Origin of the sequence: Chitinophaga sp. HK235, from assembly GCF_018255755.1 — a bacterium.
In the GTDB taxonomy this organism is placed as follows: domain Bacteria; phylum Bacteroidota; class Bacteroidia; order Chitinophagales; family Chitinophagaceae; genus Chitinophaga.
On sequence record NZ_CP073766.1, the window covers coordinates 6,192,645 to 6,250,315 of the forward strand.

52 protein-coding genes (1 of these 52 only partly in view) are annotated in these 57,671 nt (G+C 46.9%); 34 read left to right on the forward strand and 18 right to left on the reverse strand.

Annotated elements, in window-relative coordinates; all coding sequences use genetic code 11:
* From KD145_RS23505 to KD145_RS23530, 6 genes are all read left to right on the forward strand, one after another.
* On the forward strand, positions 1 to 871 hold the 3' portion of the coding sequence (locus KD145_RS23505) for an alpha-L-fucosidase (protein WP_212002171.1). The gene continues 566 nt to the left of window position 1, outside the view; the window shows 871 of its 1,437 coding nt (coding positions 567–1,437); the start codon falls outside the window, past its left edge; its stop codon occupies positions 869 to 871.
* Between the two features lie 109 nt (positions 872 to 980).
* Positions 981 to 1,757, forward strand: coding sequence for a response regulator transcription factor (locus KD145_RS23510; RefSeq protein ID WP_212002176.1), 777 nt, complete (start codon positions 981 to 983; stop codon positions 1,755 to 1,757).
* Between the two features lie 264 nt (positions 1,758 to 2,021).
* On the forward strand, positions 2,022 to 4,271 hold the full coding sequence (locus KD145_RS23515; protein ID WP_212002180.1) for a bifunctional (p)ppGpp synthetase/guanosine-3',5'-bis(diphosphate) 3'-pyrophosphohydrolase: 2,250 nt from the start codon (positions 2,022 to 2,024) through the stop codon (positions 4,269 to 4,271).
* Positions 4,272 to 4,508: 237 nt separating this feature from the next.
* Positions 4,509 to 5,780, forward strand: a complete 1,272-nt coding sequence (locus KD145_RS23520) for an adenylosuccinate synthase (RefSeq protein WP_212002185.1) — start codon at positions 4,509 to 4,511, stop codon at positions 5,778 to 5,780.
* 94 nt (positions 5,781 to 5,874) lie between these two features.
* The gene (locus KD145_RS23525; protein ID WP_212002190.1) at positions 5,875 to 6,330 is read left to right on the forward strand and encodes a hypothetical protein; all 456 of its coding nucleotides are present in this window, start codon (positions 5,875 to 5,877) and stop codon (positions 6,328 to 6,330) included.
* A 72-nt stretch (positions 6,331 to 6,402) separates the two neighbouring features.
* Positions 6,403 to 7,644: an anthranilate synthase component I family protein gene (locus KD145_RS23530; protein WP_212002193.1), complete on the forward strand. Its 1,242-nt coding sequence runs from the start codon at positions 6,403 to 6,405 to the stop codon at positions 7,642 to 7,644.
* Here the strand turns inward: KD145_RS23530 and KD145_RS23535 are convergent.
* On the reverse strand, positions 7,633 to 8,544 hold the full coding sequence (locus KD145_RS23535; protein WP_212002198.1) for a TIGR01777 family oxidoreductase: 912 nt from the start codon (positions 8,542 to 8,544) through the stop codon (positions 7,633 to 7,635). The two genes, KD145_RS23530 and KD145_RS23535, sit on opposite strands and share 12 nt — an antisense overlap.
* Positions 8,545 to 8,741: 197 nt before the next feature.
* On the opposite strand from KD145_RS23535, the gene KD145_RS23540 reads away from it, so the two are divergent.
* The 5 genes from KD145_RS23540 to KD145_RS23560 all read left to right on the forward strand — a co-directional run bounded on the left by KD145_RS23540 (position 8,742) and on the right by KD145_RS23560 (position 14,773).
* Positions 8,742 to 10,268: a hypothetical protein gene (locus KD145_RS23540; protein ID WP_212002202.1), complete on the forward strand. Its 1,527-nt coding sequence runs from the start codon at positions 8,742 to 8,744 to the stop codon at positions 10,266 to 10,268.
* 15 nt (positions 10,269 to 10,283) lie between these two features.
* Complete coding sequence (locus tag KD145_RS23545) at positions 10,284 to 11,261, forward strand: hypothetical protein (protein ID WP_212002207.1); 978 nt, start codon at positions 10,284 to 10,286, stop codon at positions 11,259 to 11,261.
* 190 nt (positions 11,262 to 11,451) lie between these two features.
* On the forward strand, positions 11,452 to 12,144 hold the full coding sequence (gene purQ / locus KD145_RS23550) for a phosphoribosylformylglycinamidine synthase subunit PurQ (protein ID WP_212002213.1): 693 nt from the start codon (positions 11,452 to 11,454) through the stop codon (positions 12,142 to 12,144).
* A 32-nt stretch (positions 12,145 to 12,176) separates the two neighbouring features.
* Positions 12,177 to 12,632 (forward strand): protein-disulfide reductase DsbD domain-containing protein, encoded by a 456-nt coding sequence (locus tag KD145_RS23555; protein WP_212002218.1) that lies wholly within the window; start codon positions 12,177 to 12,179, stop codon positions 12,630 to 12,632.
* A gap of 107 nt (positions 12,633 to 12,739) precedes the next feature.
* Positions 12,740 to 14,773, forward strand: a complete 2,034-nt coding sequence (locus KD145_RS23560; RefSeq protein ID WP_212002221.1) for a protein-disulfide reductase DsbD — start codon at positions 12,740 to 12,742, stop codon at positions 14,771 to 14,773.
* Between the two features lie 95 nt (positions 14,774 to 14,868).
* On the opposite strand, the gene hisS is transcribed toward KD145_RS23560, so the two are convergent.
* Together hisS and KD145_RS23570 are read right to left on the reverse strand one after the other, a co-directional pair.
* Complete coding sequence (gene hisS, locus KD145_RS23565) at positions 14,869 to 16,218, reverse strand: histidine--tRNA ligase (RefSeq protein ID WP_212002225.1); 1,350 nt, start codon at positions 16,216 to 16,218, stop codon at positions 14,869 to 14,871.
* 25 nt (positions 16,219 to 16,243) lie between these two features.
* On the reverse strand, positions 16,244 to 16,681 hold the full coding sequence (locus tag KD145_RS23570) for a low molecular weight protein-tyrosine-phosphatase (protein WP_308219032.1): 438 nt from the start codon (positions 16,679 to 16,681) through the stop codon (positions 16,244 to 16,246).
* Between the two features lie 313 nt (positions 16,682 to 16,994).
* Here KD145_RS23570 and KD145_RS23575 point away from each other — a divergent pair, with 313 nt between their 5' ends.
* The 21 genes from KD145_RS23575 (at position 16,995) to KD145_RS23675 (ending at position 37,803) form a co-directional block, all read left to right on the forward strand.
* Positions 16,995 to 17,231 (forward strand): hypothetical protein, encoded by a 237-nt coding sequence (locus KD145_RS23575; protein ID WP_212002230.1) that lies wholly within the window; start codon positions 16,995 to 16,997, stop codon positions 17,229 to 17,231.
* A 63-nt stretch (positions 17,232 to 17,294) separates the two neighbouring features.
* On the forward strand, positions 17,295 to 18,152 hold the full coding sequence (locus KD145_RS23580; RefSeq protein WP_212002234.1) for a substrate-binding domain-containing protein: 858 nt from the start codon (positions 17,295 to 17,297) through the stop codon (positions 18,150 to 18,152).
* A gap of 36 nt (positions 18,153 to 18,188) precedes the next feature.
* Positions 18,189 to 19,928, forward strand: a complete 1,740-nt coding sequence (locus KD145_RS23585; protein WP_212002238.1) for a lipopolysaccharide assembly protein LapB — start codon at positions 18,189 to 18,191, stop codon at positions 19,926 to 19,928.
* A 320-nt stretch (positions 19,929 to 20,248) separates the two neighbouring features.
* Positions 20,249 to 20,644: an NADH-quinone oxidoreductase subunit A gene (locus KD145_RS23590; RefSeq protein WP_113615295.1), complete on the forward strand. Its 396-nt coding sequence runs from the start codon at positions 20,249 to 20,251 to the stop codon at positions 20,642 to 20,644.
* Between the two features lie 24 nt (positions 20,645 to 20,668).
* Positions 20,669 to 21,232 (forward strand): NADH-quinone oxidoreductase subunit B, encoded by a 564-nt coding sequence (locus KD145_RS23595; RefSeq protein WP_078668889.1) that lies wholly within the window; start codon positions 20,669 to 20,671, stop codon positions 21,230 to 21,232.
* 47 nt (positions 21,233 to 21,279) lie between these two features.
* Positions 21,280 to 21,795, forward strand: coding sequence for an NADH-quinone oxidoreductase subunit C (locus KD145_RS23600; RefSeq protein WP_212002239.1), 516 nt, complete (start codon positions 21,280 to 21,282; stop codon positions 21,793 to 21,795).
* A 12-nt stretch (positions 21,796 to 21,807) separates the two neighbouring features.
* On the forward strand, positions 21,808 to 23,028 hold the full coding sequence (locus tag KD145_RS23605; protein WP_212002240.1) for an NADH-quinone oxidoreductase subunit D: 1,221 nt from the start codon (positions 21,808 to 21,810) through the stop codon (positions 23,026 to 23,028).
* A 42-nt stretch (positions 23,029 to 23,070) separates the two neighbouring features.
* Complete coding sequence (gene nuoE, locus KD145_RS23610) at positions 23,071 to 23,568, forward strand: NAD(P)H-dependent oxidoreductase subunit E (protein WP_249219535.1); 498 nt, start codon at positions 23,071 to 23,073, stop codon at positions 23,566 to 23,568.
* Between the two features lie 23 nt (positions 23,569 to 23,591).
* Positions 23,592 to 23,780, forward strand: a complete 189-nt coding sequence (locus tag KD145_RS23615; protein ID WP_212002241.1) for a hypothetical protein — start codon at positions 23,592 to 23,594, stop codon at positions 23,778 to 23,780.
* A 67-nt stretch (positions 23,781 to 23,847) separates the two neighbouring features.
* On the forward strand, positions 23,848 to 25,212 hold the full coding sequence (gene nuoF / locus KD145_RS23620) for an NADH-quinone oxidoreductase subunit NuoF (protein WP_113615290.1): 1,365 nt from the start codon (positions 23,848 to 23,850) through the stop codon (positions 25,210 to 25,212).
* Positions 25,213 to 25,317: 105 nt separating this feature from the next.
* On the forward strand, positions 25,318 to 26,406 hold the full coding sequence (locus KD145_RS23625) for a 2Fe-2S iron-sulfur cluster-binding protein (protein ID WP_212002242.1): 1,089 nt from the start codon (positions 25,318 to 25,320) through the stop codon (positions 26,404 to 26,406).
* A 35-nt stretch (positions 26,407 to 26,441) separates the two neighbouring features.
* Complete coding sequence (nuoH, locus tag KD145_RS23630) at positions 26,442 to 27,485, forward strand: NADH-quinone oxidoreductase subunit NuoH (protein WP_212002243.1); 1,044 nt, start codon at positions 26,442 to 26,444, stop codon at positions 27,483 to 27,485.
* A gap of 52 nt (positions 27,486 to 27,537) precedes the next feature.
* A complete protein-coding gene (nuoI, locus tag KD145_RS23635; protein ID WP_113615289.1) occupies positions 27,538 to 28,044 on the forward strand; it encodes an NADH-quinone oxidoreductase subunit NuoI in 507 nt (168 codons plus the stop codon).
* A 58-nt stretch (positions 28,045 to 28,102) separates the two neighbouring features.
* Positions 28,103 to 28,597 (forward strand): NADH-quinone oxidoreductase subunit J, encoded by a 495-nt coding sequence (locus KD145_RS23640; protein ID WP_113615288.1) that lies wholly within the window; start codon positions 28,103 to 28,105, stop codon positions 28,595 to 28,597.
* A 50-nt stretch (positions 28,598 to 28,647) separates the two neighbouring features.
* Positions 28,648 to 28,965 (forward strand): NADH-quinone oxidoreductase subunit NuoK, encoded by a 318-nt coding sequence (gene nuoK, locus KD145_RS23645; RefSeq protein WP_113615287.1) that lies wholly within the window; start codon positions 28,648 to 28,650, stop codon positions 28,963 to 28,965.
* A 53-nt stretch (positions 28,966 to 29,018) separates the two neighbouring features.
* Positions 29,019 to 30,917: an NADH-quinone oxidoreductase subunit L gene (gene nuoL / locus KD145_RS23650; protein WP_212002246.1), complete on the forward strand. Its 1,899-nt coding sequence runs from the start codon at positions 29,019 to 29,021 to the stop codon at positions 30,915 to 30,917.
* 33 nt (positions 30,918 to 30,950) lie between these two features.
* Entirely contained in the window at positions 30,951 to 32,366 is a 1,416-nt protein-coding gene (locus KD145_RS23655; RefSeq protein WP_212002248.1) for a NuoM family protein, read from the forward strand.
* 92 nt (positions 32,367 to 32,458) lie between these two features.
* A complete protein-coding gene (locus tag KD145_RS23660; protein WP_212002251.1) occupies positions 32,459 to 33,832 on the forward strand; it encodes an NADH-quinone oxidoreductase subunit N in 1,374 nt (457 codons plus the stop codon).
* A gap of 173 nt (positions 33,833 to 34,005) precedes the next feature.
* On the forward strand, positions 34,006 to 35,283 hold the full coding sequence (locus KD145_RS23665; protein WP_212002252.1) for an ABC transporter permease: 1,278 nt from the start codon (positions 34,006 to 34,008) through the stop codon (positions 35,281 to 35,283).
* A 51-nt stretch (positions 35,284 to 35,334) separates the two neighbouring features.
* A complete protein-coding gene (locus tag KD145_RS23670; RefSeq protein WP_212002253.1) occupies positions 35,335 to 36,648 on the forward strand; it encodes a gluconate:H+ symporter in 1,314 nt (437 codons plus the stop codon).
* Positions 36,649 to 36,699: 51 nt separating this feature from the next.
* Positions 36,700 to 37,803 carry a D-TA family PLP-dependent enzyme gene (locus KD145_RS23675; RefSeq protein WP_212002254.1) on the forward strand — a complete coding sequence of 368 codons (1,104 nt, stop codon included), beginning with the start codon at positions 36,700 to 36,702 and terminating at the stop codon, positions 37,801 to 37,803.
* A gap of 37 nt (positions 37,804 to 37,840) precedes the next feature.
* Here KD145_RS23675 and KD145_RS23680 read toward each other — a convergent pair whose 3' ends face one another.
* The 13 genes from KD145_RS23680 to KD145_RS23740 form a co-directional block, all read right to left on the reverse strand.
* Positions 37,841 to 38,293, reverse strand: coding sequence for a DUF302 domain-containing protein (locus tag KD145_RS23680; protein ID WP_212002255.1), 453 nt, complete (start codon positions 38,291 to 38,293; stop codon positions 37,841 to 37,843).
* Positions 38,294 to 38,299: 6 nt separating this feature from the next.
* Complete coding sequence (locus tag KD145_RS23685; RefSeq protein WP_212002256.1) at positions 38,300 to 39,634, reverse strand: FAD-dependent oxidoreductase; 1,335 nt, start codon at positions 39,632 to 39,634, stop codon at positions 38,300 to 38,302.
* A 146-nt stretch (positions 39,635 to 39,780) separates the two neighbouring features.
* Positions 39,781 to 42,138 (reverse strand): family 20 glycosylhydrolase, encoded by a 2,358-nt coding sequence (locus KD145_RS23690; RefSeq protein WP_212002257.1) that lies wholly within the window; start codon positions 42,136 to 42,138, stop codon positions 39,781 to 39,783.
* A gap of 183 nt (positions 42,139 to 42,321) precedes the next feature.
* Positions 42,322 to 42,723 (reverse strand): hypothetical protein, encoded by a 402-nt coding sequence (locus KD145_RS23695; RefSeq protein WP_212002258.1) that lies wholly within the window; start codon positions 42,721 to 42,723, stop codon positions 42,322 to 42,324.
* 69 nt (positions 42,724 to 42,792) lie between these two features.
* Positions 42,793 to 43,548 (reverse strand): hypothetical protein, encoded by a 756-nt coding sequence (locus KD145_RS23700; protein ID WP_212002260.1) that lies wholly within the window; start codon positions 43,546 to 43,548, stop codon positions 42,793 to 42,795.
* Between the two features lie 67 nt (positions 43,549 to 43,615).
* Positions 43,616 to 44,374 (reverse strand): hypothetical protein, encoded by a 759-nt coding sequence (locus KD145_RS23705; RefSeq protein ID WP_212002262.1) that lies wholly within the window; start codon positions 44,372 to 44,374, stop codon positions 43,616 to 43,618.
* A gap of 52 nt (positions 44,375 to 44,426) precedes the next feature.
* Positions 44,427 to 45,047, reverse strand: coding sequence for a rhomboid family intramembrane serine protease (locus KD145_RS23710; protein ID WP_212002263.1), 621 nt, complete (start codon positions 45,045 to 45,047; stop codon positions 44,427 to 44,429).
* 35 nt (positions 45,048 to 45,082) lie between these two features.
* Positions 45,083 to 45,955 (reverse strand): hypothetical protein, encoded by an 873-nt coding sequence (locus KD145_RS23715; protein WP_212002265.1) that lies wholly within the window; start codon positions 45,953 to 45,955, stop codon positions 45,083 to 45,085.
* A 74-nt stretch (positions 45,956 to 46,029) separates the two neighbouring features.
* Positions 46,030 to 46,446, reverse strand: a complete 417-nt coding sequence (locus tag KD145_RS23720) for a hypothetical protein (protein ID WP_212002267.1) — start codon at positions 46,444 to 46,446, stop codon at positions 46,030 to 46,032.
* A gap of 476 nt (positions 46,447 to 46,922) precedes the next feature.
* Positions 46,923 to 47,369, reverse strand: a complete 447-nt coding sequence (gene rplI / locus KD145_RS23725) for a 50S ribosomal protein L9 (protein ID WP_116974338.1) — start codon at positions 47,367 to 47,369, stop codon at positions 46,923 to 46,925.
* 6 nt (positions 47,370 to 47,375) lie between these two features.
* Positions 47,376 to 47,651, reverse strand: coding sequence for a 30S ribosomal protein S18 (gene rpsR, locus KD145_RS23730; protein WP_078668863.1), 276 nt, complete (start codon positions 47,649 to 47,651; stop codon positions 47,376 to 47,378).
* Between the two features lie 4 nt (positions 47,652 to 47,655).
* On the reverse strand, positions 47,656 to 48,006 hold the full coding sequence (rpsF, locus tag KD145_RS23735) for a 30S ribosomal protein S6 (protein WP_249219536.1): 351 nt from the start codon (positions 48,004 to 48,006) through the stop codon (positions 47,656 to 47,658).
* Between the two features lie 201 nt (positions 48,007 to 48,207).
* The gene (locus tag KD145_RS23740) at positions 48,208 to 51,495 is read right to left on the reverse strand and encodes a T9SS-dependent choice-of-anchor J family protein (RefSeq protein WP_212002269.1); all 3,288 of its coding nucleotides are present in this window, start codon (positions 51,493 to 51,495) and stop codon (positions 48,208 to 48,210) included.
* 268 nt (positions 51,496 to 51,763) lie between these two features.
* Between KD145_RS23740 and htpG the strand changes: the two genes are divergently transcribed.
* Both htpG and KD145_RS23750 read left to right on the forward strand, forming a co-directional pair.
* Entirely contained in the window at positions 51,764 to 53,596 is a 1,833-nt protein-coding gene (gene htpG, locus KD145_RS23745; RefSeq protein ID WP_212002272.1) for a molecular chaperone HtpG, read from the forward strand.
* 146 nt (positions 53,597 to 53,742) lie between these two features.
* Positions 53,743 to 54,507 (forward strand): prolyl oligopeptidase family serine peptidase, encoded by a 765-nt coding sequence (locus tag KD145_RS23750; RefSeq protein ID WP_212002274.1) that lies wholly within the window; start codon positions 53,743 to 53,745, stop codon positions 54,505 to 54,507.
* Between the two features lie 70 nt (positions 54,508 to 54,577).
* Here the strand turns inward: KD145_RS23750 and recJ are convergent, their stop codons facing one another.
* Entirely contained in the window at positions 54,578 to 56,284 is a 1,707-nt protein-coding gene (recJ, locus tag KD145_RS23755) for a single-stranded-DNA-specific exonuclease RecJ (RefSeq protein ID WP_212002276.1), read from the reverse strand.
* A gap of 138 nt (positions 56,285 to 56,422) precedes the next feature.
* Positions 56,423 to 57,388: a polyprenyl synthetase family protein gene (locus KD145_RS23760; protein WP_212002278.1), complete on the reverse strand. Its 966-nt coding sequence runs from the start codon at positions 57,386 to 57,388 to the stop codon at positions 56,423 to 56,425.
* Positions 57,389 to 57,671: the final 283 nt, after the last annotated feature.

Genomic DNA, 57,671 nt, shown 5'->3' on the forward strand with positions numbered 1-57,671 from the left:
TTTCCCGCCCCGCGACCGTAATGTGAACTATGATGTGAAAAAATATCCTGAAAGATGGAATCAGTTCAAGCAGTATACCTACAATCAGATCGAAGAGCTGATGACCGGTTACGGCAAACTGGAGATCCTCTGGCTGGATGGCGGCTGGGTGAGACCTTTGCGTCAGCAGACCCAAGAATCCCTTTCCTGGAGCAAAACACCCCCACAGGACCAGGATATCGACATGGGCAAAATTGCCAAAATGGCCCGGAGCCATCAGCCAGGCCTGATCGTGGTAGACCGCAGTGTACACGGGCCGTATGAAAACTACCGTACCCCTGAGCAGCAGATCCCTGATAAGCCACTGTCTTATCCCTGGGAGACCTGTATGACGATGGGCGGTTCCTGGTCCTATGTGCCGAATGACAAATACAAGCCGGTAGGCACACTTATCCATAATCTGGTGGATATCGTGGCCAAAGGGGGCAACTACCTGCTGAACGTTGGTCCCGGCCCCGATGGAGAGCTGCATGAAGCGGCCTATACTACTATGAAAGGTATCGGGGAGTGGATAAAAGTGAATGGTGCTGCTATTTACGGTACCCGGGCTGTAGCGCCTTATAAAGACGGAAAAGTATGTTTTACCCGGAAAAAGGATGGCAGCGTATATGCGATCTACCTGCTGGACGACCAGGAAAAGCTGCCGGCCACAATTACATTTAAGGGCCTTAAACCGGCCAGGGGTGCGGCTATGCAGTTGCTGGGCGCTTCCGGTAAGCTGGGGTGGAAAACCGTAGGGGATACTGTAACCGTAAGTATACCTGAAAAGCTGCGTCAGCAGGCCTGGATTTACGCGGTGGCAATCCGTATCGGAGCTGTGGAAAAGATGTGAATATGATGTGAATACAGTATTCGTTCGCGTGAATAAGAAAAACAGGCTGTCTCTAACCCGCGGCAGCCTGTTTTTTGTTTTATAGATAGAATGTCCAAAAAGCTTGACTATGAACATGCAAACCCAAGTGAATAAGAACCCCCGTATTCTGCTTGCGGAAGATGATAAGGCACTCGGCGAAATCGTCAAAAGAAACCTGGAAAGTATTGGTTACCAGGTTGAGCATTGTGTGGACGGTGAAGATGCCTGGGCAGAATTTCAAAAGAAACGCTACGATTTATTGTTACTGGATATCGTGATGCCGAAGAAAAACGGCTTTCAGCTGGCCAAGGAAGTACGCAGCAAAAACACGCTGGTACCCATTTTTTTCCTGTCAGCTGAAAAAACCATGGACGCCGACCGCCTGGACGGCTTCCGACTAGGGGCAGACGGGTATATCGTAAAACCATTCAGCCTGCTGGAGTTGCAAAGAAGGGTCAAGGCATTCCTGAAATGGACCCGCCCCCCCAAATCAGAACTCCTCATCGGGCATGTGGTAGGTGAACATACCTTCAACTACCGCAAAATGAAAGTATATCCCAAAGACAACCAGACTGCATATGTCGCTACTTTCTCCCCCACAGAAGCCAAGCTGCTGCGCTATTTCCTCAACCGCCCCAATATCATCATCAAAAAAGATGAACTGCTGATGAAACTCTGGGGACGCGACGATGTCACCTCCAGCCGCAGCATGGATGTCTTTATCGGCAAAATCCGCAAACAGATAAAGCTGGAACCCAGACTTACCCTGGAAACCATCTTTAACGTAGGCATGCGCCTCAATGTCCCGAAAGATTTCACACTGCAGAAAATTACCATTCCACTGAGCAATACAGCTATCCAATAACCCGGTTACGCAAAAGAACGCAAGGGATTAAACCCCGTAAGCACCAAAGCTGTGAAAGGTTATATTGACTTAATTGCTTATATACTTTTACCTGTAAGTGATAAGTCTTTTCCACTTTTACACCTTTGCGTGCTTATTTTGTTGCTGTGTAAAAATCTTGTGAACTTCTCTGCACTGTACCCGGGAAGCAGTTTTGCCAGCGCCCGCTTTTCCTTCCCGGCCGCTGTTTCTTTCAGATTATATTAAATCGTAACTTTATGCCCAATGGAAACAGCGGCAGTTCAAAAATATAACCTCGACGAAGAGCAGGAAAAAAAAGAAATCGTCCGGCATTACCGCGCTTTATTAAGAGCGCTAAAACCCCGTTTGAAAAAAGGCGACCGGGAGCTGGTACGTACTGCTTTTGAAATGGCAGCGGACGCACATAAGGAAATGCGCCGGAAATCAGGCGAACCTTATATCCTGCATCCGCTGGCAGTAGCACAGATATGTGTGGAAGAAATAGGGCTGGGCGTACGCTCGGCTATATGTGCCTTGTTGCACGATACGGTGGAAGATACAGAAGTGACGCTGGAAGATGTGTCCCGCGAATTTGGTAACGAAATAGCCCATATCGTGGACGGCCTTACCAAAATATCCACCGTCATCGACTCTAATACCAGCACAGCACAGGCTGAAAACTTCAAGAAAATACTGCTCACCCTGGCAGATGATCCCCGGGTAATACTCATTAAGCTGGCAGACAGGCTGCATAACATGCGTACCCTCGACAGCATGAGCCGGGAGAAACAGCTGAAAATAGCCTCCGAAACGGTGTTCATCTACGCGCCGTTGGCCCACCGCCTGGGACTTTATAATATCAAGTCCGAGATGGAAGACCTGGCGATGAAATACACGGAACAACAAACCTACCGTGAAATCGCCAAACGTCTTAAGGAGACCAAACGCGAGCGTACCCGTTATATCAATGAGTTTATCAAACCCATCAAGGAGGTATTACAGGAAGAAGGTTTCACTTTCGAAATCTACGGTCGCCCTAAATCGATCCACTCCATCCACAATAAGATCAAAACAAAAGGCGTAGCCTTTGAAGAAGTATATGACCTCTTTGCCATCCGTATCATCCTGGATTCACCCCTGGACAAGGAAAAGGCAGATTGCTGGAAGGTGTATTCCATCATCACCGACTTCTATCACCCCAGCCCCGAACGTACCCGCGACTGGCTCAGTAACCCCAAATCCAATGGGTACGAAGCCCTGCACGTGACTGTAATGGGCCCCAATGGTAAATGGGTGGAAGTACAGATACGCTCCAAACGTATGAACGACTACGCCGAAAAAGGGGTGGCCGCTCACTGGCGCTATAAGGAAGGTGCCCAGAACCCGCAACAGGAGTCTAAATTTGATCAGTGGTTTACCCAGATAAGGGAAATCCTCAACAACCCGGATTCCAATACACTGGACTTCCTGGCCGATTTTAAAAGCAACCTCTTCACTGAAGAGATCTATGTATATACGCCAAAAGGCGACCTGAAAATATTACCGGTCAACTCCACCGCGCTGGACTTTGCCTATGCCATCCACAGTGCTGTAGGTAACAAGTGTATCGGTGCTAAAGTCAACTACAAGCTGGTACCACTCAGCCATAAGCTGCGCAGCGGAGACCAGGTGGAAATCATTACTTCCAACAAACAGAAACCGTCGGAAGACTGGCTCAACTTTGTACTGACAGCGAAAGCCAAGTCCAAAATCAAGGACGCGCTGAAGGAAGAAAAAAGGAAAGTGGCCATGGATGGTAAAGCTGCGCTGGAACGCAAGCTGGACCATATGAAAATCACTGCCAGTCAGCACAATATCAACGAGCTGGTCCAGTTCTATAAACAGCCGTCACCACTGGACCTCTACTACCAGATCGCGGTTAAGAACATCGACCTGAAAGAGCTGAAACAGTTTTCCCTCCTGGGCGACAAGCTGGAACAGCCCAAACCGGCCAAACAACAGGAACATCAGCCGGAAGAACATGTCAAACATCAGCTGCCTTCCAAAAAAGATGCAGAGCTGATCATCTTCGGGGAAAGTTCTGATAAGATTGCCTACAAGCTGGCCAACTGCTGCCGTCCTATTCCGGGCGATGACGTGTTTGGCTTTATCACAGCCAGTGAAGGCCTCAAGATTCACCGTACCAATTGCCCCAATGCTGCCCAGCTGCTGGCCAACTACGGCCACAGGGTGGTAAAAACCAAATGGGTTAAAAACAGGGAGATCTCCTTCCTGACCGGTTTACGGATCATCGGAATGGATGATGTGGGTGTTATCCACAAAATCACCAATATCATCTCCGGTGAACTGAAAATTAATATCTCTGCCCTCAGTATTGAGTCTAAAGAGGGCCTTTTTGAGGGGCTGATCAAAGTATATGTACATGATAAGGAAGAGCTGGATGAGTTGGTAGAACGGCTTAAAAAGCTGGATGGCATACAATCTGTACAACGACTGGAAGAATCGCAATTATAAAGTTTTCCGTAAAAGGGGGGCTTGCAAATAGCAAGACAGTGAAGCGCGCAAAGGATTTACTTTTGCGCGTTTTGCTGCGCTGTAACGCGTGATGTGCTGAGGTGCTTTGCCGGCTTATATCTTTGCCGGAACCCCCTTAGTGTCTTTAACAAGAAATTTGAAGTTTGATTTTGTAGTATTTCAGCTTAATTTTGCCACTTCTTTTAAAAGCAACCTCCGATAATTAATTAAATCATTATGGTAGACGTTTTGTTAGGCCTGCAATGGGGCGACGAAGGCAAAGGTAAAATTGTGGACTATTTTGCCGGCAAGTACGACGTAATCGCTCGTTTTCAGGGTGGACCGAATGCTGGTCATACGCTCTATGTAAACGGTCAGAAAGTAGTTTTACGCACTATCCCTTCCGGTGTGTTCCATGATAAGACCATTAACCTCATTGGCAACGGTGTGGTGCTGGATCCTGTCGCTTTCAAAAAAGAGAGTGAAGATATCGCTGCGCTGGGCATTGACCTGACAAAAAACCTTTTTATTGCGGAAAAAACACATATCATTGTTCCTACGCACCGTGCGCTGGACAAGGCTTCCGAGATATCCAAAGGTTCCGAAAAGATCGGTTCTACTCTGAAAGGTATCGGTCCTGCATATATGGATAAAACAGGCAGAAACGGCCTGCGTGTGGGCGATGTAATCTCTCCAGATTTCAAGGAACTGTACGAAAAACTGAAGCAGAAACACCTGCAGATGCTGTCTCAGTATCAGGTAGAAGGACTGGCAGAAGATATTGCAGTGTGGGAAAAAGAGTTTTTCGAAGCCATTCCATTCCTGCAGAAAATGAATATTGTGAGTGGTGAATATTTCCTGAATGACCAGCTGAAAGCCGGTAAAAAAGTGCTGGCTGAAGGTGCGCAGGGAAGCATGCTCGATGTTGATTTTGGTACTTATCCGTTTGTTACTTCTTCCAACACGATCTCTGCCGGTGTATGCACTGGCCTGGGGATTGCCCCCAAATGGATCCGCGAAGTAATTGGTGTTACCAAAGCTTACTGCACCCGTGTTGGTAGTGGACCATTCCCAACTGAACTGCATGATGCTACCGGTGAAAAACTGCGTACTGCCGGTCATGAGTTTGGCGCTGTAACGGGCCGTCCCCGCCGCTGTGGCTGGATTGACCTGGTTGCACTGAACTATACCTGCATGCTGAGTGGTGTTACCCAGCTGGTAATGACCAAAAGCGATGTACTGGATGAATTTGATGAAGTGCTGGCTTGCACTGCTTACGATATCGATGGCCAACAAACCAAACAACTGCCTTTCCAACTGAATGGTTTGGACATTAAGCCGGTATGGGAGTCCTTCAATGGATGGAGCGATAAGACTGCTACATGCAAGCAATTCAATGAGTTACCTGTTGAAATGAAAGCTTTTGTAGAAGCAGTAGACAAGTATCTGGGAGTACCCGTGAAATACGTCTCCAACGGGCCGGGACGCGACCAGATTCTTGAGCGCTAAATCATAAAAATTAAGGAAAAAAAACGGCAAAAAAAATTTGGCTAATCAAAAAAACTGTTAAAACTTTACGGCAAAGAAATTAAGCGAACCTATTATGAAATCAAAATCTGATAAAGAGAAAGAGACGAAAAAAACTACTTCTCCTAAGACTGCAAAAGACGCTCCCAAAGCTGCGGAAAAGCCTAAGAAAGAGGTGGATGACGATGATGATGATGAGGACGGAGAAGATGAGGAAACTACATCTAAGAAGCCCTCTAAAAAATCAGATAAGTCAGCTTCCAAATCCAAACGTAAAGGCGACGATGAGGACGAAGATGATGATGACGACGATTATGATGATACGGATGATGCTGACGCTTGGGAGAAAGGCGAAGATGAGGATTATGACCCGGACTTTGAAGAGTTTGACATGCCTAAATCAAAAGGTAAACGTGGCCGTCCTGCCGGTAGCAAAAAGGCGGATGATGACGACGACCTGGGCCTGGACGACGACTTCAAAGACATGGATCTGTTCAATGATCGCTTTGATGATGACGATGATGATTTTTAAGGATTAAAAGCGATTATTATCAGAATATTTCACACTTTTCCGGTCGATGATCAGAAAATATTTAAACAACAAATGTTGAATTGGGCAAACCAGTTCAACATTTGTTGTTTATTGGACAATAATAATTATCCCGACCTTCATCATCGTTTCGAAGCCTTACTGGCAGCCGATGTCCTGCAATCCCTCGAAGTAAATGCCGGCAACGCCTTCCCTGCACTGGAACAGTTTTATGCCTCCTGTCAGGACTGGCTCTTCGGGCACCTGGCCTACGACCTCAAAAACGAAACAGCACCAGGACTCCGGTCTGATAACCCCGACGGCACCGGTTTTCCGGATATGTTCTTTTTTCAGCCAAGGGTTGTGATGCAGCTCCAAAACAACCAGGTTCATATCGGAGGGATCCATTTTTCCGCAGCAGACGCCCTGGCCATATACCAGGACTGTCTTCGTATGCCCGTTGACGTTGTAGCGCCGGCAGCACCCCAGCTCACGCCCCTTCAGGCAAGGCTGGACCACACACAGTATATCCACGCTGTAAAAGGACTGCAGGCACATATCCTGCGCGGTGATTGTTATGAGGTGAACTTCTGCCGGGAGAATTTTATGGAAGATGCCTGCGTATATCCGCCTGCGTTATTTACGCAGTTAAATGCACTTTCGCCGGCTCCCTTTGCGGCTTATTACCGCCTGCATGACCGTTATCTCATCAGCTCCAGCCCGGAGCGTTACCTGCAAAAAACCGGTACCACCGTTATCTCACAGCCTATTAAAGGCACCAGCAGAAAAGATCCGGACCCTGTCCTTGATCTGCAGCTGCAGGAAGCACTGCGCAACAACCCCAAAGAAAGAGCAGAAAACATCATGGTGGTAGACCTGGTACGTAACGACTTGTCGCATACCGCTGTACGTGGCAGCGTTACTGTGAAAGAACTCTGCGGCATCTACTCATTTGCCCAGGTACACCAGATGATATCCACCGTGGCCGCCGAAATAGCCCCTGGTACTCCACTTACAGCCATACTGAAACACACCTTCCCCATGGGCTCCATGACAGGCGCCCCCAAAATAAGGGTGATGCAGCTGATTGAAGAATACGAGCAAAGCCGCCGTGGACTGTATTCCGGAGCGGTAGGATATATTACGCCTGAAGGAGATTTTGATTTTAATGTGGTGATCCGTAGCATGATCTACAATGCCTCCCGCCGCTACCTCTCCTTCCAGACCGGTTCGGCCATTACCTTTTATAGCAATCCGCAACTGGAGTGGGAGGAATGTCTGCTGAAAGCAGCAGCCATGGTAAAACTACTTGAATAGCTGTTCCATGGCTTCTTTTACGGTAGGGTAGGAAAACTGAAAACCGGTATCCTGTATCTTGCGCGAAGACACGTTCACACTTTTTAATACTTCAATACTCATCTCTCCCAATGCCAGCTTCAGGGCAAAGGCCGGTACATAACTGGTAACAAAACTGCGACCCTTGGCTGCATGAGCCATGGTGAGTATCAGCTCTTTATGTGTAACAGGATTGGGGGCCACCGCGTTATAAGTGCCTTCCAGTTGGTCGTTTACAATAGCGTTGAAGTAGAGCCTTACCAGGTCCTGTATATGAATCCAGCTGATATACTGATCGCCTGAACCCAGGATGGTGGCAAAGCCGAACTTCAGCGGTTTGTAGAACTCTTTCAAGGCGCCGCCTTCCCTGCTCAATGCAATGCCGGTACGGAAGATGACCAGTTTTTTGCCGAGTCCTTCAACCGGAGCAATGCTTCTTTCCCAGGCCAGTGTGGTACTGCCCAGAAAGTCAGTAGCCGGTGGGTCTGTCTCTGTAAATGGATGGTCTTTCGATTCCCCGTAATAACCGGTGGCTGAAGCACTGATTACTTTTTTTACTTTGTTGGGGTGGGTCTGTAAGGCTTTGACTATAAGTTCACTGCTTTGGGTACGGCTGTCTGCGATCTCCTGTTTCCGCGAAGCGGTCCATCTTTTTTCACCTACATTGGCACCTGCCAGGTGTACGATATAGTCAGCCTGTTGCAAGGCATCTACGTCCAGCGTTTGTGCGTTCACGTCCCAGCTGGCGTAACTTACTGCCTTATTGGGGCCCTTTTCCGGTTTTCTGGTGAGGATGATCACTTTATAGCCACGTTCCAGTAACATACGGGTCAATGCCGTTCCTACCAGTCCCGTGCCGCCGGTTATCATAACGGTCTCCATCAGGTATATCTGCGTTTAAAAATATTTTATTAAAAATACACAATAAATCCCGCCTTTTGGTATTTAAGTAAAGTCAGGACTTACATCGTGTAATTTGCCGTATTAATTTCTGATTTTTAGTGTAAGTTTGGAGATGATGCGTTTGTTCGCATTATCTACCATTTTCATCATCAGCATTATCGAAACTTCATTAGAGTATGCACATGCTATACCGGATCCAACTCCTTCTGTTGCTGCTTTTTGCCGGCGGGACAGCAGTAGCACAGAAAATTTCCTATTCCGAACCCGAAAAAGATGATTACAAAAGCACTGAGTTTGAAATCATAGGTAAAGTGGGCGGTAATATACTTGTGTATAAGACCGACCGGGGAGATTTTTCCGTGTCTGTGTATGATGGTGAAATGCAGCTGAAAGACCGTGTAAAACTGGACTTCCTCCCCAGGAAAGTGATCAGCATGGACTTTGTGGCCTACCCCGACAGAGTGCTGATGATCTATCAGTTTCAGCGCAAAGATGCCGTATATAGCTTCTGTGCCACCATGTCGCCGGATGCAAAATTCAATGATGCACCCATCATGATCGATTCTACCCGTATCGGCATGTATTCCAAGGAAAATAAAGTGTATTCGGTAGAGATATCCGAAGATAAACGCCGGATCATGGTGTATAAGATCAACCAGGATAAGGAAGACAACAACGTGTTTTATACCTTCCTGTACGACAGCGCCATGGCACTGGTGAATAACAGCCGCCTCTCTCTCCCGATGGCCGGCAGGAAACAGTTCCTTAGCAACTTTAGCCTTACCAATGAAGGCGATCTCGTATTCAATAAACTGGAACGTACCTCCAACCGCGATTATGTGGTGAGTGGCAGCATGGTGATGAAGAGAGCACTGGTAGACAGCTTCGAAGTATCAGCCATGGGATTCAAAGGTCAGTTGCTCGATGAAGTGAAAATGAAACTGGATAATAACAAGCATACCGCATTGGTCACCGCTTTCTATTACAAACAGAAACGAGGCAATGTGGAAGGTATGTACCTGTATAAGTTCGATTATCAGGGCAACAAACCCCTGTACGAGAAATCCGTGGTGTTTTCCAACGACCTGAAAATGGCCGCACGCGGGGAGTCCAGTACTTCCAGCGCTTTCAACGACTATTTCATACGCCGCATTATCAATACCGCCAATGGCGGGTTCCTGCTGACGGCAGAAGCATTTTACACTTCTTCCCGCTACCAGCCCTGGAACCGCTGGAATTATATGTACGGCAGCCCTTATGGCGGTATGTACTATTCCCCTTATTACTACTCTCCGTATTCTCCGATGTATTACAATCCCTGGTACTGGAATAATTCCCAGGGAGTGCGTTATCACTATGATAACGTGGCCGTATTGTCTTTCGACGAGGAGGGCAATCTGCAGTGGAACAATTTTGTCCGTAAGAGCCAGTTTGATGATAATGCCGACCTGTATCTGTCTTACCTGATGGTGAATATAGGCAGTGAGTTGCGTTTTCTGTACAATGAGCTGGACAGGCGTAATTATATGCTGACAGATGTAAGCCTGGCACCCGGAGGAAAAGTAACGCGTATGCCTACTTTACGCAACCTGGACAAGGGTTTCACCTGGATGCCCCGGTACGGTAAACAAATCAGTGCCCGGACGGTGTTGGTTCCGTGTGTATATAGGAACTATATTTGCTTTGCTAAAATTGACTTTTAATCACACCTTTGCACTGTGATACGTTTTTTCCGTTCAGGCAATCCGCTTACGGTATTGCTGTTGCTGATTTACACATTACTGGTTAAGTTCTACTATCTGTTGCATCCTGCTGCTTACATGGCAGACGGTTCAGAGGGGCTTTTGTATGATCTGCTCGTAAAGTGGCTGCATATGCTGATGGGCAACAGCCCGTTCTTTTTTACATCGCTGGCTATCCTGCTGATTTTGCTGCAGTCGTTGCTGCTGACCAAAATCATCAATCACCACCGGCTTTTTCCCAAGCCTACCTATCTGCCGGCCATGTGTTTCCTGCTGTTTACATCACTGTTACAGAGCTGGAATACCTTTTCGCCGGCGCTGCTGGTGAATGTGATCATGTTGTGGGTGTTTTCGAGTATAACGGAGCTGTATACACGGACTTCCGCCAGGGATGTGGTGTTTAATATTGGTTTTGCACTGGGTGTTTGCGGGTTGTTTTATTTCCCGGCTGTTATTTTCTGTTTGTTGCTGCTGGTCAGCATGCTGATCATGCGTGCCTTCCGGCTGGCCGAATGGATTATTGCCATTTTGGGGCTTATCTGTCCGTTATACCTGATGGGCACTTACCTGTTTCTGACAAACCAGATGGCGCTGCTGCGCAAGATTCCTAATATAGGGCTTTCCCTGCCGATGATCACCAATTACAAGGTGTGGGGCGCGATGATTGCCTGTCTGCTGTTTTTTGCGCTGGGATGGCTGCTGCTGCAGCGTCCGCTGAAAAAAATGCTGATCCAGGGACGTAAAATATGGGCGGTACTGATCATTTATGTGCTGGTGGCGGTGATGGTCCCCTTCTTTAATGTGGAATTTTCTCCTGCCTACTGGGTGCTGGCTGTTTTGCCGGTAGCTATGTTTGCCGGTAATGTATTCTGGTCTATCTCCAATGAAACTTTCGCCAACGTCGTCCATTTTATTGTACTGGCGTATATGATCGTGATGCAGTATTTCAGCTAATACCGCTTTTTTAAAACCAATTGACCTTCAGTATTTTGTTAAAACGGGATGAGCGGCAATGGAAAATTGCGTAGGGAAAAGTAATTTTGTCTTTTCCTGACAGCTTTGATATGTAGCATTATATTCATGTGAAAGACGGGAAATCTAATTTATAAAGCATTATTTACATATAAACACAAAACATTTTCAGATGAAATTTGGTGTTGTCACCTTTCCGGGTTCTAACTGTGATCACGATATGATTGATTCCCTGCGCAATGATCTGGGGCAGGAAGTAATAGAACTGTGGCATAAGGATAAAGACCTGAGCGCATTCAGCACAGAAGATTGTATTATATTACCAGGTGGTTTTTCCTATGGTGATTACCTGCGTTGCGGCGCTATCGCCAGGTTCAGTCCCATGATGCAGAGTGTGATTGAATTCGCCCAAAAAGGCGGTCGTGTGATTGGTGTATGTAATGGTTTCCAGGTACTGTGCGAGGCCGGACTGCTTCCAGGTGTACTGTTGAGAAATGAAAACCAGCAGTTTGTATGCAAAAACGTTTTCCTGAAAAGCGAAAACAATGCGGCCTCCCTCACAAAAGACGTTACCGGCAGACCACTGATGATCCCGGTGGCACATGGTGAAGGTCGTTTTTATGCAGATGACGCCACGCTGGACGAACTGGAAAAAAACAACCAGATCCTCTTCCGCTACTGCGACGAGTTTGGCAATATTATTGACACCGCTAACCCTAACGGAGCCATCCGTAATATCGCTGGCATTTGTAATAAAGAAAGAAACGTATTTGGAATGATGCCTCACCCGGAAAGAGCTACCAGCCAGGGGCTCGGTAATCTCGACGGACAGCTCATCTTCCAGAGTCTGATCAATAACAACTAGTATCAATCAACCAACCAATTAAAAAGAAAAGCATGAAAAAATTATTAACAGCACTGGCATTGTTCGCCCTGCCTATTCTGGCAAGCGCTCAGATCGAAAATCCGGTTAAATGGAGCTTTACCTCCAAAAAGGTAAACGCCACCACTTATGAGGTGCATGCAACAGCTACCATTGAAAACGGCTGGCATTTATACGCCCAGGAAGCAGGGGAAGGTCCTGTGCCTACTTCCTTCAAATTCACTAAAAACCCGCTGGCTGCTACCTCCGGTAAAGTGACTGAAGTAGGTAAACTGCACAAATCCTTCGACAAAAACTTCAATTCTGAACTGAAATACTACGAAAACACCGTGAACTTCGTTCAGAAAGTGACCGTAAAAGGTAAAGCAGCTACCAAAGTGAAAGGCTCTGTAGAGTTCATGGTATGCGACGACCATCAGTGTCTGCCTCCTAAAGAAGTGGAATTTGCGGTAAGTGTGGGAGGAAAATAAGTTTGCACACGGTAACCAAAAATATGTCTTATACGATGAACGAGTTCCTCCAAAAGGAACTCGTTGTCGTTTAATCTCCTGTATATTATTTAAAGCCTATTGACTATATGAAGCATTTGCTTTCATTCCTGATACCGGTTTTTGCTTTGTTTGCCTTCAGCGCAAACGCGCAGGAACAAAGTCCTAAGCCAGTAAAATGGGAATTTTCCGCTGAGAAGAAAAACGACCAGGAATATGTACTCCATGCCAAGGCAACGATAGAAAAGGGATGGCTGCTGTTTTCCACCACCATGGGCAACGACGATCCCAACACCCGCATTGTGCCCGATAGTACCGCCAAACTCACCCTGGGAACTGTTACAGAGCAAGGTAAGCTCCAGCAGCGCAAAGAACCGCTGTTCGACAACCTGGACATCAAATATTTTGAAAATGAAGTGGAACTGGTAGCCGATATCAAAGGCACGCCTGCTTCCGGCAAAATCAGGGGCAATATCAACTATATGGTCCTGAAAGGAGAAGAAGTATTGCCGGAGGAAACAGCTTTTGATGTAGCGGTAGCACCAGCTGCTGCTGCCGGCAATACCACTGCTGCTCCTGCTGCAGAAGGTGCCGCAGCCAGTGGTGGCGTAGCCGAAGATGACGCTTCCAACAAATCCCTGCTGTGGATATTCCTGGCCAGCTTTGGCGGTGGTTTTATCGCGCTGATCACGCCCTGCGTGTTCTCCATGATCCCCATCACCGTAAGCTTCTTTACCAAACGCAGTAAAACAAGGGCTGAAGGCATCAAAAATGCGTTCACCTATTCACTGTCTATCATCGTTATTTATACTTTACTGGGCTTCCTTATCACCAAAGTATTTGGTGCCAGTGCGCTCAACTCCCTCGCCAGCAATGGTATTGCCAACATGATCTTCTTCGTGATCTTCCTGTTGTTTGCCTTTTCTTTCCTGGGAGCTTTTGAGATCTCCCTGCCCAGCTCCTGGGCCAACGTGTCCGACTCCAGGGCAGGTATGGGCAGCTTTATGGGTATTTTCTTTATGGCGCTTACCCTGGCTATCGTATCTTTCTCCTGCACCGGTCCTATTCTGGGTAACCTGCTGGTACTGGCGGCGAAAGGTGGCAACACCGGTCCGCTGGTCGGTATGTTCGGGTTCTCCCTGGCTCTGGCCATTCCGTTCTCTCTGTTCGCGCTGTTCCCCAGCCTGCTGAACAAGATCGGTAAGTCCGGCGGCTGGCTGAATGCGGTGAAAGTAACCCTCGGTTTCGTGGAACTGGCGCTGGCGCTCAAGTTCCTGTCCAACGTAGACATGGCCTACCACTGGAACCTGCTGGACAGGGAAATATTCCTGGCGCTGTGGATCGCCATCTTCGCGTTGCTTACCCTGTATCTGATCGGGAAACTGAAATTCAGCCATGACAGCGATGTACCTTACCTCACTGTAACCCGTCTCTGTTTTGCGATTGCCACCTTTACCTTTGTAGTGTATATGGTTCCTGGTATGTGGGGCGCTCCACTGAAAGGTATCAGCGGATTCCTGCCACACGAAGGATCACAGGACTTCAACCTGAACAAATCTCTGGTAGATATACAAGCCTCCCTGGAAAGCGGTGGCGGCGGTGGTGGAAACACCAGCAATGCCAATACCATCAAGCCTAAAAAGCTGGTTGGTCTGCTGCATTCTGAAATCCCGGGTGTGGAAAACGTATTCTTTGATTACGAAGAAGCGCTGGCAGCAGCCAAAGCGGCCAACAAACCGCTGATGCTCGACTTTACCGGACATACCTGCGTTAACTGCCGTAAGTTCGAAAAATCCGTGCTGTCTAATCCGAAAGTGATGAAGATCCTGCGCAATGATTTTATTGTAGCTTCCCTCTACACCGACGAAAAGACATCCCTGCCTGAAGCAGAGCAGTATGTTTCCAAATTCGACGGCAGCAAGATCAAAAACGTAGGCCAGAAAAACCTGGACCTGGAGGCCACTCATTTCAAACGCAATTCACAGCCTTACTATATTCCGGTAGACCTGCAGGGGAATGCGCTGGTGAATAAAGGTTATGGGTACGATCCGAAAGAAGATGCGGAAGCATTTATCCAGTATCTGGAAAGTGCGAAGGCAGAATTTGCCCAAAGACAGAAATAATTTGGCTATTTGGCCATTGGGTCATTAAATATTAAAAAAGCGGAGATCAGTGTTATGCTGATCTCCGCTTTTTTAATATCAAAATAATCAAATGACTAAATAATAAAATCTGCCATTTGTTCGGCTTTGATTTTATCCTGTTGGCCGCTGGTGAGATTTTTCACGCTAACGAGGCCTTCCTGCATTTCAGATTCGCCCAGGATGATCACATAAGGAATACCCCTTTTATTGGCGTATTTCATCTGTTTGTCCATTTTGGCATTTTCGTGGAACAGCTCAGCAGCGATGCCTTTGGCGCGGAGCTGCATCATGTAGGAGAAGCAGGCGCGGGCACTGTCATCGCTCAGGTTGAGAAACAGCACTTTGGTGGACTGTTGAGCTTCCTGTGGGAACAGTTGCAGCTCTTCCAGCACATCGTAAATACGGTCTACTCCGAAGGAGATACCAACACCGGAGATGCCTTTGAGGCCGAAGAGGCCGGTGAGGTCATCATAACGGCCGCCGCCGCCGATGCTGCCCATTTTTACGGTAGGAGGTGCTTTTACTTCCACGATCATACCGGTGTAGTAGTTGAGGCCACGGGCCAGGGTTACATCGATGATGGGCGTGGTGCTGAAGGTACCGAATCCGGAGTTGAGCACGTAAGTCAGTTCCTCTATGCCTTTGAGGGCGGTAGCGGATGACTGGAGCAGGGTTTGCAGCTGTGCCAGTTTTTCTTCGTTGGTGCCGCCGATGGCGAGGAAGTTTTCGATGGTGGTGATATCTGTATCGGTGAGGCCTCTTTCTGCCAGTTCTTTTCTTACACCTTCCGCACCGATTTTATCGAGTTTGTCGATGGAGATGGTGATATCGGTGAGCAGTTCCGGTTTACCGATTACTTCGGCGAGGCCGCTGAGGATTTTGCGGTTGTTGATGCGCAGTTCATAACCTTGGAGGCCCAGTTTGGTGAGCACAGTATCGTAGATCATGAGCAGTTCCACTTCGTTGAGAAGGGAGTTGCTGCCTACCACGTCGGCATCACACTGGTAGAACTCGCGGTAGCGGCCGCGCTGAGGTCTGTCGGCGCGCCATACCGGTTGCATCTGGTAGCGTTTGAAGGGGAGGGCCAGATCGTTCTGGTTCATCACCACATAACGGGCGAAGGGGATGGTGAGGTCATAGCGGAGGGCTTTTTCAGTGACAGCGGATACCAGCGATTTGTTGTCGGTGGCGACCTGTGCTTTCGGGAAAATGTCTCCGTTGTTGAGTATTTTGAACATCAGCTTATCGCCTTCCTCGCCGTATTTGCCGGTGAGGGTGGAGAGGTTTTCCATGGCGGGTGTTTCCAGGGGTTGGAAGCCAAATACCTCGAAGGTTTCGCGGATGGTACTGAAAATATAGTTACGTTTTCTGACCACTACAGGGCCAAAATCGCGGGTACCGTTTGGAATACCGGGTTTTATCATCTCAAAAAAATATTATGGGTGTTTGTTATTGTTTGTTGTCCGTGATGCTTTTACAGGCATCATAAATCAGTTTAAAGACCGGGGCGAAGAGGGCGTCATCGAACCAGGGGTCGGGTACGTCCTGATCATCCGGCAGCAGATGGTGTACTTTGGCCTTGTCAGCTGCATTGCGGGCCTTTTTCAGCACGTCACGATGGTTGTTATGGTCCATCACGTAGATGCGGTCAAAGGCGTCGAAATCGGCGGCCTGGAACTGGCGGGCGCACAGGCCGGAGATATCTATTCCCTGGCGATGGGCTTCCTTAATGGCGCGATGGTCCGGCGGATGGCCTATATGCCAGTTGCCGGTACCGGCAGAGTCTATTTCCCAGTCTAATCCCTTTTCTTGTACAAGATGCCTCATGATACCTTCCGCCAGGGGAGAGCGGCAGATATTGCCCAGGCATACCATCAGTATCTTCATATTAAATTGCGTATCAGCCCGCAAACCTACAAGTTATTATGGAAATGTTCACCTGTTTGCATCTATATAACAACAAAAAGAGGCTGTTCCGGTTGCAGTTGCTTTCAATAAAATAAAACGGGGTTCATTTGTAATCTCCGGAAAATGATCAAATTTTAAATCAAAAATTTACCACATGTTGAAAAAATGCCTCAAATTGCGTGTGGATGGAGGTCTGGCATTGGTTTTGGCACTTTTTTTTAACATTCTTCTAAAATTCCCGATTCAAGTTTAAAAAATATTTTTTTGTATAATTGTAATTCGCAAGATGGAAATGCAAGACGAACAAACAAACAGGCGACTGGAAAACAAATACAGGCCTATCGGTGAACTGGTAAGAGGTATCTTCTTTATTCTCTTCGGGCTTTTCGCAATCTTTGCGCAAAAGCTGGGACTTGGAGAGTTCCGTTTATCCCCTCAATGGATGACAGCATTAGGAGTAGTTTTATTGCTTTATGGTGTCTTCAGGATATATAATGGGATCAGGAAACTATTTTTTAACAGGAACTAACGGGTAGATATGTTTTTCGGTTTTACTAAAAAGTATGCTGTATATTTAACAGCTTTAGCATTAATGGCGGCCTGTAGCCCCAATCCGAATGCGAAAAAATTAGATACGGCAACAGAAGGGGAGATAAAGATTAGTGTGGATGAAACTTACAAGCCACTGCTGGACTCTGAGATCAAGGTGTTTGAGTCGCTGTATCCCAAAGCACACATTATTCCTTCCTATAAGCCGGAAGCAGAGTGCTTTAAAGATCTTTTAAATGATAGTGCCCGCATGGTCATCGTGACCCGCGATTTTAATGCTGCTGAGCGTGATTACTTCAAGAAAATAAAGATCACGCCCCAGAGCCTGATGCTGGCGTGGGATGCGCTGGCGCTCGTGGTAAATCATAGTAATCCGGACTCTGTCCTTACGATGAACCAGGTACGCGGTATCATGGACGGCACTAATAAAGACAGAAAATGGCAACTGGTGTTTGATAATGCCAACTCAAGCACTGTCCGTTATATTCAGGATTCCATCAATAAAGGTAAACCTTTGCCAGCCAACACTATGGCAGCTAAAACGAATCCGGAAGTAATAGATTACGTTTCCAAAAACAAGGATGCGATCGGTGTAATCGGCGTGAGCTGGATCTCAGATCCAAGCGACTCGCTGTCCATGGCCTTTATCAACAAAGTCTCCGTTGTGAAACTGCGAGCAGATAATGGTTCGGATTTTGTATTACCTTATCAGGCATATATTGGAATTGGAACGTATCCATTAAAACGTGGCTTCTACTTTTGTCTGAAAGAGCCTTACCATGGTTTAGGCTCGGGATTTGCTACCTTCCTTGGTAGTTATGAAGGACAGCTGGTTATCAAGCAGTTCAGATTGTTCCCGGCAAGATTGAATGTAGTATTCAGAGAAGCCAACCTTAAATAGTCAAAAAACACAACTAAAACTAAAACCAGATTGCAAATGAACAGACGGAAAAGTTTACTCGTAGCATTGCTGTGTGCCGCCTCGGGGAGCGTAATGGCTCAATCTGTGGAGGATGGATTGAAAGACCTGTATTATGGTAAAAACCTGTCCGCCAAACAGACGTTTGAAAAGGTAATTGCTGCGAAACCTACGGATGACAAGGCTTATTATTACATGGGTATAGCACAACTCGCACTGGAAGATGTAGCTGGCGCCACTGCTACTTTCCAGAAAGGGTTGCAGACAGTTCCTACCTCTGCATTATTACAAGCTGGTATGGGACGTATAGACCTGATAAAAGGTGATGCTGCCGCTGCAAAGACTAAATTTGAAGCCGCCAGCGCTGCCACCCAGGGCCGTGATGGAGATGTAGCCCGCGCTATCGCAGATGCCAACACTGAAGTCAAAGGTGGTGACCGTGCCTACGCCCTCACTGTAATGGACAAGCTCCTGAACAATGAAGGCCGTAAAAAGAAAGAAATGTACACCGCTACTGCAGCTGACTATATCGAGCAAGGGGATGCTTACCGCTACCTCGGTGGCGAAAACGGTGGTAAAGCGATCGGTGCCTATGAAAAAGCACTGGAACTGAGCGCTAACAACGCTGAGGCTGTAATGAAAGAAGGTATGGTTAACTACAACGCCAGACTGAAAGCTGAAGCGGTGGCCGACTGGACCAAAGCTACCAACATGGACCCGAACTATGCTCCTGCTTTCCACGAGCTGTTCCTGTTCTACACTACTCCTAAAAAAGATCAGCTGTCATGGGACAAAGCAGCAGAATACCTGGAAAAATACATGAAGGTAGCTGACCCTGCAGACAAGCTGAAAAATGAATACTACTCCGCTTCCATCTCCTTCTTCAAAAAAGATTACGATAACGCTATCAGCAAGGGTAATGCTGCCCTGGCCGGTGCGGACGCTATCTACAAAGGCAAGTTCAGCCGCTTGATCGGTGATGCTTACCTGCAGAAAGGTGATTCCCTGAACGCTAAGAAGGTAATGGATGACTACGCTAAATCCGTAGGCAACAACAAACTGGAGCCAAACGATTACAAACTGCTGAGTGAAATCTATGGCCGTGTAAGAGTACAGGATTCCGTACAGGCTGCTGTGAACGATTCACTGGCTTCCCTGTATCTGGAAAAATACGCTACTTCTGATACTACCAAGGACGTAGACACTTACCGCAACGTGGCAGAGTCTTTCAAGAAGCTGCGTGACTTCAAACGCTCTGCAGAATGGTATACCAAACTGGTAAATGATTTTGATGATAAAGCCAACCCCGGCAAACTCCAGGACTACTTCTGGAAAGGTACCATGGAAATGTACGCACGTGACTATGATGCTGCCGATGCTACTTATGGCACCTTTATCACCAAATATCCTGAGCAGGAAGCGTTTGGCTTATACTGGAGAGGCCGTGCCAACATGGCAAAAGACCCGGATGCGAAACTGGGCCTGGCTGTGCCTTACTTCCAGAAGTTCTTTGAAATAGATGGTCCTGAGAAAGCTAAAATCAAGTCTAATCAGCTGATGTTCCCTTATCAGTACCTGATGATTTATTACTATAACAAGGATGACAAAGCTAATCTCCAGATTTACATGGATAAAGTACTGTCTCTCGACCCGAATAATCCTACTGTAAAACAGATTAAAGAAAATCAGGCTGCTCCGGCTGCAAAACCTGCCGCAAAACCTGCAGGTGGTCCCAAAGCTACCCAGAATAAAAAATAATCTGTTCGTAAATCATACAGAAAAGCACCCTTCCTGGTTATGCCGGGAAGGGTGTTTCTTTTTAAGAAGGATTATATACGTATCGCTATAATTGTTCATATGTAATTGTCAGTGAGGTAATACCGCGGGGATTCATTGTGTAAAAAAGTGAAAAAGGCTTTGAGATATCAGCTTCGGGAGGGTAAACCCGATTTGTGCAGGATGGTTTCCCGGGTTTCCGGTTGGCAAAAAAAGATAATATTTTAGATCCTAATAGATTTGATATTTGGTTTAGTTACAGTATTTTTGCGAATTCGGACAATGTTTTTATCGGGAAGCTTATGTATACAGAATCTGTATTTTTGTCGGCAACGACTACTCCTTTTAGCTATTTCCCTATAGTACTGCAATTACTTGCTGCTTTAGGTTTTGTTGGGATCACTATGCTAGCCACTCACTTTCTGGGTCCCAAGCGTAAAACAAGTGATAAGCTTATTAACTTTGAGAGCGGAATCGAGCAGCGTGGCAACGCCAGGCAGCCAGTAGCCATTAAGTACTTTCTGACGGCTATCCTCTTTGTGCTCTTCGACGTGGAAGTGATCTTTTTCTACCCATATGCTGTTAACTTTAAAGAGCTGGGCTGGGAAGGATTTACAGCTGTGCTGATGTTTGTGGGCTTCTTCCTGTGCGGATTTATTTACATTGTGAAGAAGGGAGCCCTGAAGTGGGAAGACTAATCTTAAACCTTTAAATCTTAATCAATGGCTCGTCCGGTTCAATATAATACCAATGTGAAGATGGTGGAAATCCCGGAAGGATATTCCGGAGAAGGGTTTTATGCCACTTCTTTTGACAAAGCGATAGGTCTGGCGCGTAAAAATTCCATCTGGCCTTTACCATTTGCTACTTCCTGCTGTGGTATTGAATTTATGGCCACCATGGCTGCTACCTACGATCTGGCCCGTTTTGGGGCAGAACGTATGGCTTTTACGCCGCGTCAGTGTGACCTGCTCATGGTAATGGGCACCATTTCCAAAAAAATGGGTCCTATCGTGCGTCAGGTATATCTGCAGATGGCCGAACCGCGCTGGGTGATGGCAGTAGGTGCCTGCGCCTGCAGTGGTGGTATTTTTGATACATATTCTGTTTTACAAGGTATCGATCAGGTAATTCCGGTGGATGTATATGTTCCCGGATGCCCTCCCAGACCCGAAGGTATTATCGATGGTTTTATGAAAATACAGCAGCTGGTGGGTAATGAAAGCCTGCGCCGCCGTAATTCAGACCGGTATAAGGAGCTGATGGAATCCTACGGTATCAAATAAGTAAGGGTGTGAATGGTAACTTGTAACTCGTAAATCTCTTATTGTTAATGTCTTTAACAAACGAACGCATACAGCAACGCCTGACAGAGAAGTTCGGGGATGTGCTGACCGGCTTTGAAGAGCCGTTCGGAATGCTCACCTTCACTGCACAGAAAGATTATAACCTTAAAATAATGCAATTCCTGTTTGATGATGAGGAATTGCGTTTTCGTTTTCTGACGGATATCACAGCCGTGCATTATCCCGAAAGAAAAGGAGAGGAACTGGCAGTGGTATACCATCTGCACAACTTTGTTGACAATGTCAGGCTGCGAATGAAAGTATATACGCCGGTCGCTTCACCTAAGGTGTTCACCGCTACCAGCTTGTATCAATCTGCCAACTGGATGGAACGGGAAACCTATGATTTCTTCGGAATCGATTTCGTTGGACATCCTAACCTGATCCGTATCCTTAATGTGGACGAAATGACCTATTTCCCCATGCGTAAGGAATTCCCACTGGAAGACCCTATGCGTACGGACAAAGACGACGAAATGTTTGGTCGGGGCGGTCACTTTTAATTAAACCAGGCTATGTTAGATCAGAAACAACATATAAAACTGCCGGAAGGCTCCATAGAAAAAAATACGACCACGCTGAACCTGGGTCCTACACACCCGGCTACACACGGCGTATTCCAGAATATCCTGGAAATAGACGGCGAAAGGATTGTGAGCGCAGTATCTACTGTAGGATATATTCACCGCGCATTTGAGAAAATCGCAGAACGCCGTCCCTATTACCAGATCACTCCGCTGACCGACAGGCTCAACTACTGCTCTGCCCCCATCAACAACTTCGGATGGATCATGACAGTAGAAAAACTGCTGGGCCTCGAATTACCCAAAAGGGTAGATTATCTGCGTGTGATCATCATGGAGCTGGCCCGTATAGCAGACCACCTGATTTGTAACGCGGTAATGGGCGTGGATACCGGTGCACTCACCGGTTTCGTATACCTCATGACCTATCGCGAACTCATATACGAAATTTACGAAGAAATATGCGGCTCCCGCCTGACGACCAACATTGGTCGTATTGGTGGCTTCGAAAGAAACTTCACGCCGGCAGCTTTCGAGAAAATTGAACGTTTCCTGAAAGAATATCCTGAGGCACTGAAAGAATTCGAAACCCTGCTTACCCGTAACCGTATCTTCATGGAACGTACACAGGGAGTAGGCGCCATCAGCGCAGAAAGAGCGATGAGCTACGGCTTCACCGGTCCTAACCTCAGGGCTGCCGGTGTAGACTACGACGTGCGCGTGGCCACCCCATATTCTTCTTACCAGGACTTCGACTTCTCTGTACCAGTAGGTACTACCGGCGACTGCTACGACCGTTATCTCGTACGCAACGCTGAAATGTGGGAAAGTATCAGCATTATCCGTCAGGCGATGGAAAAACTGAAAGGCCTGCCTGATGATGTATACCATGCCGACGTACCGGCTTATTACCTGCCTGATAAAAAGGATGTATATACCAAGATGGAAGCACTCATCTATCACTTTAAAATAGTGATGGGTGAAACGGACATCTTACCAGGTGAGGTATACAACGCAGTAGAAGGTGCCAACGGAGAGCTGGGCTTCTACCTGATCAGTGATGGCGGCCGCAGCCCTTACCGTCTGCATTTCCGTCGTCCCTGCTTTATCTACTACCAGGCTTATGCCGAACTGGTGAAAGGCGCCATGCTGAGCGACGCGATCGTGTGTATGAGTAGTCTCAACCTGATTGCCGGTGAGCTGGACGCGTAGTAGGTACAATTGAATTTTTGAAGAATAAAGCTGATTAAAAAAATGGCTGTGGTTCAATTTTCTGAAGAGAAACTGAATAAAGTAAAAGAGATCATCGCACGCTACCCGGAAGGGAAGCAGAAAAGTGCGCTGATACCCGTGCTGCATCTGGCACAGGAAGAATTTGACGGTTGGCTGAGTACGGAAACAATGGACTATGTTGCGTCTTTACTGCAAATAAAACCCATTGAAGTGTACGAAGTAGCCACATTCTACAGCATGTTCAATCTGAAGCCGGTGGGCAAATACCTGTTTGAGGTATGTCAGACAGGGCCATGTATGGTAAGTGGTTCTGATCAGATCATTGACTATATCAAGAGCAAACTGGGTATCGGGGTAGGTGAAACTACGCCTGATGGCATGTTTACCCTTAAAACGGTAGAATGCCTGGGTGCCTGCGGATACGCGCCTATGATGCAACTGGGCAAACACTTCCGCGAACACCTGACTCCTGCAAAAGTGGATGAGATCATCGCAGAATGCAGGGCAAAAGCAAACTAATGCATCACCAAAAAACGATAGTCATGCGTATCTGGGAGTTATTTCATCAGTATAAGCTGATCGTGATTGAAGCCATACTGCTGATGACAGCACTGGCAGGTCTGTGGAGGATTAACAATGTGTTCCTGTCCTTTGTCTGTGGTGTCAGCGCAGGGTTGTTGTTTTACAGACTGGGTGAACGTATTGCCCAACACAGGATACGCAAGGCATAAAAGATATATCATACAAATCTGTTGATGGTGCTGGTTTATCTATCACCATTAAACCATAAGGAAGAAAATGGGACGCAAATTACTGTTAGACAAAGCACACATAGAAGGTATCCGGTATTATGATACTTACCGGAGCAACGGCGGTTATGCTGCAGCAGAGAAAGCGCTGAAATCCATGGGGCCTGATGCCGTAGTGGAAGAAGTGAAAAAAAGCGGCCTCAGAGGTCGTGGTGGTGCAGGTTTCCCTACCGGTCTGAAATGGAGTTTCATCGCCAAACCGGAAGGTGTTCCCCGTTACCTCGTGTGCAATGCGGACGAATCTGAGCCAGGTACTTTCAAAGACCGTTACCTGATGGAGTTCATCCCTCACCTGCTGATAGAAGGCCTGCTCATATCCAGTTTTGCCCTGGGTGCTAACAGTGCGTATATCTATATCCGTGGCGAATATGCCTGGATTCCGGATATCCTGGAACAGGCCATCGCAGAAGCGAAAAACAAAGGCTGGCTGGGTAAAAACATCCTCGGCACCGGCTTTGACCTCGAAATATATGTACAACGCGGCGCCGGCGCTTATATCTGCGGGGAAGAAACAGCCCTGCTGGAATCGCTGGAAGGTAAACGCGGCAACCCCCGTATCAAACCACCATTCCCAGCCGTAAAAGGTTTATGGGGATGCCCTACCGTGGTAAACAACGTAGAAACCATCGCAGCCGTAGTTCCTATCATTAACATCGGCGGCGACGAATATATCAAATTCGGTATCGGCAAATCTACCGGTACCAAACTCATCTCTGCCTGTGGTAATATCAACAAACCCGGCGTTTATGAGATCGAAATGAACATCTCTGTAGAAGAATTTATCTATTCCGATGAATACTGCGGAGGCATCAAAGGTGGTAAACGCCTGAAAGCCTGCATCCCCGGCGGTTCTTCCGTACCGGTGCTGCCGGCCAACCTGCTGCTGAAAACAGCCAAAGGCGAAACCCGTATGATGACCTACGAAAGCCTGAACGACGGCGGCTTTGCCACCGGCTCCATGCTGGGCTCCGGCGGTTTCATCGTGATGGACGAAGACCAGTGCATTGTACGCAACACCCTCACCTTTGCCCGTTTCTACCACCACGAAAGCTGCGGTCAGTGCAGCCCTTGCCGTGAAGGTACCGGCTGGATGAAAAAAGTCCTGCACAACATCGAATACGGAAAAGGTAAAATGAGTGATATAGATCTGTTGTGGGATATTCAGCGGAAAATAGAAGGCAACACCATCTGCCCGCTCGGCGACGCCGCCGCATGGCCGGTTGCTGCTGCCATCCGTCACTTCCGCGATGAGTTTGAATGGCATGTGAAACACCCGGATGAAGCGCTTACCCGTAACTTCGGACTGGCGCACTATGCTGACCCGCTTCCTTTACCGGAACCAGCAGCTGTATAGTTCCGCCAGGGCGCTAAGATTCACAGAATAGTCAATAAATTATAATAACATAAACTTTGCTGCATCGCTTCTATATAAAGCCCTGTAAGCAAAAAATATAATAAGATGGCGGAGGAAAAAAAATTATTCAAGGTTAAGATCGATAACATCTCCGTAGAGGTCGAACCTGGTACAACGATACTGAATGCGGCCCGGAAGATAGGTGGGGATGTAGTGCCGCCGGCTATGTGCTACTATTCCAAGTTACAGGGCAGCGGTGGTAAATGCCGTACCTGTCTGGTAAAAGTGTCCAAAGGCTCCGATGCCGATCCGCGCCCGATGCCTAAACTGGTGGCCAGCTGCCGTACTACCGTAATGGACGGTATGGAAGTAGCCAACATCACTTCTCCTGAAGTACAGGAAGCCCGTAAGGGTGTAGTAGAATTCCTGCTGCTCAACCACCCGCTCGACTGCCCCGTTTGCGACCAGGCCGGTGAATGCGACCTGCAGAACCTGAGCTACGAACACGGCGCTGAAGCTACCCGCTACGAATTCAAACGCAGAACATTCGATAAAATCGATATCGGCGACAAAATACAGCTGCACATGACCCGTTGCATCCTTTGCTACCGTTGTGTGTATACCGCTGACCAGCTGACGGAAAAACGTGAACACGGCATACTCGGCCGTGGCGACGCTTCCGAAATCAGCACTTATATCCATCAGTCTCTCGACAACGAGTTTATCGGCAACGTGATCGACGTTTGCCCGGTAGGCGCACTGACGGATAAGACCTTCCGTTTCAAAAACCGTGTATGGTTCCTGAAACCGGTAGATGCTCACCGTAACTGCGAAAATCCTAAATGCTGTGGTAAAACCGTATTGTGGATGCGTGGTGACGAGGTGTTCCGCGTAACAGCCCGTAAAGATCAATACGGTGAAGTGGAAGACTTTATCTGTAACACCTGCCGTTTCGAGAAAAAGGAAAAATCAGACTGGATCATTGAAGGGCCGCGCAAAATTGACCGTCACAGTGTTATTTCTCAGGGCCATTACGTAAATACCGTTAAACCGAAAGATCCACTGGTGGAGGTATTGGATGGCAGACAGCCCAAGCTGCTGTTTGATATCCACACTCAAAGCCAGGTAAACAGACCGGATATCGATCTGTCAAAGATCGAAGGTCCTGCTCACTCGGACGATTTTAATAAGTAAGCATCGTAATTCGTAATCGTAACTTATAACTGGAAATGACGTTATTAAGCATAGACTGGTTTTTTATTCTTGAGAAAATACTGCTGATATCCGCAGTGTTGGTACTGTCACTGGTAGTGGCCATGTACTCTACCTGGGGCGAAAGAAAGGTGGCTGCCTGGATTCAGGACCGTTTAGGCCCTAACCGTGCAGGTCCAATGGGATTGCTGCAACCCCTGGCAGATGGTGGTAAACTCTTCTTCAAGGAAGAGATCATCCCCACCAACTCCAACCGGTTCCTCTTCATCCTGGGTCCTTCCATCGCCATGCTGGTAGCCTGTATGACCAGCGCCGTAATTCCATGGGGCGACACCCTGACCATTGCCGGCCGCACCATTTCCTTGCAGGTGGCTGATGTAAACATCGGTATCCTGTTCATCTTCGGTGTGGTGAGCATGGGCGTATACGGTATTATGATCGGTGGCTGGGCATCCAACAACAAATACTCCCTGCTGGCGTCTGTGAGGGCTGCCTCCCAGATCATCTCCTACGAACTGCCAATGGGTCTGGCGCTGATCGCATTGCTGATGCTGACCGGCACCCTGAGCCTGAAGGAAATCGTGGAGCAGCAACGTCATAGCCTGTGGAACGTGGTATACCAGCCGCTGGGCTTCTTTATCTTCCTGATATGTGCTTTTGCGGAAACTAACCGTACGCCGTTTGACCTGCCGGAAGCAGAGAACGAGCTGAATGGCGGTTACCACCTGGAATACTCTTCCATGAAACTGGGCTTTTACCTCTTTGCGGAATATATCAACATGTTTGTCAGCTCTGCGCTGATGGCCACTATGTATTTCGGCGGATATGCCTTCCCTGGCATGGACAGCCTGGGCCTTAGTCCCAATCTGCTCACCATACTGGGCTTCCTGGCATTGTTTGTCAAAATACTGGTGTTTATATTCTTCTTTATGTGGGTACGGTGGACGATCCCAAGATTCCGTTATGATCAGCTGATGCGTCTGGGCTGGAGAGTGATGATCCCGCTGGCACTGGCGAACATGCTGATTACCGGAGCAACTGTATTGGCTCGTCAACACTAATTTCTTTTACTTTATACACACTTTCGGGTGTGGACTAAATAAAGCATTTCTTATGCAATCATTAACAAACAGGGCAAAACCGGTAGACCGTAGCCCGATGACCCTTGCGGAAAAAATGTACATTCCTGCCATTGCGAAAGGCATGAGCATTACCCTCAAGCACTTATTCAAACGTAAGGCTACCGTAAGTTTCCCGGAACAGAGACGTCAATTCAGCCCGGTATTCCGTGGTTTGCACGTACTGAACCGTGATGAGGAAGGTCGTGAAAGATGCACCGCCTGCGGCCTTTGTGCTGTAGCCTGCCCGGCAGAAGCCATTACTATGGAAGCTGCTGAAAGGAAGCCCGGAGAGGAAAATCTGTACAGGGAAGAAAAATATGCGGCCAGGTATGAGATCAACATGCTGCGTTGTATTTTCTGCGGATTCTGTGAAGAAGCCTGCCCCAAAGATGCCATTTACATGTCTGAAACCTTTGCTCCTTCCAACTATCAGCGTAAAGGCTTCATTTATGGAAAGGATGATCTGTTGATTCCTAATCCGAAACAACAGGGTAAATAATATTATTCACAGTGCGCATTAGCTAAAAATACAATAGTCAAACATAGCAGAGATGGGAATGAGTATACAACAAATAATTTTCATGGTGCTTTCTGTCATCGCCCTGGTTTCGGCATTGGGCGTAGTACTGAGCAAGAATCCTGTGACGAGCGTATTGTGTCTGATCGTAACCTTCTTTACCATTGCAGGGCATTATATCATGCTGAACGCCCAGTTTCTGGCCGTGGTGCATATTATTGTGTATGCCGGTGCGATCATGGTATTGTTCCTTTATGTGATGATGCTGATGAATCTGAATGCAGAGCTGGAGCCCCAGAAGCGTAACTGGCTGAAATATGCCGGCGCTATCAGCGGTGGTGCCTTACTGGTAGTACTGGTAGCTGCCCTGCGTGATGCCAGCATGCCTGCAATCGGTACAGCATCCACAGATATAGGGTTGATCAAAAACCTGGGACAGATGTTATTCAAGCAATATGTAGTGCCATTTGAGGTGAGCAGTATCCTGTTCCTTAGCGCCATGGTGGGTGCAGTTGTTATTGGTAAAAAAGACTAATACTACACGGGCTTTACAGGCCCGTTATTCGTAATTCCTAATTTTTTATTATGCCTGTTCAATATTACATATTCCTGAGTATCGCCCTGTTCTGTATTGGTGTGATGGGTGTATTGATGCGTCGTAATGCGATCATCATCTTCATGTGCATAGAGCTGATGCTCAATGCGGTAAACCTGCTGCTGGTGTCTTTCTCCAAAATGTGGGCAGACGCAGGAAGAGTAGATGCCGGATCAGCGCAATTGTTTGTATTCTTTATTATGGTGGTGGCAGCTGCGGAAGTGGCAGTAGGCCTGGCTATCATTACAATGGTCTACAGAAATACACATTCAGTAGATATAAACATTCTTAACAGGCTGAAAAATTAATAATTCATCCTCTTAATTATTAATTGTTTCGACGTCGTAAATAGAATTGATAAATGATTAATCTAGTTTGGCTGGTACCATTTTTACCATTATTGGGTTTCCTGGTGAATGGGTTGGGACGCAGATTTTTATCCAAGTCTCTGGTAGGATTTATCGGAAGCGGCTCTGTCCTCGTTTCCTTTGTGGTAAGCTTATTGATATTTTTTGAGGTGAAAGCCCCGGGATTTCAGGCACAGGTGGTACACCTGTTTAACTTTATCTCCGTCGGCAGCCTGCACATCCCCTTTGCATTCCAGGTAGATCAACTGAGTGCATTATTTCTGCTGATCATTACCGGTGTGGGTACCCTCATCCACATCTACTCCACTTCTTACATGCATGATGAAAGCAACGAAGGTTTTGCGAGATATTTTGCTTATCTCAACCTCTTCGTGTTTTCCATGTTGATACTGGTACTGGGCGCCAACTATGTGATGATGTTCATCGGATGGGAAGGCGTTGGTTTGTGCTCTTATCTGTTGATTGGTTTCTGGTTTAAAAACACCAGTTATAATAATGCAGCCAAAAAAGCATTCGTGATGAACCGCATTGGCGACCTCGGTTTCCTGCTCGGTATCTTCTTCATGATCATGCAGTTTGGTACTGTTACTTTCCCTGAAGTATTTGCCAAAGCGGCACCACTGGGTATGAACAACCCAACCATTGCAGCCATTGCGATGCTGCTGTTTGTAGGTGCAATGGGTAAATCAGCTCAGATTCCTTTATATACCTGGTTGCCCGACGCGATGGCCGGTCCTACACCGGTATCAGCCCTGATCCACGCGGCTACCATGGTGACTGCCGGTATATACATGATTGCCCGCAGCAACGTGATTTATACGCTGGCACCGCATATCCAGACGATAGTAGCTATCATTGGTCTGGCTACTGCTCTGTTTGCAGCTTCTATCGCGCTGAAACAAAACGACATCAAAAAAGTGCTGGCCTACTCTACAGTAAGCCAGCTGGGTTATATGTTCCTGGCACTGGGCGTAGGCGCGTATTCTGCTGCCGTATTCCACGTAATGACACACGCTTTCTTTAAAGCCCTGTTGTTCCTTGGTTCCGGCTCTGTTATCCACGCTATGGGCGGTGAACAGGATATCCGTAAAATGGGCGGTCTGAAAAAATACATGCCCACCACCAACTGGACTTTCCTGGTAGGTTGCCTGGCGATTGCCGGTATCCCTGGTTTCTCCGGTTTCTTCTCCAAAGACGAAATACTGGCACATGCGTACGCCAGCAATCCGATCCTATACGGACTGGGCCTGCTGGGCGCACTGATGACCGCTTTCTATATGTTCCGCCTGTACTACATCACTTTCTCCGGAAAATTCCGTGGTACACACGAGCAGGAACATCATCTGCATGAAAGTCCGTCTGCCATCACTATCCCCCTGATCATCCTGGCGGTACTCTCCATCTTCGGTGGTTATGTAGGATTACCGGAAGTATTTGGTACTAAAAACATGCTGGCAGAATACCTGTCACCTGTATTTGCGCCTTCTGCACCGTTTGTGACCGAACATCACCTGCCTCATTCCATGGAGTGGATGCTGATGGGACTGAGCAGCGTACTGGTGATCTGCTTTATCCTGGTAGCCCGTCAGAAATTTGCCGCTTATGAAGATACCGGCAAAGAAAACACTGGTCTGGCTAAAGTACTGGAAAACAAATGGTATGTGGATGAGCTGTACGATGCCATCATCGTAAAGCCTTTGCAGGAGCTTTCCCGTTTCTTCCGTGATACGGTTGAAAAAGCAGGTATCGACAAACTGGTAAATGGTGTTGGCCGCAGCGTACAATGGGGCAGCCAACAGATCCGCCTGATACAGAACGGACAGGTAGGTTTCTACATCTTTGCCATGGTAATCGGTATGATCTTATTATTTGTGATCGGATTCTTATTATAAACCAATAGCGGAAGTTACAAGCGCAGATAAATTATGTTGACAGTTTTATTAATATTGATTCCTTTCATAGCAGGCCTTATTGCATTTGGCCTGAAAGGGTCCGGACCGAAGGTGCTGGGCATGATTGCATCCCTGGCGTCGGTGGCAATAGCAATAGGAGCTGGGTGCACTTTTCATGCCTCACCCGACAAACTTTCTTTTGTTGCCAGCTGGATTCCCCAATTGGGAAGTCAGTTCAGGGTAGGATTGGATGGTATGGGCGTGATGCTGTGTTTATTGACAGCTATCGCTTTTCTCCTTGTTTTCATCACCATTTACAACCGCGATATCGAAAGGCCTAACGGCTTTTACGGATTGATGTTGTTATCGCAGGCTGGTCTGATAGGCGTTTTCACCGCTTTCGACGCGCTGCAGTTTTATATTTTCTGGGAACTGGCACTGATACCGGTATATTTCCTCTGCTCTATGTGGGGCGGCGAAAAACGTATACCTGTTACCTTTAAATTCTTCGTGTATACTTTCCTGGGTTCACTGCTGATGCTGGTAGGTATTATCTACCTGTATTTCCAGACCCCGGACCACTCTTTCAGCTGGACTTCCTTTACCAGTCTGCAGCTGAGCATGGGTGATCAGAAATGGCTGTTCTGGCTGTTCTTTGTGGCATTCGCCATCAAGATGCCGGTATTTCCTTTCCACACCTGGCAGCCCGACACTTACGATCAGTCGCCTACTCCGGTGACCATGATCCTGTCTGGTGTAATGGTGAAAATGGGTCTTTTCGGCCTGCTGCGCTGGCTGATGCCGGTAGTACCGCAAGGTGCAGCCATGTGGACTGACGTAGCTATCGTACTGTCTATCATCGGCATTATCTACGCTTCCTGCATCGCTATGGTACAGAGCGACCTGAAACGACTGATCGCTTATTCCTCCATCGCGCACATCGGCCTGATGAGCGCCGCTATTTTTGCACACAACGAACAAAGCACACAGGGTGTATTACTGCAGATGTTTAACCACGGTATCAACATTATCGGACTGTGGATCATCGTAGACGTAATCCAGAACCGCCTGGGGGTAAAAAATATGGACCAGCTGGGTGGCATGGCCCGCAAGGCGCCACGTATGGCCATCTTCCTCGTGATCATCAGCCTGGCCAACATCGGCTTACCGCTGACCAACGGGTTTATCGGTGAATTCCTGATGTTCAGCGGCCTGTTCCAGTACAACCACTGGTTCATGGCTTTTGCCGGACTGGGTATCATCCTGGCAGCAGTTTATACGTTGAATATGATCCAGAAAGTGATTTTCGGCGAAGGAAATACATTGACAGACAGCACTACAGACTTACAGCCCGGTGAAACCCTGGCATTGAGCCTGATAGTGATCATGATCTTTGTGCTGGGTGTTTATCCTCAGCCTATGCTGGATCTGGTAAGCAAGGTATTTTAAGATTTGGGTATTTTGATATTTAGGTATTTAAAATGACGAAATATCAAAATACCCAAATCAACAATTTTAAACGGGTTTTGTAACGCAACAATATGAATGCACTAATTTCTACTGCTTTATCGGGCGTTGTTCTGATGTTTGTCGGTTTATTTGTACGCAATAAGCAGCATATTAAATTTTTTGCCATCGCGGCCATCATCATAGCATTTATTGCTAACCTGGCGCAGTTTCCTTCTGTGGAGCTGGGCAGCTATACCATGTATGGTATGATAGAAGTATCCAGGTTCAGTGTGTTGTTTAATGCAGTGGCTTTAGGTGCAACCCTGTTATATTTCCTGTTGTCCGGGAGTGAGTTTGAAAAAGTAGGCGAACATGTGGCAGATTATTTTGCCCTGATATTCTTTATCCTGGCAGGTATTTCCCTGGCCTCCACTTTCAGCAATCTGCTGATGCTGTTCCTGGCGATAGAAATCATGTCTATCCCGCAGTATGTACTGGCGGGTACCGACAGAAAAAACCTGAAGAGCAACGAAGCTTCGCTGAAGTACTTCCTGATGGGTTCTTTCTCTACCGGTATTCTGCTGATGGGTATTGCCCTGATCTATGGTGCTGCCGGTTCCTTTAATATCACCGAGCTGGGCCTGGGTGCCGACAGCGTTCATCCGCTGGCATTGTGCGGTATCATCCTGATGGCCTTTGCACTGGCCTTCAAGGTGTCTGCCGTTCCGTTCCATTTCTGGACACCGGACGTGTATGACGGTTCTCCTACCGTTTTCACCTCCTTTATGGCTACTGTGGTGAAAGCCGGTGGTTTTGTGGCTTTCCTCCGTATGTTCCATGTGAGCTTTGCGGGTGGTGCTATCAGCGAACACTGGACGCTGATCCTGTCCATCATTACTGCTGCTACCCTGATACTCGGTAACTTCAGCGCGGTGTTCCAGCAGAGCGTAAAACGTATGCTGGCATATTCCTCTATCGCACAGGCTGGTTTTATGCTGTTTGCGGTAATTGCCATCAACCAGTTTGCCGCACAGGGTATCATACTGTATGCAGCCGCTTACAGCATTGCTACCATCGGGGTATTTGCCGTGTTGATGAAGCTGAAAGACTACACTTTTGAAGGATTTAACGGCCTGGCCAAAAAGCAGCCGCTGCTGGCACTGGCTGTAACAATATTCCTGTTCTCCCTGGCAGGTATCCCCGTAACTGCGGGTTTCTTCGCGAAATACTTTGTACTGTCTGCAGCTATTCAGCATGGGCATCTCCTGTGGCTGGTGATTGTAGGGGTACTGTGTGCTGCTATCAGCGTATACTACTATTTCCGCGTGATTATCGCCATGTATTTCAAACAGGGTGATCCTGAGGTAGAACCGGTGTCTGGTGGCCTTAAAGCAGCGCTGATACTGGCAGTAGCCCTGGTACTGGTACTGGGACTGTTCCCCAACCTGCTGATAGGTTGCCTGTAATAAATAATCGATTACGAATAATATAATAGAGCGAAGACCGGAGCGGTAAATCCCCTCTGGTCTTCGCTTTTCTGTTGAAATATATCTAAGCCCGCCTGAATCCCCATTTTACCATTTGTAATTCGTCATCGCTAATTCGTAGTTTTTCACTTGAATTGCCTTAACTTTATTATATGCGGTTTTTAGATATATTTTCCCTTGCTTATCGTTCCGTGAGTGGCAACAAATTGCGCACGGGCCTTACTATTGCTATTATCGCAGTAGGTATCACTGTACTCGTCGGCATCCTCACTGCCATCGACAGTATGAAAAGCAGTATTTACAGCAGCTTTGCCAGTATGGGGGCCAACAGCTTTTCCCTGCGCAACAGGGATATGCAGGTGCATATTGGAAATGACGATGCCAAAGCTTCCAAAGGAAATAAAAATGCCAGGAAAGTAAGGAAGTCCAACAGTAATAAAACGATTAGCTATCAGGAAGCAGTGCAGTTCAAGGAAAGATATACATTCCCAGCTATCGTCAGTATTAACTTCAGAGCTTCCGGTATTACCACCGTATATAAGGATGATAAAAAGACCAACCCTAACGTAAACGTCATTGGTGGAGATGAAAATTATCTTGATATCTCCAATTATACGATTCAGGATGGCCGCAATTTTAACGCACTGGACGTTTCTTCCGGCCGTAATGTGGCTATTCTGGGTAAAGACGTGGCTGAAAAATTGTTTGGCAAAAAGCTTAAAAACGTAGTTAATAATACCATCCGGGTGGGTGATATCCGTTACCGTGTGATAGGGGTGCTGGAAAGCAAAGGTAGCAGCAATCTGATGAGTGCGGATAATGTGGTGATTACTACCGTCAACAATACACGAAGAATATTTAACCGCCCCAATGCTTCCTATCAGGTAGGCGTGGCAGTGAAAGATATCCGGCAGATGGAAGCCGCACAAGGTGAAGCAACTGGCCTTTTCCGTGTCATCCGTAAACTTGATCTCAACGAAGAAGATAACTTCCTCATCAGTAAAAGCGACAGTATCGCAGAGATGCTGTTTTCCAGCCTTGCCAAAGTAAACCTGTTTGCCGTTGTCATCGCATTTGTGACCCTCTTTGGCTCTGCTATCGGCCTGATGAACATCATGCTGGTATCTGTGGCCGAAAGGACCCGCGAAATAGGTGTTACCAAAGCACTGGGCGCTACCAGTCACACCATCCGTAGACAGTTCCTGTATGAAGCCATCATCATCAGTGTGATGGGTGGATTGATAGGTGTGTTTATGGGTATGTTGCTGGGCAATATTGTATCAGCCCTGCTGAATTCCTCCTTTATCATACCCTGGCTGTGGATACTCATTGGCGTGAGCCTTTGTGCAGCCGTAGGGCTTATCTCCGGTATTTATCCCGCATATAAGGCGTCCCGCCTGGATCCGATTATTGCGTTGCGGTACGAGTAGAATTCCAGGGATCTATTTATTATATTGTTCTTTCCTAAAAAGAAAGAACATATGCCACTATTGATCGTTATTGCAGCCATTATCCTGCTGGTTGTACTGGTTACCTGGTGTAAGATAAATACCTTCCTTTCTTTCCTGATCGTATCCCTGTTGATGGGACTGGCCCTGCATATGAAAATCGGGGATATTACCCAGTCTATCCAAACCGGTATTGGTAAAACACTGGGCTCTCTCATCGTCGTCATTGTATTTGGTAGTATGCTGGGCAAGCTGGTAGCCGAAAGTGGTGCAGGGCAGCGGATTGCCGGCGGACTCATGAAGCTGCTGGGCCCCCGTTATATCCAGTGGTCGCTGATGCTGACAGGTTTTATTGTAGGCATACCGCTGTTTTATAACATCGGTTTTGTACTGATGGTACCGTTGATCTTTACTGTGGCAGCACAAACGAAGCTGCCTGCTGTTTATCTGGGCATCCCTATGCTGGCCTCTCTGTCTGTCACCCATGGATATCTGCCTCCGCATCCGTCTCCTACTGCGTTGGTACAACAGTTTCATGCCAATATGGGGCTCACCCTTCTCTATGGCATATTGCTGGCAATACCGGCTATTATCCTGGCGGGACCTGTGTTTTCGAGGTACCTGAAACAGTATACACGTGAACCTGGAAAGATGTTTGTGGCAGCAGCCATGCCGGAAGACCAGCAGCCGGGTATGATGGCCAGCCTGTTTGCGGCCATGCTGCCGGTATTATTGCTGGCGGTGACAGCCCTGCTGAAAGTATGGATACCGGCAGATCAGCCGCTGTATCACTGGGCCTCCTGGCTGGGTGATCCGCTGATAGTGATGCTGCTGGCGGTACTCAATGGGATGTACCTGCTGGGAATACGGCGGGGCATGACATCAAAAAAGATATTGGGTCTTATGGATGATGCTGTAAAGGATGTGGCGGTCATTATCCTGATCATTGGCGGCTCCGGCGCGCTGACGCAGCTGTTGCACGACAGTAAGGTAAGTGAATATATTGCTGTCACCCTGCAAAATATGCATATGCATCCGTTGTTGCTGGCATGGGGTATCGCAGCCATTATCAGGGTTTGTATTGGTTCGGCTACGGTGGCGGGCCTCACTACGGCAGGTATTGTAGCACCACTGATCGCTACTTCAGGCGTCAATCCCAACCTGATGGTATTGGCTACCGGCGCAGGCAGCCTGATGTTCTCCCATGTTAATGATGCCGGCTTCTGGATGTTCAAGGAATACTTTAACTTGTCTGTAAAAGATACGATCAAAACATGGTCGGTGATGGAAACAATCGTTTCCGTAACAGGACTCATCGGTAGCCTGCTGCTAAGTATGGTTGTATAACATGAACGAATAAACGAAAATAGAGCATTCAGAAATTTAATATAAACACAAATGGATTGGTATCAACTCAGCAATACAGACCAGATAGATTCACCCGCTATTGTGGTGTATAAAGACAGAATCGTACAGAATATTGCACTGCTCAAAAGCATGATTGATGATGTACAACGGTTACGCCCACACGTAAAGACAAATAAAATGACGGAAGTGGTGCAGCTGATGCAGGAAGCAGGCATACAGCGCTACAAATGCGCTACTATCGCTGAAGCGGAAATGCTGGGCATGGTGAAAGCGAAGGATGTATTACTGGCTTATCAACCGGTAGGGCCTAAAGTAGCACGTTTGCTGGAACTGGTACAACGTTATCCTGATACAATATTTTCCTGCCTTGTGGACAACAAGGATGCAGGAGAGGCAATCAGTGCCGTATTTGCAGCACAGCAAAAGAAGTTACCGGTATACCTCGATCTGAACGTAGGAATGAACCGCACTGGCATCAAACCGGATGAAACGGCATTGGCATTGTATCAATATCTGCATACATTGCCTGGCATTGAACCAATAGGCCTCCATGCCTATGACGGGCATCTGCATGATACGGACATGGATATACGAAAAAAACGTTGTGATGAAGCCTATGCACCGGTACCTGTTTTACAGAAGGCTATAGTGGCTGCTGGCTTGCCAGAGCCGGTTATCGTAGCCGGAGGTTCACCTACTTTTCCGATACATGCAGCAAGGCCACAAATAGAATGCAGTCCCGGTACTTTTATATTCTGGGATTGGGGATATGCCAAAAATCTGCCGGAACAACCTTTCCAGTGGGCCGCTGTAGTCCTCTCAAGGGTTGTCTCTATTATAGATGGACAGCTCTTATGCCTCGATCTGGGACATAAATCCGTTGCGGCAGAAAATCCGCAACCCCGGGTACATTTTCTGAATGCGCCGGAAGCGCAGCCGGTTTCTCAAAGTGAAGAACATCTGGTATTAAAAGTTGCTGATACAGCTGCTTATCCTATCGGGACGGTATTTTACGGCATACCGCTGCACATCTGTCCTACTGTCGCGTTGTATGAAAAGGCATATGTGGCAGAAGATCATGTTTGTTCGGCCACCTGGAGGGTTATTGCCAGGGACCGGCAGATTATACTGTAATTCATAAAAAAGAGAGCAACTGAAATGCTCTCCTTTTTTATGGGCGTTCCTGTGAAACATGTTTGATTAATACATTCATGCTGGAATCTATGGTGGCCGCCACTTTATGGGTATTCTTCAGTTGACGGGCATCCGCGATCGGCAGCAGTTTTTTATAGAGCACAATGGTGTGTCCTTCTTTATCGCTGTATACCAGCACTTTCAACGGTAGGTCGATACCGGTTTCCTGATTTTCCTGCATCAATGCGGTACCTACTTTGGGGTTGCCGATGATGAATAATCGTGTGGGTCTTAGATCAAGCCCTGCCTGCGTTGCTTCTCCTGCATGATCAATGATGCAGAATACGTTTATATTTTTTTCTTTTAAAGCAGTTTTCAGTCTGTCAACTGTTTGTTCAAAAGAGTATAGGCTGATATACCGCCCATGCTGGCTATCATCAGCAGGGGCATGACTAAAGATCATAGTCAGTAGCATTAAAATTGTTTTCATATTATATTATTCGGAGAAAAGATCATTGAAACTCTCTGCCATTGATGGATGTGTATAAATATTGTCCCGCAGTATCTTATAGCTTAAAGCATTGTTCATGGCCAGTTGTACGATGTTGATCAGTTCATGGGCTTCGGCACAGAAAAGCGTACAGCCAAGTATTTTTCCTGTTTGGATGTCAACGATCGCTTTTAGGATACCGTCTTTCTGTTGAAGTATGGCTGCTTTGGGTATGACGGCCGCTTTTATCCGGAAGGTTTTGAAATGCAGCCCTTTTTCAGTGGCAGTCTTCTCATTCAATCCTATGTGAGCATAGGGGAGACTGAGGAAAACGGCTGTGGGATAGAGCCGCCTTTTATCAGTAGAATTATAGGGGCCTCCGGAAAGCTGATTTTTGATGATCCTGAAATCATCCAGTGAAATATAGGTGAATTGCGGGCTTCCGTTTACATCTCCTAGAGCCCATATATTTTCTGCTGTTGTTTGTAATCTGTCATTTACTTTGATATATCCTTGATCGTCGGTGGCTATTCCTGCGGCTTCGAGGTTAAGCCCTTTGGTTTCGGGTGTTCGTCCGGTTGCGATCAGCACTGCATCTGTGGGGAAATTTTCTTCCAGCTGATCCTTTTTGTAAGTGACGATGGTTTGGTTTGTTTGGGTGTCGAACTGCACTACGGTGGCTTCGGTGATTAGCTGCAGTCCGTTTTTGATAAGATGGCCGTGGATGGCGTCGGCCACATCGGAGTCTTCATGGGGAAGGAAAACAGCAGCGCTTTCCAGGAGTGTTACTTTGCTGCCGAATTTCAGGAACATGTCAGCGAATTCGAGGCCGATAAATCCGCCACCTACGATGGTGAGGTGTGCCGGCCGTTCGCGTATATCCATTAACGTTGTACTGTTATAGATATTTTTTCCGTTGATGCCTTTTATGTCGGGGATAGAAGGGCTGGCTCCGGTGTTGATAAAAATGCGGTCGGCAGTAAGGATGATTTCCTGTTGTGCCATATGCACCTTTACCTTTGTAGGGGAGATGAAAGACGCTTCTCCATCTATGATGGTAGCATAGTGTGTGTCGGCCAGTTTTTTATAGTTCTTTTTACGCAGGTCGGTCACCAGGTTTTCCTTGATCTCATGAGAAGTTTTGTAAGGCATGCCTGCGTCTGCGTTGGTAATAAGTGACTTGCTGGGGATACAACCAATATTGATACAGGTGCCCCCGTACATGCGGGGCGATTTCTCTATGATAGCCACTTCTTCCTGTTGACTGGCAAAGTAAGCTGCCAGTGTTTTACCTCCTTTGCCAAAACCAATAATCAGGTTTTTGTAATGATGTTTAATCATCGCTGTAAACGATTTAATACACTAACAAAATTACCCGGTGAAAGTTGTGGCATGAATGGATAAAACAGGCTTTTACCTGGACGGATCGGGCCAAAGGAAAAGCGGCCGCTTTTCAGACGACCGCTTTTATTTAAAACCTGTTAAGATTAACGATGCTGTATCACTCTCAGGTTATCTATCTCTCCTTTAAAACTATTGACCGTATCACCTATCATTTGCAAGGGAAAAACCAGTGTTTGCACTTTGGCGATTTTATCTTTGATGTTGGGGAAGGAGATGGTGGCTCCTTCCAGTTTTTCCACCAGTTGCCCGTTGATGAACAGGGAAGTCCCTTTATGATCGCCTGAAATAGCCACATGGGTCCATGTTTCAACAGGCAGTGTATAGTTAAAGTTGTAATGATAGTTTTCCCGGGTAAAGCCCAGTTTGCCGGTTTGTTGTTGCAGCAGCGTAACTACTGCATGAGGGGAAGAGAATATCACAGCTCCTGGCAGGTTGTCTTTAGCGGGTTTGATATCGAACTCCACCGTGTAGCCGTACCCTATTTCCGGGAGAGGTGTTTTTATGAAGCTGTTGCCACCTTTGAGCAGCAGGGTTTTGGAAGGGGTGATGTCTGCGTTGTGTTTTTGCTGTGCTGTTCTTTTGTTACCACTGATATCGTTGACCGCTGGTGTAGAGAAGTCATATGACAGTACGATGCTATCGCGGCTGTTTATTTTTGCACGCATGTTTAATCCGGGACCTTCTCCAATTAAACGGCTATGTTGTGAGAAGGAGCTGTAGTTGCTTTGCATCGTATGGCCATTCCACATTTTTTCGGCCAGCACCTGCATAGCAGGAAATACGCGGTCATGCACATCTTTTTCGGTGATACCATTACCCGCGTGGTCATTCCATACGGCGAAGGAGCCGCCTCTTATCTGTGGGTGTCCTATCGGGAAAATTGCCTCACCAATCATGTTGGGCTCCCATTTGTCGTATAGTTTGGGAAGGTTGAGATAATCATGGTAATAACCTGCGGCAGGTACGATATACAACCATCCATCGGGAGTACTGATGAGGTCATAACCCTGGCGCATCATATCGGCAGGGTCTGCATAACCGTTATACCAGGCATTCATGGTAACGCCGGCTGATTTTACCGGGGTGGTACCTTGAGCATGTGTGAGAGAACCCCACATTCTTACCTTTTTGCCGAAGCTTTCCACAAAACGGATGTAATGGTCTGTAAAAGCCCTGAATTTCTCCGCTTCTTTTTTGGAGTACTCATCTGTGCCGATATGTACTTCGTCGCCTTTAAACACCTTCTCCGGCCCTTCCAGGTACTCTTTGAACATTTTGTCGATCATCGCATAGGAAGCACTGTCCAGATTGAGGTGGTCCCGTCCGTATTTCAGGCTGGCTGTTTGTGGCACCGCTTTGGTGAAAGCGAGGGAGTGTGCGGGAACATCTATCTCCGGTATAATGCGTACTGCAAAGCTGTCTGCCAGGCTTTGAAGAGCCAGGAATTCCTTTTTGGAATAGGACCCGTCGCGGGCAGTAAGACCCGGGAAGGTATTGTTTTCCAGCCGGAAAGCAGAATAGGTGCTGTCCCAGTTGTTGCCGAAGAATTTATCAAACCCGTTGTCATTAAGATGTATGTGAAAGTCGTTCATTTTGTAGTAGGACATGAATTTCACATAGTGCCGGAGAAATTCCATGGTAAAGAATTTCCGGCCAACGTCCAGTACAAAACCTCTGACCTCGTATTTAGGATAGTCACGGGTGATGCCTTGCGGAATGTGGCGGTGTTGCGGGTCCTGTTCCAGTATCTGCAACAGGGTACGGGTAGCCCAGAACGCTCCTCTGGCATGAGTGGCCTGTATTGTTATCTGGTTGCTGATTTCCATCTGGTATCCTTCTTCGCCCAACTGGCGATCGGGCGACTGCAAAGTGAAGAAGATATCACCTTTGCGGGGTTGTCCCTGACGTATGCTGATTTGCTGGTTGCCGGTAAGCAACCGGAGATCATCACGGAAAGCAGTTACACCCGGTAATAACGCAGACGCATATACGGGATCTATTGCCAGTGTAATGGCGGCCGGCAGGGTATAGGAACCTCTGCTTCCATACCATTCACGTAGTGCGGGAATCACAAAGGGTACAGGGTTTCCGGCACTGGTGGCGTATTTTCCTGGTATAATGACCTGGATGTTAGGTACATCCATAACAGCGTGGTCGCTATTTCGCTGTAATACAAAATAGAGGCTGACCGGTGTGTTTACCAGTGGCGTAGTGATGTGTCCCTGCCGGTCTACCACAGGCAGGTGGTCGGTACCCCGGAGTTGCAGGCTGTAACCGTCTGGTGCAGCGGGCATGGGTAGTTGCCGGATATTACCATTAATGGACGGTATTGATTGGATAGAGGCCGCAAGACGGGCGAAGGCAGCAGAATCTGCAATTTGTTGGGCTGCTGCAGGTTGCCATAACAAACCCGATAATGCAGCCAGGCATACATATTTCATTGTTCACTTTATTTTTAACAGAGGGCTGACCAACATGCTGGTCAGCCCTCTGTTAAAAATAATCTTTTCCCGGATTTTTATCAGGGTTTATTCTGTGTGAGTTCCTTGTTTTTCTCCGGCGCTGATTTGGGGATAGGCAAACAGATAAGAGGCATCTGTAAATGTATCGGGCAGATAGTTTTCTTAAAAAAATAAATGTGATAATACATTGGTCTCATCAAATGTTGCAGGTTTCAGTTCCTGAAACATTGTGTACTGTTCGGTGGTGAACAGTGGTTTGAGTTTGGCTCGCAGCCCGTTCTGCATGCTGTTGATTTTGGATTTATAGGCAGGCTGATTGTTTTGTTGTAAAGACTGAATGTTTATTTTTTGTTGCAGATAGGAGGTAACAATATTGAGTAATTTGGGTTTTTGTTTGTCGGTGAGTGAAAGAGATTTGTCCAGTTTTGCAACAATGGAGCTTGCTGTCCCTTCTATGTTCATGGTAGGCGCCTGCCGATGGAGGCGGGGAAGAAGACTGGTGGCAGCATTTACAGTAGTAATGGCGACTGCCACCAGCAAGAGGATTGAGAATAATTTTTTCATATACAGCGGAGGGTTGTTGGTTACGGTATGTATCTAAATATACTAAATACCTGTAACATCTCCCTTGCCCTACTGCATTACCATTTTTACATAACGGGTACGTTCATTTACAATGTCTTCATGGGTTTGATAAATAGCAATAAGCGTTTTGTTATCAATCCATTGTATGTTGTCGATACCGTATTTTTCCAGGGACATATCTCCAACGAGGCGCAGGTTTTTGTTGTTTATTTCAAACAACTGGAAACCATTCACATCAAAGCCTGCTTCTATGTCCATATTTGAGCACATGAAATATTTTTTATCAGGAGAGATAGCAGGGGGGCCCCATACGTTGAGCGTGTCGCCATTGTCGGGATTGAGCAGTTCAAAACCCGTTCCTTCATAAAAGGTGAGCGATAACACATGTCTGTGGAGAGCGGGATAGTAGCCGGCATAAAAGTAATGAACGTAATCACCTCCTTCCTCTTCGTTGTCTGCACGTACTCTCTGTTGCCCGTTGGTCAGCTGGAAGACCAACGTGGTGCCTACACGTTTAACAGTACTGTCTTTGGCGAGGGTCCTGGTTTCGGAAGAATCCACCGGATATTTATAAGCAGGATATTGCTCAAAGGTGGCTTTATCGATAAGGCAGACCAGGAATTGTTTGTCACCTACCTTAAGGGTGTCAATAATGTCGGGGTGTGCGCTGGTGGGGTGTCCGGGCTGGGTACTGTCTTTTGACGTATAGGCGCTGTCGTTGGCAGCATTTCCTGTGCCTTTGCCGGAATTGCAGGCCCACAGCAGGTTAACGGCCAGTCCCAGCAATAATAGTCTTTTTATCATAGTACGGAATTTTACTTTCTTGTAAAGATTGAATATTTATTTTTAGAGGCGGGGAAGCTCTCTTGTCCTACTGCATCACCATTTTTACATAACGGGTACGTTGGTTTACAATGTCCTCATGGGTTTGATAAGTGGCAATAAGCGTTTTGTTATCAATCCATTGTACTTTGCTGATACCATATTGTTCCAGGCCTATATCACCGATGGGCACAATGTTTTTGTTTTTGACTTCAAACAACTGAAAACCATTCTCAAGAAACCCGGCTTCGAGGTCCATACTAGGGCAGAGGAAGTATTTTTTGTCCGGGGAGATAACGGGTGGAGCCCATACGCGAAGGGTGTCGCCATTGTCGGGGTTGAGCAGTTCAAAACCCATTGCCTCGTAAAAGGTGATATCCAGTCCATGTCTGTGCAGGGCTGGATAATAACCGGCATACTGATAATGAGCAAAATCTTCACCATCCGATTCTATATTGGTGCGTATTTTTTGTTGCCCGTTGGCGAGCCGGAAGATCAGGTCGTCGCCTACCCGTTTAACTGTACTGTCTTTAGCAAGAGCCCTGGATTCGGAGGAGGAGTCTACGGAATAATCATATTCAGGATATTGCTCAAAGGTGGCTTTATCGATAAAGTAAACCAGAAATTGTTTGTCACCCACCTTAAGGGTGTCAATAATGTCGGGGTGTGCGCTGATGGGGTGTTCGGACTGGGTACTGTCTTTTGACGTATAGACGCTGTCGTTAGTGGCATTTTCTGTTCCTTTGCCGGAATTGCAGGCCCACAGTAGGTTAACGGCCAGTCCCAGCAATAATATTCTCTTGATCATAGTACGGGATTTTGGGGTACAAATGTAGGGAATTCCTCAGGGAGAAACAGTATCACTTCAATCGTTTCCCGTCGGCTGGTGTGAGGGTGAAATAGAGGATATATCCTGCCAGCATACCGCTGAGAAAACCTGTCAGATGGGCAGCATTGTCAATGTCCTGTGCAAAGCTGACAGCAAGCAGGTTGAGGAGGATGAACAAACTGATATAAGCGAGAAAATTACGTCGGGGAACAGGAGAAAATAAGCGGGTGGTCAGCAGGGCCAGAAATACGCCATAAACCCCGAAAATAGCCCCTGATGCACCTACACCTACCACCTGACGATGGAACCATATACTGGCGTAATCAGACAGTAATCCGGTAAAAAGATAGACTATCCCAAAACGGAGTTGTCGTATAACCGGTTCCAGGAAAACCCCTGCAATCAATAATCCCAGCATGTTGGTAAACAAATGCCACCATCCCGCATGGAGAAACATGCTGGTAAACAGGCGCCAGTATTGGCCTTCCTGGATGGTGAGGGGCCAGTAATTGGCACCCCAGTGCAGTAACTGCGCCCCATTGCCCCACCAGCCGTTCATACCGACTATAACTGTGAGCAGGTATATCAACAGGTTGACAGCAACCAGCAACAAGGTGACCGGCATTAGTCTGAATCGGGTGCGAGTGTCCATCCTTTAAAAGTTACGGATAATTCCCCGCATCACGTTTATTGATAGCTATAATCCAGGTTTACCTGGGTATCTGAGCCCAGTTTGGTGTATCCTTCAGAATGAAAGTGAACCCTGGCAGTAACAGGATAACCATTTTTACAGGCATAAAAAAACTGTATAGTGTTGTTCCGGAAGTATTGTTGTGAGGTCTTGCCATAGACAGCCTTCTGCTGTTCGTCCATTTTAATTAATGTGGGATTGTTGGAGCTGACGGTCAACAGAAAATCGGATAATTCAGGTAATGGAAGCGCAAGCCCCGGTGATAATCCCGGAACCATCACCAGCTGGTTGACCAGTGGTCGCAGGGGATTAATCGTATCATCCCATTCATACCGGGCGTTGCGGATACAGATACTGGTATCCTGGCTGTCGCTGGTAGTGGTATCTGTACTGATGTTCTTCCAGTCAGGGTTTCCATTGGTATAATTCCAGCTGATAGCCTGTGTGGAATCAATACACTTAAGGGCTACAGGCATTCCTTTTTTCCAGGCGAGACGGGCGGTTCTGAAGGGGATATTGTTAGTGTCGTAGTACTGTACTTCCGTAACGTTACCCAGTGGGTCCCAGGCACTCACAGTCGCTTTCTGATCGATAGTGGTATGTCCGTTGTCCTGGTAGGCAGATTGCATCCCTGCCAGCCTGTTGGAGCTGTCGTATTGGAAGGAGTACACCTGACAGGCATCTTTCCGGTAATGTTTGGTCAGCCGTACCAGATGGCCGGCAGTATCATACTGAAAAGAATATTGCGGGATGCTGTCGCCATGTATAGTGATGGCGGTCAGACGCACAGGCGTTACTTTTTTGTTTTTGTGCGTATTGCAGGCTGTCAGGAGCACGGGAATGAGGAAACAGAAAAGGTATTTTTTCATACTGGCGGAATATGTGTATGAAAATACTAATAAGATTTCAGTTTTTCAGCGGAGCTATTGCTGAGGAGGTAGGATTACCAACCACCAGAATCCTCAGGGGTGGCAAATTTATGTTTTAAGATAGTTACGATCTCTTTACTTGTATAGGTGTCACGAGTCGATTTATCATACACACTAAGAAGGTATACCACTTCATCCTTAATAATGGCCTGAATGATTACCCGCGCACCGCCACTTTCTCCACATCCTTTATCAGAGATAGACATTCTTACTTTATAACAGCCCTTGCCTAGGGAAACGTTTCCAGTTATTGGATCTGACTGAAATTTTTCATTTAGGGAAATAAAATCTTCTTTTATGTTGGGGTATTTCTTTTTAAGGTTTTTGGCTTCTTTTATAAATCGGGAAGTTGTAATTACCCTAAAAGTCTTTGAGGAAGTCTTCAAATGTGATTCCTGGGCGTTTCCCTGCGTGGATTTCTTCGGCTTCATTCAAGCTGCGCATTATTTTATTGACTTGCCTTTTGGCTTTTATCCGAACAATGCACCGCTTAATCCAATTAGGAGTTGGCCCAGGAGACTGGCTGTTAAAAGCTGATGTTACCTGGCCAGCGCTGTTTTTTTTCAATTGAAGTGCGTGTGCCATAAAAATGATTTTAAATATTGATTTTAATGAGGAACAAACCTGAACGTTTTGACTTCCGATGAGGGTTCAGTGGTTTTTATACCTTTTGAACAATGGTGATTTTTCCATTTGGGATCCATAATCATCTTTTTCAACTTTTCAATGATTCTGGATTCAGGCATCACTTGGTTATTGGGCAGTTTCATATGTGATACATTACAAATATACCCTAAAATTATCACTCAGGATATTGCCAATTGTTAACCACTTCCAAACGCAAAAAAAAAAATCCCGGACTGCCTGTCAGTCCGGGAATATTTTATTCCGGTAAACCGGATCAATACTACTCAGCTACAACTTCAAACTCCAGTTCGGTTTCGTTGCCTTTACCGAAATCCAGGCGTGCTTTGTAAGTACCTAATTCTTTAACATCATCCAGGATGTGGATGCGGCGACGGTCAATTTCGTAACCTTTCTGTTCTTTGATAGCGCGAGCGATCTGAACACCAGTTACGCTACCGAAGATTTTACCGGAAGTACCAGTTTTAGCGCCGATTTTAACAGGAGATGCTTTCAGCACTTCCACCACTTTCGCGATTTCAGCCAGCAGTTTTTCTTCTTTCACTTTCTGCACTTTCAGGCGCTCCTGCAGTTGCTTCAGGTTGGAAGGGCTAGCTTCTACTGCGAATTTCTGAGGAATCAGAAAGTTCCTGGCGTAACCATTCTTTACGGAAACCAGTTCATTCTTCTGACCCAGGTTATCTACGTCTTGTATTAAGATAATTTGCATAACTTCTTACTTTAAAAGGTCAGTAACATAAGGCAATAAAGCCATTTGACGAGCTTTTTTAATAGCCTGGGCTACTTTACGCTGAAATTTCAGGGAGTTACCTGTGATACGACGGGGCAGCATTTTACCCTGGTCGTTCAAAAATTTCTTCAAAAACTCACCGTCTTTGTAATCTACGTACCTGATGCCCATTTTCTTGAAACGGCAGTATTTTTTCTGACGTTTCTCGGTTTTTACGGCTGTTAAGTACTTGATTTCCTGTTTTTTTGGTTTAACTGCCATAATTTTAAGCTTCAGTAGTTTTAGATTCTGCATTTACACCATGTCTCTTGCGGCCGTTGTATTCTACAGCGTGCTTGTCAAGCGCAGTGACCATGTGACGTAATACATTTTCATCGCGGTTCAGCTGGATTTTCAGCTTCTCATTGAGGTCGGATGGCGCAGTGTATTCCAGAACAACATACATTCCTGTAGTCTTTTTCCGGATAGGATACGCCAGTGATCTTAATCCCCAGGGATTTTCGTGCGTAATGTTTCCGCCGTTATCTTTAATGATATCAGCGAATTTTTTCTGAGCCGCTTTGTAATCGTCTTCAGAAAGCACAGGGGTAAAGATCACCATCAATTCGTAGTTCATAATTCCCTGTTTTAATTGTTTTAAATAAAAAAATTGGATCGCAAAGATACTGAACTATTGATAATTTCCACGTTACCCTACTCATTTATCCCCAAATATCTTGTCTTTTCTATATTTTAATGTGTAAGTATCTGTAAATCAATATAAAAGCCGTCCCGGATCACAGGACGGCCTATCAATTGCATGGTTTTTTCAAAAAGATCAGTGGTTAACGACAATCTTACTCACCTGTACCTGCTCCCCGGACTGTATCCGCAGGAAATAAATACCCGCAGGTAACTGGCTGATATCTATAGTTCTGAAATTCCTGCCTTTCACCAGATCAGTACGACCCTGATAACGAACACTGCCCTGCAAGTCTATCAACTGCACGCCAGCAGCCCCGCTTCTGCTCCAGTCTACCCAATACTGTAACTGGTGACCAAATATACACCAGAATAACTTCAACCAAAGATCTTTACCCGTTAAAAACACCGTTTTCACCGGACTATATTTTTCACTGCCATCCAATCCCCTGTATTTCAACCGGTATAATGTCATACCTGGCCACGCATCATCGTCATAAGACAGATACTGGTTCGTTTCCCGGCTCACACCATGTGCTGCCACCGTATCTATCGGAGCAAAGTGTATCAGATTACGTGAACGTTCTATCACAAAAGAAGCGGCATTGATCTCGTAAGGGGTGTTCCAGCTTAACTGGACCTTGCCGCCATCTGCCCGCGCATCAAAATTGTTTAATGGCAGCGGATTGGCCAGCACACGCAGATCATAACGGCTCATCACCGGATAATGGTCTGTGGTAGTGGTACCATAACCGCTTACCAGCTGCTGTACCTGCTGCATCACGCTGGCAGATGCAGGCAGATAAGCCACTCCTGCTTCGTCAGACCCGATCACATTATCAATAACAGATGAAAAACTGACGGTAGACCGCCCGCCCGCCAGACTCAACGGCAATGTAAAGGGCTTATAATGCAGGGTATCGCTAATCAGGTCAATATAGGAAGTGGTGGTATCAGGAGCCCGCTCTATGGTGATCGTCCGCGCCAGGTCATCATTAAAATCACCCAGCAGGATCAGATTGTGATACGGGTAATACTGGTCCAGCGTATCTTTCAGCTCTTTCAGCCCATTCCGGCGACGGTCCCAGGACACTAGCTTTTCCGCTTTGGTGCCGGTATTGGCTTTGGCATGTAGCAAAATAAACTGTATCCGGGCAGAATCATTGTCCAGCCTGGCTGTAGCTTCCATCAGATAAGGGAACCTGCCTGAAGACCAGTTGTAATAGGCTGTACTGCTGCCACCCTGACGGAGTATACCATAGGTGCGGACTTTCCGGACAACGGACGTTTTGTATACAAACGCCAGTTTCTGGGCAGAAGCATAGTCCACATCGCCAACACTATCTGCATAAGACCCGAAATCTGATAAAGTATAGGCATATCCTGGCATCTGACCCACTACTGCGTGGAAACGCGCGGTGTCCACTACTTCTGCCAGTGCATAGATATCTGCGTCGAGATATTGCAATATCCTGGTCACGTTGGCCTGCTGCAGACTGTCATTGGTAGGCCCTTGTACCGGGCTGCCAAACCATTCTATATTCCAGTTCACTACTTTCAGCGAACGAAGCGAAGTGCCGGTCAGCCGGAGATGGCTGTCGCTGAAGCCTGGCGCACTGAAACTGATAGTTCCGCTGTAAGCAGTGCCTGTGACGGCAGGAGCGAATTTCAGCCATAATTGCTGTGGGCCTGCATTGACCGTGGCCAGGGGGATGCTGAGATGAGCACTGTAACTGCTACTGTCGGCTGATATCAGGAAACCGGCCGGTACATTGATCTGCAGGTCGCCGGTGAAGTCATTACCCCAGTAACGGATCAGTTGTGGCGCCGACTGCTGCCCGGCTTTAATATAATCGAAGTCCAGGGCGGTAGGGCCGCTGGTAAGGGTAGGAGCTGGTGCTGCTGTGGTGTCTTTCAGTCCGAAATCATCGATCGTCCAGCGCGCAGCCTGGGCTGCTGGTGAAGAGGTATATATGAAGGCAATGTATACATTGGCGGCTTTGTAAGCAGCGAGGTTAATGCCACTGCTGAGACTCCATACATCGCTGCCGCTGTCAGGAAAACGACCATTCAGCGTATGCCAGGTGGCTGTCCTGGGATCTCCGCTGCCGCTGTAGTCGGTAGACACTTTCAGCTCCAGCGCAGGACCGGTAAAGGCAGTACGGCTGCTGAAATGAAGCAGCGGAACCTGGAACGCACTCAGGTCAAAAGCCGGAGATATCAGCCAGTCTTCATTTTCGACGGTGCCACCGCTATAACCATTTATCTGTACACCATTACTGTTATTTTGTCCGAAAGTAGTGCAGGCCCAGGTCTGAGCACCACTCACACTATACTGGATAAAGCCGCCGCTCAGCATGCTGCTGCCGGAAGGAGAACAGCTGTTAAAATCATAGCTTAACTGCTGCGCGCCGGTGGAAAATCGCCATACAGTGCTGTCGGTAATACCGCTGAAAGTATTGCCGGACATGTCTTTCACCATTGCACTGTCTGTAGTGATATAATAAGCACTGTTGGGCCGCAGTATCCTGTTGATGATCAGGAGATTGTTACTAATGCTGATAGACGGATGGGTAATGGAGATCGTGTCAGTATTTTGACGGGTAATGTTATGCAGGTAGATATTGCCCTGTCCGGCCTGGACATTTTCGCTGAAGACGATGTTCAGCGGAGCTGCCGGTGACACATCTGCAGACTGATTGGCCGGTACCAGATTGCTGATGGCAGGCGGGGTAAAGTCGCCGCCGGCGCCTTCCACCGTGATGTTGTCTACCGCAAAGGAAGGACGGGCGCCTGCCCCGCTGATCTGACGGTTCACCCATCGCAGTTGGACTACCGGTTGGTTGTCGCAGACAGCAGGTAAGGCGACGGTAATATGCACCAGCTGCTGCGGCAGGGTGATACCCGAGCCGGTCTGTGTGCTGGTATTGTTCTGATAGGCTGTTCCGCTGATATTGGTAAAACTACCGGTGTCGCCTATACGAAATTGCAATGTCATTTCATTGATACGGGTATTGGCACTGCCATCGTATGGATTCCTGATTGTCATGGCATCATAGGCAACACTGATGTTTACCTGACCGCTGGTGTTGACAGACAGCACCAGGGCGTTGTCTACAGTACCACTGTTGAGAAAACCCAGTTTACCGCTGTAGTTGTATGCTCCGTTGGCAGTAGAGGAGGCACTGCCATTGGATGTCAGTGGTTTGTCGGACGCAGGTGCTGCAGTGTTGAAAATGCCGCCCGGAGAGCCGCTCAGAGCCCAGCCCTGCCAGCCGTCCGGATAAACGGTGGCTGACGCCGGCAATGCGTCAAAGTTTTCCTGATAGGGCAGCGGCCTGGGTAATGGCTGGGTTTGTGCTAAAACCCTTAATCCACAAAATGTTCCCAATAAAAATAATAAAGCGTGTAAAAGTCTCTTCATAGACAGACTGGATTTAAATGAATGGGGGATTTAGTTCAGAATTTTGGTTACTTAAATCTACTAATTTGCTGTCTTTTGGAAATGTTTTTATATGATTTAAATGTTAATTAAGGGAGATTATTAATATTATTTTTTTGAAGAATATTATTGTGGTTGCTGCAATATTGTTTTCATATGGTATAATTTCCTATGTAAATGTTGACATCTTGTCAGATACTCCCGGGCTGGCATGTACTTTGAAAAAGTTCTCCCAAAACAAAATAGCCAAATGCAAAAAGGTGCAATACGTGTCCAGACGGAGAATATCTTCCCCATTATCAAAAAGTTCCTCTACTCGGACCATGAAATTTTTATCCGCGAACTGGTAAGTAACGCGGTAGATGCCACGCAGAAGCTGAAAACACTGGCCAGCGTAGGTGAGTTTAAAGGTGACCTTGGCAATATTGACATTGAAGTTAGACTGGATAAAGAAAAAAAGACCATCACCATCGCGGACCATGGCATCGGCATGACCGCTGAAGAAGTGGATAAATATATCAACCAGGTAGCTTTTTCCGGTGCGGAAGAGTTCCTGAAGAAATATAAAGGCCAGGAAAACGGTACTAACATTATCGGTCATTTCGGTCTGGGTTTTTACTCCTCCTTCATGGTGAGCAGCAAAGTGGAAATCATCACTAAATCCTGGAAAGAGGGTGCTTCCGCTGTACGCTGGGAATGCGACGGCAGCCCTGAATATCAGCTGGAAGAAGTGAGCAAGGAAGAAAGAGGTACCGAAATCGTGATGTATATCAACGAAGAAAGTGAAGAATTCCTCGACGAAGGACGCATCCGCTCCATCCTCACTAAATTCTGTAAATTCCTGCCGGTACCGGTTAAATTTGAAGGAACACAGCTCAATAATACTACACCCGCATGGACCAAAAAACCAAGCGAACTTACTACCGAAGATTACCAGAACTTCTATAAGGAATTATATCCGTTTGCAGAAGCACCGTTGTTCTGGATCCACCTGAACGTAGACTATCCGTTCAACCTCACTGGTATCCTCTATTTCCCGAAAATCACCAAGAGCTACGAAATACAGAAAGATAAAATCAACCTGTATTCCAACCAGGTGTATGTGACCGACGAAGTAAAAGATATCGTACCGGAATTCCTGATGCTGCTCCACGGTGTGATCGACAGCCCGGATATCCCGCTGAACGTAAGCCGTAGCTACCTCCAGGGTGATCCTAATGTGAAAAAAATCAACGCGCACATCACCAAAAAAGTAGCCGATAAACTGGATGAAATGTTCCGCAACGACCGCAAAGGTTTTGAGGAAAAATGGGATTCCATCGGCCTGTTCGTGAAATATGGCATGATGACCGATGACAAGTTCATGGACAAAGCCAACAAATTCCTCGTACTGGAAAATGTAGAGGGTGGCACCTTCTACACCCAGGAAGAGTATAAAACAGCTGCTTCTGCACTGCAAACCAACAAAGACGGAAAAGTGGTGATTCTGTATGCCACAAATCCGGTGCAGCAGGACAGCTACGTACAGGCTGCCAAAAACAAAGGTTTTGTTGTGGTGAAAATGGAAACACTGGTGGATGCCGCATTCATCAGCAATATCGAGGCAAAATGGGAAAACATCCAGTTTACCCGGGTAGATGCTGATATTGCCGATCACCTGATTGATAAGGAAGAAAACAGCACTACCGTGCTGACAACAGATCAGGAAGGCGCCCTGAAGGAAATCTTCACCGCCCAGGTAACCCAGCCTAATATCAAAGTGGAACTGAAAGGCCTGACCGGAGAAGCACAACCGGTGATCGTTACTCGTCCGGAGTTCATGCGTCGTATGAAAGATATGGCTTCCATGGGCGGCGGCGGTATGAGCTGGTACGCAGCTATGCCGGATGAAATCAATATGACTGTCAATGCCAACCACCCTGTATACCAACAGATCCTGGATGAAAAAGACAACACCCTGCAACAGAAACTGGTGAAAAACCTGGCAGATCTGGCCTTGTTATCACAGAACCTGCTGACAGGTGCTGATCTTACCGCTTTTGTAAACAGAAGTGTGGAACTGATAGCGAGCGGAAAAAAATAATCTGCTCAATAACATAAAATAAAATCTTTCTTTTCAGCGTTTAGTTTTTCTTTACAACGTGAAAAACCGCTCCTAAAAGGAAAAACATATTTTAAACCTGGTCCCCTGGCGATGAGCCAGGGGACCTTTTAGTTTATAGCTGTTATATGGAAAAAAGAAAGATTGTATTTTTTAACCATGTCTTAGTCCTGGGAATGTTTGTTTTATTCTCCTGTTCAAAATCAGAAAAAGTCACGCCGATAGATCCGGCCCCACCCAGAGACACTTTTCCCCAACAGACTGCCGGTCTTACCGTAGATGCAATCAGCCAGCCCGGCTCCAATATCACCAATTACCTGCTGTATATCCCCGATGGCTATAACAGTCAGACTGAAAAATGGCCACTGGTGATTTTTTTACATGGTGTGGGGGAAATAGGCACCAATATCGATGTGCTTCGTAATGTGGGTCTGCCCAAAGTAGTAAAAGGCAAACCATTTGTGATGGTAGCGCCGCAATGCCGGGCCAACTGGTGGAATACAGATGCGCTGGAATCACTTTATAAAACGGTGGTCAGCAGATACCATATAGACCCCAACCGGGTATATCTCACCGGGTTAAGTATGGGAGGTATGCAAACATGGGACTGGGCGGTGGCACATCCGGAACGTTTTGCCGCCATTGTGCCTATCGCCGGAAGAGGGAATGTAAGCCTGGTTGGGAAGATAAAAGACCTGCCCATATGGGCTTTCCATTCGGCCGATGATCCTACGGTATCTGTATCCGGTTCGAGAGATATGGTCAAAGCCCTGCAGGCCCTGGGCAGCAATGTGAAATATACCGAGTATCCTAATGGAGGCCACGACTCCTGGACCCGTGCTTATGCCACGGCGGATTTATATACCTGGATGTTGAAACAGAAGAAGCAGTAATGTCATACAAGGGAGCGAAGCTGCAAAGGCGCCAGGGATAACATTCTTGGCGCCTTTTTTATTTTGAATGTTAACAGGCAGCCCTGATATCAATTACTTTCAGTTGAAGGGTGGTTTGTCCGTTCCACTCATTTTCATCAATGTTGAAAACCATGTCAAATGGCTTGCGGCTGTTGACAATCGGAAATTTCTCTGCCATATAAAATCCTATTCCCGACAGGGCAGGACCGGTTTTACCTTGTTTTACGGAGAATTTAATGTGTTCTTCCTTTACCAGTCTGGAATAACCGGTATCCGTCAGATTGCGGGCGAGGAAAACAGGCCGCAGGTTGTCCGGGCCCAGTGGCTCGAACTGTTTCAGAATATTGTAAAAGGCGGCAGTAATATCTGTGAAGGATATTTCAGTATCGATGACGATCTCCGGTACAAGCTGGTCTGGTCTGATGCTGCTGGCCACCACTTCTTCAAATCGTTGCTGGAAGGCCGGTACATTTTCCGGTTTGAGCGTCATGCCTGCAGCGTAAAAATGGCCACCGTAATTTTCCAGCAGGTCCTTACATTGATGAATAGCCTCATACACGTTGAATCCTGTTACAGACCTGGCGGAGCCGGCTACCACATCGTTTGATTGAGTCAGGATAATGGTAGGGCGGTAGTAGTATTTGTCGATCAGCCGCGAAGCTACGATACCTACTACACCTTTATGCCAGTGGGCCTGGTAGAGCACTGTGGATTTTTTCTGCGCGATGGTGTCATCGTTTTGCAGCAGGGATACAGCTTCCTGAGTAATGGTGTTGTCAACCTCCTTGCGGTCAAAGTTGTCAGCATGCAATACGGCTGCAATGGCGGCAGCTTTCTCCTCGTCATTTTCGATGAAGAGGTTTACTGCTTTACGGGCGTCGTCCATGCGTCCTGCGGCATTAACGCGGGGTGCAATCACGAACACCAGGTTGGAGATCGTCAATTGCTCTTTCAGGGCACTGAGGGTGATGAGTGCTTTGATGCCTGGCAGGGGATTGCTGTTCACTTTTTTCAGTCCGTGAAAGGCCAGCACCCTGTTTTCTCCGGTCATGGGCACAATGTCGGCAGCGATGCTGGTGGCTACCAGATCGAGGTATTGATTGGCTTCTGATATGGGCAGGCCACGTTTCTGGGCGTATGCACAGATCAGTTTGTAGCCAATGCCGCAACCACTCAGTTCTTTATATGGATAGGGGCAGTCATACTGTTTGGGATTGAGGATGGCCACTGCGGGAGGTACTATGGCATCCGGCAGGTGGTGGTCGCAGATGATGAAGTCAATCCCCATTTCTTTGGCCTGGGAGATGAGTTCTACGGATTTGATGCCGCAGTCCAGGGCTATCACCAGGCTGAAGTCGTTGTCCCTTGCAAATGCAATTCCTTCGTTGGAAATACCATAACCTTCACGGTAACGGTGTGGAATATAAAATTCTATGTTATTATAGAGTTTGTGCAGAAAAGCGTATACAGTAGCGACTGCGGTCGTGCCGTCTACATCATAATCGCCATATACCAGTATTTTTTCGTGCCGGAAGAAAGCCAGTTCTATGCGGGAGATGGCTTTGTCCATGTCTTTCATCAGCCATGGATCATGAAGGTCTTCGAGGGTGGGGCGAAAAAACTGGCGGGCCGCTTCATAGGTGTGCACATGGCGTTGTACCAACAGCCGGCACAACAAAGGGTGTATGCGTAGCGAGGATTGGAGTAATTTTTCCTGATTTGGTTGATATGCTTTGACTGTCCAGCGTTTTTGCATTATGTTCTGGTAAAATAGAAACAGATTAAAAAGAAAAAATGTAAAATAATCAATGTAAACAGTAACAGTGGCAACGTAAAAGGAGCCTATTAGGGTTACAGTTTACATTTATTATTTTACATTTTTAATTTTTTCTTTCTAAAAAGTTCTGTCCGTCGTAAACCTTACGAGGGATTCCAGTCCGTTCCGGATTTCAGTTTGCGGGAAACGATGCAGGATAGCGAGTGCTTCATCGCGGTATTGCAGCATTTTCTGCTGTGCGTAATCTATTCCTCCTGAAGCTTTTACTAGCTGGATTACTTCATCCACACGGTCTTTTTCCGTATTATGGTTCTTAACGATATTGATGATTTTCCGGCGGATATCCGGGGTGGCGTGTTCCAGCGTGTAGATGAGCGGGAGCGTCATTTTCTTTTCACGGATATCAATGCCTGTAGGTTTTCCGATTTTGGCGGTGCCATAATCGAAGAGGTCGTCCTTGATCTGGAAGGCGATTCCTACTTTTTCGCCGAACAGGCGCAGCTGTTCGGTGGCATCGTCGTCCTGGCTGGTACTCCATGCGCCGGCAGCGCAGGCAGAGGCCAGCAGGGACGCAGTTTTCCGCCGGATGATCTCAAAGTAGATGTCCTCCTTGATATTGAGTTTCCGGGTTTTTTCTATCTGCAGCAGTTCGCCTTCACTCATCTCTTTCACTGCCTGGGATAATATCTGCAAAGCTCGGAAATCATTGTTGTTAAGAGACAGCAGTAGTCCTTTGGACAACAAATAGTCGCCCACCAGCACCGCTATTTTGTTTTTCCACAATGCATTGATGGAGAACAGGCCCCGGCGTTGGTTTGCGTCATCTACCACGTCGTCATGCACCAGGGTAGCTGTGTGTAACAGTTCTACCAGGGCGGCAGCCCGGTAAGTGCTTTCCGGGACATGATCATTGAAAAGCCGTGCGGAAAGCATTACGAACATCGGCCGGATCTGCTTCCCTTTTCGCTTCACAATATAGTGCATGATCCTGTCCAGCAGCGGCACGTGGCTCTTTACGGAATCCGCAAACTTTTCTTCAAAATCCTGTAATTCCTTACCTATCAGTTGCTTAATATCGTCCATGTAATAAATAAAAAGGATTGCTAAGCTAGGTTTTAAATAGGAAATTTTAACATTTTGGCCTTGAATTTGTATATGAAGTATAACATTCCTTTAACACAGGTTAAGGATTCCTTTAACAGGCTTTAAACAATGAGTTTAGCAGAACCTTGAATAAGGTATGTAAATAGTTTCATTTAAGCTCTAATATTGAAGCACTTATCAATGAAAATAATATTGCAAGAAAAATTTGTATATTCATTTATGATATTTACCTTTGCTAGGTAAAAAACGGGTTATTAGTAAA

Bases quoted from the DNA above. Each gene is read 5' to 3' on its own strand.
- KD145_RS23560 (WP_212002221.1), top strand. From the start codon at position 12,740: ATGAAGCATTTGCTTTCATTCCTGATACCGGTTTTTGCTTTGTTTGCC.
- KD145_RS23520 (WP_212002185.1), top strand. From the start codon at position 4,509: ATGGTAGACGTTTTGTTAGGCCTGCAATGGGGCGACGAAGGCAAAGGT.
- KD145_RS23570 (WP_308219032.1), bottom strand. From the start codon at position 16,681: ATGAAGATACTGATGGTATGCCTGGGCAATATCTGCCGCTCTCCCCTG.
- KD145_RS23695 (WP_212002258.1), bottom strand. From the start codon at position 42,723: ATGAAAAAATTATTCTCAATCCTCTTGCTGGTGGCAGTCGCCATTACT.
- KD145_RS23720 (WP_212002267.1), bottom strand. From the start codon at position 46,446: ATGAAGCCGAAGAAATCCACGCAGGGAAACGCCCAGGAATCACATTTG.
- KD145_RS23640 (WP_113615288.1), top strand. From the start codon at position 28,103: ATGAGTATACAACAAATAATTTTCATGGTGCTTTCTGTCATCGCCCTG.
- nuoI (WP_113615289.1), top strand. From the start codon at position 27,538: ATGCAATCATTAACAAACAGGGCAAAACCGGTAGACCGTAGCCCGATG.
- KD145_RS23530 (WP_212002193.1), top strand. From the start codon at position 6,403: ATGTTGAATTGGGCAAACCAGTTCAACATTTGTTGTTTATTGGACAAT.
- KD145_RS23685 (WP_212002256.1), bottom strand. From the start codon at position 39,634: ATGATTAAACATCATTACAAAAACCTGATTATTGGTTTTGGCAAAGGA.
- KD145_RS23600 (WP_212002239.1), top strand. From the start codon at position 21,280: ATGTCTTTAACAAACGAACGCATACAGCAACGCCTGACAGAGAAGTTC.
- KD145_RS23705 (WP_212002262.1), bottom strand. From the start codon at position 44,374: ATGATCAAGAGAATATTATTGCTGGGACTGGCCGTTAACCTACTGTGG.
- KD145_RS23525 (WP_212002190.1), top strand. From the start codon at position 5,875: ATGAAATCAAAATCTGATAAAGAGAAAGAGACGAAAAAAACTACTTCT.
- KD145_RS23510 (WP_212002176.1), top strand. From the start codon at position 981: ATGAACATGCAAACCCAAGTGAATAAGAACCCCCGTATTCTGCTTGCG.
- nuoL (WP_212002246.1), top strand. From the start codon at position 29,019: ATGATTAATCTAGTTTGGCTGGTACCATTTTTACCATTATTGGGTTTC.
- KD145_RS23750 (WP_212002274.1), top strand. From the start codon at position 53,743: ATGGAAAAAAGAAAGATTGTATTTTTTAACCATGTCTTAGTCCTGGGA.
- rplI (WP_116974338.1), bottom strand. From the start codon at position 47,369: ATGCAAATTATCTTAATACAAGACGTAGATAACCTGGGTCAGAAGAAT.
- nuoE (WP_249219535.1), top strand. From the start codon at position 23,071: ATGGCTGTGGTTCAATTTTCTGAAGAGAAACTGAATAAAGTAAAAGAG.
- KD145_RS23555 (WP_212002218.1), top strand. From the start codon at position 12,177: ATGAAAAAATTATTAACAGCACTGGCATTGTTCGCCCTGCCTATTCTG.
- purQ (WP_212002213.1), top strand. From the start codon at position 11,452: ATGAAATTTGGTGTTGTCACCTTTCCGGGTTCTAACTGTGATCACGAT.
- KD145_RS23605 (WP_212002240.1), top strand. From the start codon at position 21,808: ATGTTAGATCAGAAACAACATATAAAACTGCCGGAAGGCTCCATAGAA.
- KD145_RS23760 (WP_212002278.1), bottom strand. From the start codon at position 57,388: ATGGACGATATTAAGCAACTGATAGGTAAGGAATTACAGGATTTTGAA.
- KD145_RS23700 (WP_212002260.1), bottom strand. From the start codon at position 43,548: ATGATAAAAAGACTATTATTGCTGGGACTGGCCGTTAACCTGCTGTGG.
- KD145_RS23585 (WP_212002238.1), top strand. From the start codon at position 18,189: ATGAACAGACGGAAAAGTTTACTCGTAGCATTGCTGTGTGCCGCCTCG.
- hisS (WP_212002225.1), bottom strand. From the start codon at position 16,218: ATGATAAAACCCGGTATTCCAAACGGTACCCGCGATTTTGGCCCTGTA.
- KD145_RS23655 (WP_212002248.1), top strand. From the start codon at position 30,951: ATGTTGACAGTTTTATTAATATTGATTCCTTTCATAGCAGGCCTTATT.
- KD145_RS23710 (WP_212002263.1), bottom strand. From the start codon at position 45,047: ATGGACACTCGCACCCGATTCAGACTAATGCCGGTCACCTTGTTGCTG.
- htpG (WP_212002272.1), top strand. From the start codon at position 51,764: ATGCAAAAAGGTGCAATACGTGTCCAGACGGAGAATATCTTCCCCATT.
- KD145_RS23740 (WP_212002269.1), bottom strand. From the start codon at position 51,495: ATGAAGAGACTTTTACACGCTTTATTATTTTTATTGGGAACATTTTGT.
- KD145_RS23675 (WP_212002254.1), top strand. From the start codon at position 36,700: ATGGATTGGTATCAACTCAGCAATACAGACCAGATAGATTCACCCGCT.
- KD145_RS23515 (WP_212002180.1), top strand. From the start codon at position 2,022: ATGGAAACAGCGGCAGTTCAAAAATATAACCTCGACGAAGAGCAGGAA.
- rpsF (WP_249219536.1), bottom strand. From the start codon at position 48,006: ATGAACTACGAATTGATGGTGATCTTTACCCCTGTGCTTTCTGAAGAC.
- nuoF (WP_113615290.1), top strand. From the start codon at position 23,848: ATGGGACGCAAATTACTGTTAGACAAAGCACACATAGAAGGTATCCGG.
- KD145_RS23670 (WP_212002253.1), top strand. From the start codon at position 35,335: ATGCCACTATTGATCGTTATTGCAGCCATTATCCTGCTGGTTGTACTG.
- nuoK (WP_113615287.1), top strand. From the start codon at position 28,648: ATGCCTGTTCAATATTACATATTCCTGAGTATCGCCCTGTTCTGTATT.
- KD145_RS23680 (WP_212002255.1), bottom strand. From the start codon at position 38,293: ATGAAAACAATTTTAATGCTACTGACTATGATCTTTAGTCATGCCCCT.
- KD145_RS23590 (WP_113615295.1), top strand. From the start codon at position 20,249: ATGTATACAGAATCTGTATTTTTGTCGGCAACGACTACTCCTTTTAGC.
- KD145_RS23595 (WP_078668889.1), top strand. From the start codon at position 20,669: ATGGCTCGTCCGGTTCAATATAATACCAATGTGAAGATGGTGGAAATC.
- KD145_RS23690 (WP_212002257.1), bottom strand. From the start codon at position 42,138: ATGAAATATGTATGCCTGGCTGCATTATCGGGTTTGTTATGGCAACCT.
- KD145_RS23665 (WP_212002252.1), top strand. From the start codon at position 34,006: ATGCGGTTTTTAGATATATTTTCCCTTGCTTATCGTTCCGTGAGTGGC.
- KD145_RS23540 (WP_212002202.1), top strand. From the start codon at position 8,742: ATGCACATGCTATACCGGATCCAACTCCTTCTGTTGCTGCTTTTTGCC.
- KD145_RS23575 (WP_212002230.1), top strand. From the start codon at position 16,995: ATGCAAGACGAACAAACAAACAGGCGACTGGAAAACAAATACAGGCCT.
- KD145_RS23535 (WP_212002198.1), bottom strand. From the start codon at position 8,544: ATGGAGACCGTTATGATAACCGGCGGCACGGGACTGGTAGGAACGGCA.
- rpsR (WP_078668863.1), bottom strand. From the start codon at position 47,651: ATGGCAGTTAAACCAAAAAAACAGGAAATCAAGTACTTAACAGCCGTA.
- KD145_RS23615 (WP_212002241.1), top strand. From the start codon at position 23,592: ATGCGTATCTGGGAGTTATTTCATCAGTATAAGCTGATCGTGATTGAA.
- KD145_RS23715 (WP_212002265.1), bottom strand. From the start codon at position 45,955: ATGAAAAAATACCTTTTCTGTTTCCTCATTCCCGTGCTCCTGACAGCC.
- KD145_RS23580 (WP_212002234.1), top strand. From the start codon at position 17,295: ATGGCGGCCTGTAGCCCCAATCCGAATGCGAAAAAATTAGATACGGCA.
- recJ (WP_212002276.1), bottom strand. From the start codon at position 56,284: ATGCAAAAACGCTGGACAGTCAAAGCATATCAACCAAATCAGGAAAAA.
- KD145_RS23625 (WP_212002242.1), top strand. From the start codon at position 25,318: ATGGCGGAGGAAAAAAAATTATTCAAGGTTAAGATCGATAACATCTCC.
- nuoH (WP_212002243.1), top strand. From the start codon at position 26,442: ATGACGTTATTAAGCATAGACTGGTTTTTTATTCTTGAGAAAATACTG.
- KD145_RS23660 (WP_212002251.1), top strand. From the start codon at position 32,459: ATGAATGCACTAATTTCTACTGCTTTATCGGGCGTTGTTCTGATGTTT.